Source organism: Sphingomonas sp. AC435 (assembly GCF_979253005.1).
On sequence record NZ_CEEDCJ010000002.1, the window covers coordinates 341,930 to 398,029 of the forward strand.

Annotated in this window: 57 protein-coding genes and 1 pseudogene (2 of these 58 only partly in view); 32 read left to right on the plus strand and 26 right to left on the minus strand. The window is 67.3% G+C overall.

Annotated elements, in window-relative coordinates:
• The 3 genes from groL to AC0CH8_RS05260 all read right to left on the minus strand — a co-directional run.
• Positions 1–624, minus strand: the 5' end (the start) of a protein-coding gene (gene groL, locus AC0CH8_RS05250) for a chaperonin GroEL (RefSeq protein WP_465238992.1). The gene continues 1,020 nt to the left of window position 1, outside the view; the window shows 624 of its 1,644 coding nt (coding positions 1–624); the start codon lies at positions 622–624; its stop codon lies off the left edge, out of view.
• Positions 625–678: 54 nt separating this feature from the next.
• The gene (groES, locus tag AC0CH8_RS05255; protein ID WP_055842436.1) at positions 679–966 is read right to left on the minus strand and encodes a co-chaperone GroES; all 288 of its coding nucleotides are present in this window, start codon (positions 964–966) and stop codon (positions 679–681) included.
• A gap of 112 nt (positions 967–1,078) precedes the next feature.
• Positions 1,079–2,491, minus strand: coding sequence for an MATE family efflux transporter (locus AC0CH8_RS05260; protein WP_465238993.1), 1,413 nt, complete (start codon positions 2,489–2,491; stop codon positions 1,079–1,081).
• 284 nt (positions 2,492–2,775) lie between these two features.
• Between AC0CH8_RS05260 and sppA the strand changes: the two genes are divergently transcribed.
• Both sppA and AC0CH8_RS05270 read left to right on the plus strand, forming a co-directional pair.
• Entirely contained in the window at positions 2,776–4,740 is a 1,965-nt protein-coding gene (gene sppA / locus AC0CH8_RS05265) for a signal peptide peptidase SppA (protein ID WP_465238994.1), read from the plus strand.
• Entirely contained in the window at positions 4,737–5,297 is a 561-nt protein-coding gene (locus tag AC0CH8_RS05270) for an N-acetyltransferase family protein (RefSeq protein WP_465238995.1), read from the plus strand. The genes sppA and AC0CH8_RS05270 overlap by 4 nt, the downstream gene beginning before the upstream one ends.
• Before the next feature lie 108 nt (positions 5,298–5,405).
• Here AC0CH8_RS05270 and AC0CH8_RS05275 read toward each other — a convergent pair whose 3' ends face one another.
• The 7 genes from AC0CH8_RS05275 to AC0CH8_RS05305 form a co-directional block, all read right to left on the minus strand.
• On the minus strand, positions 5,406–6,428 hold the full coding sequence (locus AC0CH8_RS05275) for an NADPH:quinone oxidoreductase family protein (protein WP_465238996.1): 1,023 nt from the start codon (positions 6,426–6,428) through the stop codon (positions 5,406–5,408).
• Positions 6,391–7,020, minus strand: coding sequence for a 3-isopropylmalate dehydratase small subunit (gene leuD / locus AC0CH8_RS05280; RefSeq protein WP_465238997.1), 630 nt, complete (start codon positions 7,018–7,020; stop codon positions 6,391–6,393). The genes AC0CH8_RS05275 and leuD overlap by 38 nt, the downstream gene beginning before the upstream one ends.
• 100 nt (positions 7,021–7,120) lie before the next feature.
• Entirely contained in the window at positions 7,121–8,584 is a 1,464-nt protein-coding gene (leuC, locus tag AC0CH8_RS05285; RefSeq protein WP_465238998.1) for a 3-isopropylmalate dehydratase large subunit, read from the minus strand.
• Between the two features lie 102 nt (positions 8,585–8,686).
• Positions 8,687–9,373, minus strand: a complete 687-nt coding sequence (locus AC0CH8_RS05290) for a glutathione S-transferase (RefSeq protein WP_465238999.1) — start codon at positions 9,371–9,373, stop codon at positions 8,687–8,689.
• Positions 9,370–10,020: a CoA transferase subunit B gene (locus AC0CH8_RS05295; RefSeq protein ID WP_465239000.1), complete on the minus strand. Its 651-nt coding sequence runs from the start codon at positions 10,018–10,020 to the stop codon at positions 9,370–9,372. The genes AC0CH8_RS05290 and AC0CH8_RS05295 overlap by 4 nt, the downstream gene beginning before the upstream one ends.
• Entirely contained in the window at positions 10,020–10,337 is a 318-nt protein-coding gene (locus tag AC0CH8_RS05300; RefSeq protein ID WP_204195038.1) for a DUF5076 domain-containing protein, read from the minus strand. The genes AC0CH8_RS05295 and AC0CH8_RS05300 overlap by 1 nt, the downstream gene beginning before the upstream one ends.
• Positions 10,334–11,041 carry a CoA transferase subunit A gene (locus AC0CH8_RS05305; RefSeq protein ID WP_465239001.1) on the minus strand — a complete coding sequence of 236 codons (708 nt, stop codon included), beginning with the start codon at positions 11,039–11,041 and terminating at the stop codon, positions 10,334–10,336. Before AC0CH8_RS05305 ends, AC0CH8_RS05300 begins: the two co-directional genes overlap by 4 nt.
• A gap of 324 nt (positions 11,042–11,365) precedes the next feature.
• On the opposite strand from AC0CH8_RS05305, the gene rplJ reads away from it, so the two are divergent.
• The 3 genes from rplJ (at position 11,366) to acnA (ending at position 15,449) form a co-directional block, all read left to right on the plus strand.
• A complete protein-coding gene (rplJ, locus tag AC0CH8_RS05310; RefSeq protein WP_204195040.1) occupies positions 11,366–11,881 on the plus strand; it encodes a 50S ribosomal protein L10 in 516 nt (171 codons plus the stop codon).
• A 66-nt stretch (positions 11,882–11,947) separates the two neighbouring features.
• Positions 11,948–12,322: a 50S ribosomal protein L7/L12 gene (gene rplL, locus AC0CH8_RS05315; protein ID WP_204195041.1), complete on the plus strand. Its 375-nt coding sequence runs from the start codon at positions 11,948–11,950 to the stop codon at positions 12,320–12,322.
• Between the two features lie 439 nt (positions 12,323–12,761).
• Positions 12,762–15,449: an aconitate hydratase AcnA gene (gene acnA, locus AC0CH8_RS05320; protein WP_465239002.1), complete on the plus strand. Its 2,688-nt coding sequence runs from the start codon at positions 12,762–12,764 to the stop codon at positions 15,447–15,449.
• A 210-nt stretch (positions 15,450–15,659) separates the two neighbouring features.
• On the opposite strand, the gene mtnP is transcribed toward acnA, so the two are convergent.
• From mtnP to AC0CH8_RS05365, 9 genes are all read right to left on the minus strand, one after another.
• Complete coding sequence (gene mtnP, locus AC0CH8_RS05325; protein ID WP_465239003.1) at positions 15,660–16,544, minus strand: S-methyl-5'-thioadenosine phosphorylase; 885 nt, start codon at positions 16,542–16,544, stop codon at positions 15,660–15,662.
• Positions 16,544–16,897 carry a HesB/IscA family protein gene (locus tag AC0CH8_RS05330; protein ID WP_465239004.1) on the minus strand — a complete coding sequence of 118 codons (354 nt, stop codon included), beginning with the start codon at positions 16,895–16,897 and terminating at the stop codon, positions 16,544–16,546. Before AC0CH8_RS05330 ends, mtnP begins: the two co-directional genes overlap by 1 nt.
• On the minus strand, positions 16,897–17,364 hold the full coding sequence (locus tag AC0CH8_RS05335) for an SUF system Fe-S cluster assembly protein (RefSeq protein WP_465239005.1): 468 nt from the start codon (positions 17,362–17,364) through the stop codon (positions 16,897–16,899). Before AC0CH8_RS05335 ends, AC0CH8_RS05330 begins: the two co-directional genes overlap by 1 nt.
• Positions 17,361–18,566: an aminotransferase class V-fold PLP-dependent enzyme gene (locus AC0CH8_RS05340; protein ID WP_465239006.1), complete on the minus strand. Its 1,206-nt coding sequence runs from the start codon at positions 18,564–18,566 to the stop codon at positions 17,361–17,363. Before AC0CH8_RS05340 ends, AC0CH8_RS05335 begins: the two co-directional genes overlap by 4 nt.
• Before the next feature lie 226 nt (positions 18,567–18,792).
• Complete coding sequence (locus tag AC0CH8_RS05345; protein WP_465239007.1) at positions 18,793–19,866, minus strand: SufD family Fe-S cluster assembly protein; 1,074 nt, start codon at positions 19,864–19,866, stop codon at positions 18,793–18,795.
• Between the two features lie 31 nt (positions 19,867–19,897).
• Positions 19,898–20,737 (minus strand): Fe-S cluster assembly ATPase SufC, encoded by an 840-nt coding sequence (gene sufC, locus AC0CH8_RS05350; protein ID WP_465239008.1) that lies wholly within the window; start codon positions 20,735–20,737, stop codon positions 19,898–19,900.
• A 7-nt stretch (positions 20,738–20,744) separates the two neighbouring features.
• A complete protein-coding gene (locus tag AC0CH8_RS05355) occupies positions 20,745–21,077 on the minus strand; it encodes a hypothetical protein (RefSeq protein ID WP_465239009.1) in 333 nt (110 codons plus the stop codon).
• Positions 21,074–22,540 carry a Fe-S cluster assembly protein SufB gene (gene sufB, locus AC0CH8_RS05360; protein ID WP_204195050.1) on the minus strand — a complete coding sequence of 489 codons (1,467 nt, stop codon included), beginning with the start codon at positions 22,538–22,540 and terminating at the stop codon, positions 21,074–21,076. Before sufB ends, AC0CH8_RS05355 begins: the two co-directional genes overlap by 4 nt.
• Complete coding sequence (locus AC0CH8_RS05365) at positions 22,540–22,956, minus strand: SUF system Fe-S cluster assembly regulator (RefSeq protein WP_204195051.1); 417 nt, start codon at positions 22,954–22,956, stop codon at positions 22,540–22,542. The genes sufB and AC0CH8_RS05365 overlap by 1 nt, the downstream gene beginning before the upstream one ends.
• Positions 22,957–23,060: 104 nt before the next feature.
• On the opposite strand from AC0CH8_RS05365, the gene AC0CH8_RS05370 reads away from it, so the two are divergent.
• On the plus strand, positions 23,061–24,089 hold the full coding sequence (locus AC0CH8_RS05370) for a quinone-dependent dihydroorotate dehydrogenase (protein WP_465239010.1): 1,029 nt from the start codon (positions 23,061–23,063) through the stop codon (positions 24,087–24,089).
• 145 nt (positions 24,090–24,234) lie between these two features.
• On the opposite strand, the gene AC0CH8_RS05375 is transcribed toward AC0CH8_RS05370, so the two are convergent.
• The gene (locus tag AC0CH8_RS05375) at positions 24,235–25,974 is read right to left on the minus strand and encodes a gamma-glutamyltransferase family protein (protein ID WP_465239011.1); all 1,740 of its coding nucleotides are present in this window, start codon (positions 25,972–25,974) and stop codon (positions 24,235–24,237) included.
• 127 nt (positions 25,975–26,101) lie between these two features.
• Here AC0CH8_RS05375 and AC0CH8_RS05380 point away from each other — a divergent pair, with 127 nt between their 5' ends.
• Entirely contained in the window at positions 26,102–27,889 is a 1,788-nt protein-coding gene (locus AC0CH8_RS05380; RefSeq protein WP_465239012.1) for an AMP-dependent synthetase/ligase, read from the plus strand.
• Between the two features lie 15 nt (positions 27,890–27,904).
• On the opposite strand, the gene AC0CH8_RS05385 is transcribed toward AC0CH8_RS05380, so the two are convergent.
• Positions 27,905–28,426, minus strand: a complete 522-nt coding sequence (locus AC0CH8_RS05385) for a hypothetical protein (RefSeq protein ID WP_465239013.1) — start codon at positions 28,424–28,426, stop codon at positions 27,905–27,907.
• Between the two features lie 102 nt (positions 28,427–28,528).
• Positions 28,529–31,480 (minus strand): M16 family metallopeptidase, encoded by a 2,952-nt coding sequence (locus AC0CH8_RS05390; RefSeq protein ID WP_465239014.1) that lies wholly within the window; start codon positions 31,478–31,480, stop codon positions 28,529–28,531.
• Between the two features lie 126 nt (positions 31,481–31,606).
• Here AC0CH8_RS05390 and AC0CH8_RS05395 point away from each other — a divergent pair, with 126 nt between their 5' ends.
• The 16 genes and pseudogenes from AC0CH8_RS05395 to AC0CH8_RS05470 all read left to right on the plus strand — a co-directional run bounded on the left by AC0CH8_RS05395 (position 31,607) and on the right by AC0CH8_RS05470 (position 43,730).
• Positions 31,607–32,179: a NifU family protein gene (locus tag AC0CH8_RS05395; RefSeq protein ID WP_465239015.1), complete on the plus strand. Its 573-nt coding sequence runs from the start codon at positions 31,607–31,609 to the stop codon at positions 32,177–32,179.
• Positions 32,179–32,769 carry a malonic semialdehyde reductase gene (locus AC0CH8_RS05400; RefSeq protein WP_465239016.1) on the plus strand — a complete coding sequence of 197 codons (591 nt, stop codon included), beginning with the start codon at positions 32,179–32,181 and terminating at the stop codon, positions 32,767–32,769. Before AC0CH8_RS05395 ends, AC0CH8_RS05400 begins: the two co-directional genes overlap by 1 nt.
• The gene (gene tsaB, locus AC0CH8_RS05405; RefSeq protein WP_204195058.1) at positions 32,766–33,404 is read left to right on the plus strand and encodes a tRNA (adenosine(37)-N6)-threonylcarbamoyltransferase complex dimerization subunit type 1 TsaB; all 639 of its coding nucleotides are present in this window, start codon (positions 32,766–32,768) and stop codon (positions 33,402–33,404) included. Before AC0CH8_RS05400 ends, tsaB begins: the two co-directional genes overlap by 4 nt.
• Positions 33,404–33,871: a GNAT family N-acetyltransferase gene (locus tag AC0CH8_RS05410; RefSeq protein WP_204195059.1), complete on the plus strand. Its 468-nt coding sequence runs from the start codon at positions 33,404–33,406 to the stop codon at positions 33,869–33,871. The genes tsaB and AC0CH8_RS05410 overlap by 1 nt, the downstream gene beginning before the upstream one ends.
• A 79-nt stretch (positions 33,872–33,950) precedes the next feature.
• Entirely contained in the window at positions 33,951–34,373 is a 423-nt protein-coding gene (locus tag AC0CH8_RS05415) for a Fur family transcriptional regulator (protein ID WP_204195060.1), read from the plus strand.
• A gap of 54 nt (positions 34,374–34,427) precedes the next feature.
• Positions 34,428–35,132: a lysophospholipid acyltransferase family protein gene (locus AC0CH8_RS05420; protein WP_465239017.1), complete on the plus strand. Its 705-nt coding sequence runs from the start codon at positions 34,428–34,430 to the stop codon at positions 35,130–35,132.
• 125 nt (positions 35,133–35,257) lie between these two features.
• Positions 35,258–36,592, plus strand: a complete 1,335-nt coding sequence (gene miaB / locus AC0CH8_RS05425; RefSeq protein WP_465239018.1) for a tRNA (N6-isopentenyl adenosine(37)-C2)-methylthiotransferase MiaB — start codon at positions 35,258–35,260, stop codon at positions 36,590–36,592.
• A gap of 84 nt (positions 36,593–36,676) precedes the next feature.
• Entirely contained in the window at positions 36,677–37,336 is a 660-nt protein-coding gene (locus AC0CH8_RS05430) for a PEPxxWA-CTERM sorting domain-containing protein (RefSeq protein WP_465239019.1), read from the plus strand.
• A 32-nt stretch (positions 37,337–37,368) separates the two neighbouring features.
• Positions 37,369–38,175, plus strand: a complete 807-nt coding sequence (locus tag AC0CH8_RS05435; protein WP_465239020.1) for a PEPxxWA-CTERM sorting domain-containing protein — start codon at positions 37,369–37,371, stop codon at positions 38,173–38,175.
• Positions 38,176–38,427: 252 nt separating this feature from the next.
• Positions 38,428–39,423, plus strand: coding sequence for a PhoH family protein (locus AC0CH8_RS05440; RefSeq protein WP_204195065.1), 996 nt, complete (start codon positions 38,428–38,430; stop codon positions 39,421–39,423).
• Positions 39,424–39,469: 46 nt separating this feature from the next.
• Positions 39,470–39,718 (plus strand): type II toxin-antitoxin system VapB family antitoxin, encoded by a 249-nt coding sequence (locus AC0CH8_RS05445; protein WP_204195066.1) that lies wholly within the window; start codon positions 39,470–39,472, stop codon positions 39,716–39,718.
• Positions 39,715–40,110, plus strand: a complete 396-nt coding sequence (locus tag AC0CH8_RS05450; protein ID WP_465239021.1) for a type II toxin-antitoxin system VapC family toxin — start codon at positions 39,715–39,717, stop codon at positions 40,108–40,110. Before AC0CH8_RS05445 ends, AC0CH8_RS05450 begins: the two co-directional genes overlap by 4 nt.
• Complete coding sequence (gene ybeY, locus AC0CH8_RS05455; RefSeq protein WP_465239022.1) at positions 40,107–40,616, plus strand: rRNA maturation RNase YbeY; 510 nt, start codon at positions 40,107–40,109, stop codon at positions 40,614–40,616. Before AC0CH8_RS05450 ends, ybeY begins: the two co-directional genes overlap by 4 nt.
• A 1-nt stretch (position 40,617) precedes the next feature.
• A complete protein-coding gene (locus tag AC0CH8_RS05460) occupies positions 40,618–41,517 on the plus strand; it encodes a hemolysin family protein (protein WP_055843814.1) in 900 nt (299 codons plus the stop codon).
• Between the two features lie 47 nt (positions 41,518–41,564).
• Positions 41,565–42,215 (plus strand): annotated as a pseudogene (locus AC0CH8_RS05465) (peroxidase family protein); the annotation flags it as partial.
• A gap of 174 nt (positions 42,216–42,389) precedes the next feature.
• Positions 42,390–43,730: a PQQ-dependent sugar dehydrogenase gene (locus AC0CH8_RS05470; protein ID WP_465239023.1), complete on the plus strand. Its 1,341-nt coding sequence runs from the start codon at positions 42,390–42,392 to the stop codon at positions 43,728–43,730.
• Between the two features lie 42 nt (positions 43,731–43,772).
• On the opposite strand, the gene AC0CH8_RS05475 is transcribed toward AC0CH8_RS05470, so the two are convergent.
• Both AC0CH8_RS05475 and AC0CH8_RS05480 read right to left on the minus strand, forming a co-directional pair.
• Positions 43,773–44,075 carry a polyhydroxyalkanoic acid system family protein gene (locus AC0CH8_RS05475; protein ID WP_204195072.1) on the minus strand — a complete coding sequence of 101 codons (303 nt, stop codon included), beginning with the start codon at positions 44,073–44,075 and terminating at the stop codon, positions 43,773–43,775.
• A gap of 3 nt (positions 44,076–44,078) precedes the next feature.
• On the minus strand, positions 44,079–44,501 hold the full coding sequence (locus AC0CH8_RS05480; protein ID WP_465239024.1) for a VOC family protein: 423 nt from the start codon (positions 44,499–44,501) through the stop codon (positions 44,079–44,081).
• Positions 44,502–44,578: 77 nt separating this feature from the next.
• Here AC0CH8_RS05480 and lnt point away from each other — a divergent pair, with 77 nt between their 5' ends.
• Both lnt and metK read left to right on the plus strand, forming a co-directional pair.
• Positions 44,579–46,120 carry an apolipoprotein N-acyltransferase gene (lnt, locus tag AC0CH8_RS05485; RefSeq protein ID WP_465239025.1) on the plus strand — a complete coding sequence of 514 codons (1,542 nt, stop codon included), beginning with the start codon at positions 44,579–44,581 and terminating at the stop codon, positions 46,118–46,120.
• 44 nt (positions 46,121–46,164) lie between these two features.
• On the plus strand, positions 46,165–47,370 hold the full coding sequence (metK, locus tag AC0CH8_RS05490) for a methionine adenosyltransferase (RefSeq protein WP_465239026.1): 1,206 nt from the start codon (positions 46,165–46,167) through the stop codon (positions 47,368–47,370).
• A 323-nt stretch (positions 47,371–47,693) separates the two neighbouring features.
• On the opposite strand, the gene AC0CH8_RS05495 is transcribed toward metK, so the two are convergent.
• The gene (locus AC0CH8_RS05495) at positions 47,694–48,590 is read right to left on the minus strand and encodes a metal-dependent hydrolase (protein WP_465239027.1); all 897 of its coding nucleotides are present in this window, start codon (positions 48,588–48,590) and stop codon (positions 47,694–47,696) included.
• Between the two features lie 53 nt (positions 48,591–48,643).
• Between AC0CH8_RS05495 and AC0CH8_RS05500 the strand changes: the two genes are divergently transcribed.
• On the plus strand, positions 48,644–49,258 hold the full coding sequence (locus AC0CH8_RS05500) for a TetR/AcrR family transcriptional regulator (RefSeq protein WP_465239028.1): 615 nt from the start codon (positions 48,644–48,646) through the stop codon (positions 49,256–49,258).
• Positions 49,259–49,267: 9 nt separating this feature from the next.
• Positions 49,268–50,314, plus strand: a complete 1,047-nt coding sequence (gene obgE / locus AC0CH8_RS05505) for a GTPase ObgE (RefSeq protein WP_465239029.1) — start codon at positions 49,268–49,270, stop codon at positions 50,312–50,314.
• 4 nt (positions 50,315–50,318) lie between these two features.
• Here obgE and AC0CH8_RS05510 read toward each other — a convergent pair whose 3' ends face one another.
• The gene (locus tag AC0CH8_RS05510; protein WP_465239030.1) at positions 50,319–50,603 is read right to left on the minus strand and encodes a PspC domain-containing protein; all 285 of its coding nucleotides are present in this window, start codon (positions 50,601–50,603) and stop codon (positions 50,319–50,321) included.
• A 212-nt stretch (positions 50,604–50,815) separates the two neighbouring features.
• Between AC0CH8_RS05510 and proB the strand changes: the two genes are divergently transcribed.
• The 5 genes from proB to AC0CH8_RS05535 form a co-directional block, all read left to right on the plus strand.
• Positions 50,816–51,919 carry a glutamate 5-kinase gene (gene proB, locus AC0CH8_RS05515; protein WP_465239031.1) on the plus strand — a complete coding sequence of 368 codons (1,104 nt, stop codon included), beginning with the start codon at positions 50,816–50,818 and terminating at the stop codon, positions 51,917–51,919.
• Between the two features lie 169 nt (positions 51,920–52,088).
• Complete coding sequence (locus AC0CH8_RS05520) at positions 52,089–52,973, plus strand: NAD(P)H-binding protein (RefSeq protein WP_204195081.1); 885 nt, start codon at positions 52,089–52,091, stop codon at positions 52,971–52,973.
• Between the two features lie 37 nt (positions 52,974–53,010).
• Complete coding sequence (locus AC0CH8_RS05525) at positions 53,011–53,253, plus strand: acyl carrier protein (protein WP_055842064.1); 243 nt, start codon at positions 53,011–53,013, stop codon at positions 53,251–53,253.
• Entirely contained in the window at positions 53,250–54,506 is a 1,257-nt protein-coding gene (gene spt, locus AC0CH8_RS05530; RefSeq protein WP_465239032.1) for a serine palmitoyltransferase, read from the plus strand. Before AC0CH8_RS05525 ends, spt begins: the two co-directional genes overlap by 4 nt.
• A gap of 34 nt (positions 54,507–54,540) precedes the next feature.
• Positions 54,541–56,100, plus strand: partial view of an ATP-binding protein gene (locus AC0CH8_RS05535; protein ID WP_465239033.1) — the 5' portion only. It continues 396 nt past the right edge of the window; the window shows 1,560 of its 1,956 coding nt (coding positions 1–1,560); the start codon lies at positions 54,541–54,543; its stop codon lies beyond the right edge, outside the window.

Sequence of the window (56,100 nt, forward strand, 5' to 3'; positions counted from 1 at the left end):
CGGGTTGGTGATGAAGTACGGCGACAGATAGCCGCGGTCGAACTGCATGCCCTCGACGACGTCGAGCTCGAAATCGAGACCCTTCGCTTCCTCGACGGTGATCACGCCTTCCTTGCCGACCTTCTCCATCGCTTCCGCGATCTTCTCGCCGACTTCACGGTCGCCGTTGGCCGAGATGATGCCGACCTGGGCGATCTCGCTGGTGCCGGCGACGGGCTTGGAGCGCGCCTTGATGTCCTCGACGACCTTCAGGACGGCGATGTCGATGCCGCGCTTCAGATCCATCGGGTTCATGCCGGCCGCGACCGACTTCATGCCCTCGCGGACGATCGCCTGGGCAAGGACGGTCGCGGTGGTCGTGCCGTCACCGGCGATGTCGTTGGTCTTCGAAGCCACTTCGCGCACCATCTGCGCGCCCATGTTCTCGAACTTGTCCTTCAGCTCGATCTCCTTGGCGACGGTGACGCCGTCCTTGGTGATGCGGGGAGCGCCGAAGCTCTTGTCGATCACGACGTTGCGGCCCTTCGGACCCAACGTCACCTTCACCGCGTCGGCGAGGATATCGACGCCGCGAAGAATGCGCTCACGCGCGTCGCGGCCGAATTTTACGTCTTTGGCTGCCATGGTGGCTACCCTTTCAAACTATCGAAGTGGAGGAAGTGGAGGCGACCGGACGGATCAGGCGACGATGCCCAGAATGTCCGATTCCTTCATGATGAGCAGGTCTTCGCCGTTCACCTTGACCTCGGTGCCCGACCACTTGCCGAACAAAATGCGGTCGCCCGCCTTCACGTCGAGCGGAGTGATCGTGCCATTGTCGGCGCGCGTGCCGGTGCCGGCGGCGACGACCTCGCCCTCCTGCGGCTTTTCCTTGGCGGTGTCGGGAATGATGATCCCGCCGGCCGTCTTCTCTTCAGCCTCGACGCGGCGGACGAGAACGCGGTCGTGCAACGGACGAAAGTTCATCGCTGAGCCCTCTTTTCAGTGTGTGTGACAAATTTCTGGCACTCACCGGGGGCGAGTGCCAACGCCGGGGATATGTGCTCGACATGATGAGTCGTCAACGGGGCAGTTGGAACTATTTCCGGTAGGCCGGTGCCGGAGTCAGACCGAACCCGTCGCGCGCCGCCCACCGCCACAGCAGCAGCCCGGCGACCGCCGCCAGCCCGCTCGCCAGCCCGATCCAGATGCCGACGCCGCGCAGGTCCGTGTAGAAGCCGAGCAGGATCGCGACGCCGAACCCGACGATCCAATACCCGCCCGCCGCCACCAGCATCGGTACGCGCGTATCCTGAAGCCCGCGCAACGCGCCCGCCGCGACGACCTGCGCCCCGTCGAACAGCTGGAACAGCGCCGCGATCGCGAGGAAGCGGATCGCCAGCGGCACCACCGCCGCGTTCTCCGGTGCATTCAGGTCGAGATAGGCGGACACCACCAGCCGTGGCGCGATCCACAATCCGACCGTGGTCAGCGCCATGAAGCCGATGCCCAGCACCAGCGCCGCCGCCCCCGCCCGTCCGATCCAGACCCGGTCGAGCGCGCCATAGGCCATGCCGACGCGGATCGTCGCGGCCTGCGCGATCCCCAGTGGCACCTGAAACGACACCGCCGCGATCTGGAGCGCGACCGCATGCGCGGCAACGTCGACGACGCCGATCAGCCCCATCAGGAATGCCGCGCCGCCGAACAGAGCGCCCTCGAACGTCATCGTCAGTGCGACCGGTACGCCGATCCGCACGATCTCCGCCATCCGCGACCATTCCGTCCGCCACCAGCGGCCGAACAGCCGATAGCGACGCAGCTTCGGATCGAACGTCAGGATGGCCGCGTAAGCACCGGCCATCGCGCATGTCGTGACGACGCTGGCGATCGCCGATCCTTCCAGCCCCAGCGCGGGAAAGCCGGCATGACCGAACACCAGCAACCAGTTGCCGAGGATACCCAGCCCCAGCGCCATCGCCGTGACCGCCATCGCCCAGCCCGGCCGCCCCAATGCGGAGGCGGCGTTGCGCATCACCACGGACACGGTGAACGGGACCATCGCGAACAGCAGGATGTCGAGGAACGCGCCTGCACGAACCGCGACCGCAGGGTCCTGATGCGCCAGCCGGAACAGCGTCTCCCCGTTCGCCAGCAACAGCATGAACGGCACGCTCGCCGCGACCGCCAGCCATATCGCCATCCGGAACGTCCGCCGTACCTCCCGCACCGCATGGCGGCGGCGACCGAGTTCCGCCGCCATGACCGGGGCCGCCGCTCCGACCAGACCCAAAAGCGCGAACGAGATGATGCTGTAGAGGTAAACGCCCAGCGTCGCCGCCGCGAACTCCACCGTGCCGAGCCGCGCGACGAAGATCACGTCGACAGCATAGACGCCCATCTGCAACAGGTTGGCCGCGACCAGCGGCGCGGCGAGCCCCAGCGTCGCGCGCATCTCCCGCGCCCACGTCGCGGGGGCGGCAGTCGTGGGACGGGTGACGGGCGCGTGCATGATGGCGGCTGTAGGGCGATGGGCCGTCCAACGCCATGCCGCCTAGTGCCGCGGTGTCCAAGGAGCCGTCCCGCGAAGGTCGGCCCGCTGCTATGCTTGTCGTCATGCCGAGCGTGTCCCGCCATTTACCGTGGCGATGAACCCTCCGATGTCTCGTCGTGCGGAGACGTGAATGCCGGAACGAGCCGGCCCAATGACGTGAGGTTCAGCCGGCTTCGAGCTCGCTTGCCGCGTTATCCCGAATCCGTTGCCAGCCTCTTGCGCATCCTCTAGCCGTATTAGTCATGACAGACACCACCGCGCCGCAGCCGTCCTTTTCCGATGGCCGCCCTTCGTTCACCGACGGTCAGCCACGCCGGCGGCGCGGCGGCTGGCGGCTGGTGCGCGGCGCGTGGAAGCTGCTGGTGGCGGTCAAGGACCTGCTGGTCCTGATCCTGTTGCTGTTGTTCTTCGCGGTCCTGTTCGCGGCGCTGACCGCCCGGCCGGGTACGAAGGCGATCGGCAGCGGTGCGTTGCTGCTGGACCTCGACGGATCGGTCGTGGAGCAGCCAGAGGAGCCGGCGGCGTTCGCGGCCCTGTCCGGTCAGGCGACCACCCGCCAGTTCCGCCTGCGCGACGTGCTGCGCGCGATCGACACAGCCCGTACCGACACGCGGGTGAAGGCCATCGTGCTCGACCTCGACCAGTTTTCAGGTGCCTATCCTGCCGCGCTCGGCGAGATGGCGGATGCGCTCGTGCGCGTGCGCCAGTCGGGCAAGCCGGTGCTGGCTTATGCGACCGCCTATACCGACGGCAGCTACCGTCTGGCGGCGGCCGCGAGCGAAGTGTGGGTCGATCCGATGGGCGGCGCGCTGTTCCAGGGCGCAGGCGGAACCCAGCTCTATTACAAGGGCCTGATCGACAAACTCGGCGTCAACACGCATGTCTACCGGGTTGGGCGCTACAAGTCGTTCGTCGAGCCCTATACCCGCGCCGACCAGAGCCCCGACGCTCGCGCCGCTTCGCAGGCGCTGTACGGATCGCTGATGGAGCAGTGGGTGCAGGGCGTGACGCGTGTCCGGCCCAAGGCGCAGGTTGCGCGCTTCCTTGCGGACCCGCAGGCGGCGGTCCTCGCGACCGGTGGCGATGTCGCGAAGGCGAACGCGGCAATGGGCCTTGTCGACCGGCTCGGCGACCGGATCGCGTTCAACAAGCGCGTCGCGGCGCTGGTCGGCGGTGACAGCACCAAACCCGCGATCGGCTTCGCCAATATTGGGTACGACGCGTGGGTTGCGGCCAACCCGATGTCGACGACGGGTGATGCGATCGGCATCCTGACCGTCGCGGGCAACATCGTCGACGGCGAGGCCGGCCCCGGTACGGCGGCGGGCGACACGATCGCCAAGGCGATGCTCGACGGGCTCGCCACGAACAAACTGAAGGCGGTCGTGCTGCGCGTCGACTCGCCCGGCGGGTCGGCGCTGGCGTCGGAGCGTATCCGGCTGGCGGTGCTGGAGGCGAAGAAGCGCGGCTTGCCGATCGTGGTATCGATGGGTGGTCTGGCGGCATCCGGCGGCTACTGGGTCTCGACCGCCGGCGACACGATTTTCGCAGAGCCGAACACGATCACGGGGTCGATCGGCATCTTCGGCATCATCCCGACCTTCGAGGCGACGCTGGCGAAGATCGGCGTCACCACCGACGGCGTCCGCACCACACCGCTGTCCGGTCAGCCGGACGTGTTTGCCGGCACGACGCCGATGCTCGACACGATCCTTCAGGCCGGCATCGAGCATGGCTATCGCGAGTTCATCGGCCGCGTCGCGAGCGCGCGTCGCATGACTCCGGCTCGCGTCGACGAGATCGGTCAGGGTCGCGTCTGGGACGGCGGCACCGCCCGCCAGCTTGGGCTGGTCGACCGCTTCGGCGGTCTGGGCGACGCCGTGGCCGAAGCCGCCCGCCGTGCGAAGCTCGACCCCGCGAAGGTCCACACCGTGTATCTGGAGAAGCAGCCGAGCTGGGCGGCGCAGCTGGCGCAGGCGTGGAACGACAGCGAGCGGGACGACGAGGCCGGCGGCGGCGACGCCTTCGCGCGTCTCGCCCTGCAACAGCGGGCGATCGTCGGGCAGGCGCTCGGCGACATGAAGCGGCTGGCGAGCGGCGGGTCGATCCAGGCCCGCTGCCTTGAGTGCGGCGGCTTAGGCCCGAGCACCGGCGCGGTGAGCGATGCCAAGCTGCTCGATCTGGTGCTGGCGCGGTTCGGCCTGTGATCGCGATTCGCGCGGCGACGGCGGCGGACGCGGGCGCGATCGCCGCGATCTATGCGCCGCACGTGCTGGTCGGCACCGCCTCGTTCGAGGAGGAGGCGCCAGACAGCCGGACGATGGCGCGGCGGATCGCGGCCAGTGACGGCTTGTATCCTTGGCTCGTCGCGACGCAGGGGCCGGAACGGACCGGCATTCTCGCCTATGCTTATGCCACCGCGTTCCATCCGCGGGCGGCATATCGCTGGGCGGTGGAGACGACGATCTACGTCGCCGACGCGGCGCAGCGGCAGGGCGCGGGAAGGCTGCTGTACGAAGCCTTGGTCGATACGCTCGCGGCGCAGGGCTTCACGCAGGCGATCGCCCGCATTGCCCTCCCCAACACAGCCTCGATCGGCCTGCACGAGGCGACGGGCTTTCGCCGCGCGGGCGTGCAGCGCGAGGTCGGGTACAAACACGGGCAGTGGATGGACGTGGGCCTCTGGCAGCGCGAACTCGCCCAGCCCGCCACGCCTCCAGCCGAGCCGCGGCCGTTCGCGGATGTCGGCGTGGTGCGGGTCTAACCGCCGCCGTGCGCCCGCGAAGGCGGGAGCCCAGTATTTCTTCGGCCAGCCGCAATCCGCTGGTCTACTGAGTTCTCGCCTGCGGGAAAACACGAGAAGGTAACGGCGCTAAATCAGTAGATCCGTCGTGTCCGCTCCCACCTCGACCACCAGCTTTCCGATCGCACCCCGCGCGGCCATCTTGGCGATCGCATCTCCGCCACGCGCCAAGGGAAACGTCTCGGTCACGCGGGGCGAGATGCGGCCCTCTTCCCACAGCTGGAACAGCGTCGCGACATGCGCCGCGTTGGCGGCCGGATCGCGCGCGGCGAACGCGCCCCAGAACACGCCGCACACGTCGCAGCTCTTCAGCAGCGTCAGGTTCAGCGGCAACTTAGAGATGCCGGCGGGGAAGCCGACGACCAGATACCGCCCCTCCCACGCGATCGACCGCAACGCCGGTTCGGCATAGTCACCGCCGACCGGATCGTAGATCACGTCCGCGCCGTCCTTGCCCACTGCCGCCTTGAACTGCTCCGCCAATGCCTTCGACTGATCCCTGTCGAACGGTGCACGGGGATAGATCAGAACCTCGTCGGCACCGGCCGTGCGTGCTGCCTGCGCCTTCTCATCCGACGAGACCGCCGCGACGACACGCGCTCCGAAAGCCTTGCCGAGTTCGATGGCCGCCAGCCCGACGCCGCCCGCGGCCCCCAGCACCAGCAGGGTCTGACCCGCTTGCAACCGGCCCCGGTCGAGCAAGGCATGGATCGTCGTTGCATAGGTGAGCAGCAGCGCCGACCCCTCCGCGAAGCTCCGTCCCTCGGGCAAGCGATACAGGCGCGCGACATCGACGACCGCCTTCTCCGCCAGCCCGCCATTGCCGATCATCGCCAGCGCGCGGTCGCCGACCTGCCAGTCGCCAGCGGCATCGCCCACCGCTGAGATCGTACCGGCGATTTCGCCGCCGGGTGCGAAGGGACGCGAAGGTTTGAACTGGTACTTGTCCTCGATCACGAGAACGTCGGGATAGTTGATCGCGCAGGCGCGGATATCGATCACGACCTGCCCCGGACCCGCCACCGGATCGGGCGCCTCGGCCAGTTCCAGAGTTTCAGGTCCGCCCGGCGTCCGCGACAGCAATGCCTTCATAACCGCGTTTTCCCTCTACCCAGGGGCGCGTGCTGGCCGCAGCGCCTTCGAAATTTGAAATCTGGGTATCTCTTGCCAGTGTCAGGCCGATCTCGTCCAGCCCCTCCATCAGGCAGCGGCGACGGAACGGGTCGAGGTCGAAGGAAAAGCGATCCTGATACGGTGTGGTGACGGTCATCGTCTCCAGATCGACGGTCACGTCATGATCGACGGCGGTTTCCAGCAGGCGATCGATCGCCTCTTGCGGCAGCACCACCGGCACGATGCCGTTCTTGACCGCGTTGCCCGAAAAGATGTCCGAGAAACTGGGCGCGATCACGGCCGTCACGCCCATGTCGGCCAAGGCCCATGCCGCATGCTCGCGGCTGGACCCGCAGCCGAAATTGTCGCCGGCGATCAGGATCGGCGCGCCGGCATAACGCGGATCATCGAACAGATTGCCCGGCTGCGCGCGCACCGTCTCGAACGCGCCACGGCCGAGCCCGACGCGCGAGATGGTCTTCAACCAGTGCGCCGGGATGATGACGTCGGTGTCGACGTTCTTCGCACCCCAAGGATAGGCGCGCCCCGAAACGCTGGTGACCGCCTGCATCAGCGGTCGCGCTGCGCCGCTGCGGGGCGAGCGATGCTGGCACCATAGGCGGCGAAGCCGCTGACGAGCGTGCCGACGACCAACAATGCGAGAACCTTCTTCATGACATCACTCCCCCGAAATCATTGTTATCCCGCGACATCAGGTCGCGCACGTCCGCCAATCGCCCCGTGACCGCCGCCGCCGCCGCCATCGCCGGCGACAACAGATGGGTGCGCGCACCCGGCCCCTGCCGCCCGACGAAATTGCGGTTGGAGGTCGAGGCGCAGCGTTCGCCCGGCGGCACCTTGTCCGGGTTCATCGCCAGGCACATCGAACAGCCCGGCTCCCGCCACTCGAACCCCGCACCGACGAAGATCCGGTCCAGCCCCTCGGCCTCCGCCTGACGCTTGACCAGACCGGACCCCGGCACGACCATCGCCCGCACGCCGTCCGCGACGCGGCGCCCCTGCGCGACGGCGGCGGCGGCGCGCAGATCCTCGATCCGGCTGTTGGTGCAGCTGCCGATGAAGACGTGCTGGACGCCGACGTCCTGCATCGCCGTACCGGGTGCGAGACCCATATAATCGAGCGACTTGCGCGCCGCATCGCGCTTGGCCGGGTCGGCGAAGCTGTCCGGATCGGGGACGATCCCGGTGATCGCGACGACATCCTCGGGACTGGTGCCCCAGGTCAGCGACGGTGCGATATTGGTCGCGTCCAGTGTCACGGTTCGGTCATACGCCGCGCCCGGATCGGACGGCAGCGTCCGCCACCACGCGACCGCCTTGTCCCAATCCGCACCCTCGGGCGCCATCGGCCGCCCCTTCAGATAGGCGAAGGTCGTCTCGTCCGGCGCGACGAGGCCGGCGCGCGCGCCACCCTCGATCGACATATTGGCCATCGTCAGCCTGCCCTCGATCGACATCGCACGCACGACCTCGCCGGTATATTCGACGACATAGCCGGTGCCGCCCGCCGCGCCGATGCGGCCGATGATGGCGAGGATCACGTCCTTGGGACTGACGCCGAAGCCGAGCGAGCCATCGACGCGGATTTCCATCGTCTTCGATTGTTGCAGCAGCAGCGTCTGCGTGGCGAGCACATGCTCCACCTCCGACGTGCCGATTCCGAATGCCAGCGCACCGAGCGCCCCGTGCGCGGAGGTGTGGCTGTCGCCGCACACCAGCGTCGTACCGGGCAGCGTAAAGCCCATTTCCGGCCCCACGACGTGGACGATCCCCTGCTCCGCCGCGGTCGCGTCGATATAGTCGATGCCGAATTCCGCGGTGTTGCGGCGCAAGGCGTCCAGTTGCTGCGCGCTTTCGGGATCGGCGATCGGCAACAGACGCCCATCCGGCCCGATGCGCGGCGTCGTCGGCAGATTATGGTCTGGCACCGCCAGCGTCAGTTCGGGCCGGCGCACGCGGCGACCAGCGACGCGAAGCCCCTCGAACGCCTGCGGGCTGGTGACCTCGTGAACGAGGTGACGGTCGATATAGATCAGACACGTGCCGTCGTCGCGCCGCTCGACGACATGCGCGGCCCAGATCTTCTCGTACAAAGTGAGCGGACGACTGGCCATGATCGCGCGGCGTTAACCCAAACCGGCCGGGTCGCCAAGGCCGATGCAGTTTAGTTGTCCCTCGCTCCACGCAATGACAGCGACGCCCGTTGCGTCTGATCCTCAGCCGGTGCGGTGATCCTGGGTCACCGTACCGCACGCATGCAGCTCCGCCTCGTGCCCGGCTTCTCGCCAGCTTTCGGCCAGGGCCGCGGCCTCCCATTCGCGCGCAGCGGGGTGATCGAGCAGGCGCTCCACCCACCCCTGCCCCGCAGCACCGACATCGATGCCATAGGTGCGGACGCGGTAGGCAACCGGCGCGTAGAACGCGTCCGCGGCGGCGAACGCCGGCCCTGCCAGCCACGGCCCGCCGAACCGCGACAGCCCCTCGGCCCAGAGCTCGGCAATGCGTGCCACATCCCGCGTCAGCGCCGCCGATCCCGGCATCGCCGCGACGCGGACGCCGACGTTCATCGTCCGCTCGTTGCGCAACGCCGAGAACCCGCCGTGCATCTCCGCCACCGCGCTCATCGCCCACGCGCGGGCAGCTTCGTCACGCGGCCAGACGCCCTCGTGCCGCTCCGCCAGATACAGTACGATACCAAGCGAGTCCCATACCGTCCGCTCGCCGTCGATCAGCACCGGCACCTGACCGGTCGGCGAAAAGGCGCGGAACGCCGCGTAGTTCTCCGGTGCCGCGAACGGCTCGATCCGATCCGCGAACGGAATGTCGAGCGCACGCATCAGCAGCCACGGGCGCAGCGACCAGCTCGAATAATTCCGGTTCGCGGTAACGAGCGTGTAGCTCACGCCGTGTACGCCGCCGTGGTCTTCGTCCGCACCTCGTCAGCGGTGACGCCCGGCGCACACTCGATCAAGCGGAACGGACTGTCGTGATCCGAACGCTGGAACACCGCGAGATCGGTGACGATCATGTCGACGACGTTCTTCCCCGTCAGCGGCAGCGTGCAGGCCGGGATGAATTTCGGATCGCCGTTCTTCGACGTATGCTCCATCACGACGATGATCTTCTTCACGCCCGCGACGAGGTCCATCGCGCCGCCCATGCCCTTGATCATCTTGCCGGGGATCATCCAGTTGGCGATGTCGCCGTCCTGGCTGACCTCCATCGCGCCCAGCACGGTCAGGTCGATATGCCCGCCGCGGATCATCGCGAAGCTGTCCGCGCTGCTGAAATAGACCGACGAGGGCAGTTCGCTGATCGTCTGCTTGCCGGCGTTGATGAGGTCCGGGTCCTCCTCGCCCTCGTACGGAAACGGACCGATGCCGAGCATCCCGTTCTCCGACTGGAGCGTCACCGTCATGCCCGCTGGGATGTTGTTCGCGACCAGCGTGGGAATGCCGATCCCGAGATTGACGTAGAACCCGTCCTCCAACTCCTGCGCAGCGCGGGCAGCCATCTGGTCGCGGGTCCAGCCCTTCACGTCCTCGGACATCAGTTCAGCTTCCCTTCCTGGATGGTTTCGATCTCGCCGAACTGCTCGCGCAACTGCCGCCCCAGCCCGTCGACGATTGCCTGTAGCGCGGCATCCTCGCCGATCGCCCACGTGCCGGCATAGGCACGCGCGGCGTGGCGGATCGTGTCCGCCATCAGATATCCGAACACGGTCGGGTCCTCCAGCAGATGCGCGGCGATCCACACGCTCGCGCCGCCATTGTTCGTGATCCAGATGCGCGCCACCTCCGCGGCGTCGGCGGTCAGCACATCGCCCTCGTCCAGCGAGATTTCGCCGGCATGCGCGGGCGTACTCACGCTGCCTCGCGCGGGCGGGTCAGGCGGAACTCGATCTTCTTGTCGTACGGTGCGCCGACGATCATCCGCTTCACGTAGATGCTCGGCAGGTGGATCGCATCGGGATCGAGCGAGCCGACCGGCACCACCTCCTCGACCTCCGCGACGCAGATGCGGCCGGCGGTGGCCATCGGATGGTTGAAGTTGCGCGCGGTCTTGCGGAAGATGAGGTTGCCCGTCTCGTCCGCCTTCCACCCCTTGATGATCGACAGGTCGGCGCGGATGCCGCGTTCCAGGATGTAATCCTGACCGTCGAACGTCTTGACCTCCTTGCCCTCGGCGACCTGCGTGCCGACGCCGGTCTTGGTGTAGAAGCCCGGGATACCCGCGCCGCCGGCTCTGCAACGCTCTGCCAACGTACCCTGCGGACAGAACTCCACCTCCAGCTCGCCGCTCAGATACTGGCGCTCGAACTCCTTGTTCTCGCCGACATAACTGGAGATCATCTTCTTCACCTGCCGCGAGCGCAGCAGCTTGCCGAGACCCTCATTGTCGATGCCGGCATTGTTGCTGGCGATCGTCAGGTCCCTCACGCCCGACGCCTGGATCGCGTCGATCAGCCGTTCCGGAATGCCGCACAGGCCGAACCCGCCGGCGCAGATCGTCATGCCGTCGTGGAGCAATCCCTCCAGCGCCGCGCCCGCATCCGGATAAAGCTTCCGCATCCCGCAATCCTCCTGATCCTGCGCGGGAGCGATAGGCGGCACCCCCGCCGCTGGTCAACGCGGGATGGCGCATTGACTTTGGCCCGGAAACCGTTAGTGGCACCCCCGCATCCGGTAGGTTCGCCCGCCGGATTCCGTCCTAGACAGCAGGTGCCGGGGATTTGCCCGGCTTAATGCCCTGCCGAGACGGGGATAGGTTTTTTCCTGCCGCTTTTCCATGCGGCCGGTCCCCCATTCCCTCGTCGACTGGACAAGCCGGTGCGCGTCGCGTGCCGGTGGTAACCGGACATGGCTTTCGGGGCATGTCCAAACGTGGAGAATGGCATGGATCGGACTGAAAAGGCCGCGGCCGTCGCCGAGTTGAACCGTAACTTTGCCGAAGTCGGCGTGGTCGTCGTGACCCGCAACCTCGGCATGACCGTCGCACAGTCCACTGTGCTGCGGAACAAGATGCGAGACGCCGGCGCGACCTACAAGGTCTCGAAGAACAAGCTTGCCAGGATCGCGCTCGACGGGACCGACTACGGATCGATCGGCGATATGCTGACCGGCCCCGTCGCTCTCGCTTCCTCGATCGACCCGGTCGCCGCAGCCAAGGTTGCGGTCGACTTCGCGAAGACGAACGACAAGTTCGAAATCGTGGGCGGTGCGATGGGCTCGACGCCCCTCGACCTCGCGGGCGTTCAGGCACTCGCCACGCTGCCATCGCTGGACGAACTGCGTGCCAAGATCGTCGGCCTCATCGTGGCACCCGCCACGAAGCTGGCAACGATCACGCAGGCTCCCGCGGCACAGATCGCACGCGTGCTGTCCGCCTATGCGGAGAAGGAGGCGGCGTAAGCCGTCGACGCATTTCCTGGTTTCAATCGTACTTTGGGGGCCGATGCCCCCGCATGGAGAATACACATGGCAGACCTGAACGCGCTCGTTGAGAGCCTGAGCGAACTGACCGTCCTGGAAGCAGCCGAGCTGTCGAAGCTGCTCGAAGAGAAGTGGGGCGTTTCGGCCGCAGCAGCGGTCGCAGCACCGGCAGCAGCCGGCGGCGCCGCCGCACCGGCCGCTGAAGAGCAGACCGAGTTCGACGTGATCCTGACCGGCGACGGTGGCAAGAAGATCAACGTCATCAAGGAAGTCCGCGCGATCACCGGCCTGGGCCTGACCGAAGCGAAGGCTCTCGTCGAGGGCGCGCCGAAGGCCGTCAAGGAAGGCGTGAACAAGGACGAGGCCGCGAAGCTGAAGGCTCAGCTCGAGGCCGCCGGCGCGACCGTCGACGTCAAGTAAGCCGCAGAACGGGGTGGCGTACCGCCGCCCCGTTCGAGGCCGGCCGGCCGGCGGCGCGCAGCGCCTTCCGACGACATGGGCTTCGCCCATGTCGGCCACCGGCCCAGCGACTGACAAAAGGGGCGGCTCCGCAAGGGGCCGCCCCTTTTCGTTTTAGCGATCGAACGTTTTGGCCCCCACTGCGCAAACCAAATCGTCCGCTGGGCTGTCGTGCAGCCGGACTACCCCATCACGCCGAAACGCCACCTTCCGTCGAGATGACGGTGGATCATCACCCCCTTCATCCGCGAAACTGCCTAACGTACGCAGCAATGGTCCGGACAAGCCCTTCCTTCCTACCGGCACCGCTGCTATCGCCGCCCCAAACCCACCGTACAGTCCCCGCGCCCGCGGCTTCGCCGCCTTCGCTCCGCGCCGGGACGACAGGCAAAGGACGCTTATGACCGCCATCGGCCAGGACACGCTGAACACCCGCTCCACGCTCACCGCCGGCGGCAAGTCCTATGATTATTACAGCCTGTCCAAGGCCGCGGAGCAGCTCGGCGACATCAGCCGCCTGCCCTTTTCGATGCGCGTGCTGCTGGAGAACCTGCTGCGTTTCGAAGACGGTGTGACCGTCACCCGCGACGACATCCAGGCGATCGTGGACTGGCAGCAGGAGCGTCGCAGCGACCGCGAGATCCAGTATCGCCCGGCGCGCGTGCTGATGCAGGATTTCACGGGCGTGCCCTGCGTCGTCGATCTCGCCGCCATGCGCGATGCGATGACCGCGCTCGGCGGCAATCCGGAAAAGATCAATCCGCTGGTCCCCGTCCACCTCGTCATCGACCACTCGGTGATGGTCGACGAGTTCGGCACGCCGCAGGCATTCGGCGAGAACGTCGATCTCGAATATCAGCGCAACGGCGAGCGCTACGAGTTCCTGAAATGGGGATCGAAGGCGCTCGACAATTTCAAGGTCGTGCCGCCGGGCACCGGCATCTGCCATCAGGTGAACCTGGAATATATCGGTCAGGCGATCTGGTCCTCGCAGGAGGTCGGCGAACACGCGAAGGACAGCGCGATGATCGCCTATCCCGACACGCTGGTCGGCACCGACAGCCACACCACGATGATCAACGGTCTGGGCGTCCTCGGCTGGGGCGTCGGCGGGATCGAAGCGGAGGCGGCAATGCTCGGCCAGCCCGTGTCGATGCTGATCCCCGAGGTCGTCGGCTTTAAGCTGACCGGCGAACTCGGCGAAGGCATCACCGCCACCGACCTCGTCCTGACCGTCACGCAATTGCTGCGCGCCAAGGGCGTGGTCGGCCGCTTCGTGGAGTTCTACGGTCCCGGCCTGTCGACGATGACGCTGGCGGACCGCGCAACGATCGCCAACATGGCCCCCGAATATGGCGCGACCTGCGGCTTCTTCCCGATCGACGAGAAGACCATGGAGTATATGCGCCTGACCGCACGCTCCGAGGATAACATCGCGCTGGTGGAGGCCTATGCGAAGGCGAACGGCTTCTGGCGCGACGCGGATGCGCCGGACCCCGTCTTCACCGACACGCTGGAGTTGGACATGGGCACGGTGGTGCCGTCGCTCGCCGGCCCCAAGCGCCCGCAGGACAAGGTCGCGCTGACCAAGGTCGACGAAGTGTTCAACGGCGACCTGTTCAAGATCTACCACAAGGAACAGCCGCAGCGCGTCGCGGTGGCGGATCGCGACCATGACATCGGCGACGGCGACGTCGTGATCGCCGCGATCACGTCGTGCACCAACACCTCCAATCCCTCCGTGCTCGTCGCCGCCGGCCTCGTCGCGCGCAAGGCGCGCGCGCTGGGGCTGAAGCCTAAGCCATGGGTGAAGACCTCGCTCGCCCCCGGATCGCAGGTCGTCACCGATTACCTGAACAAGGCCGGCCTGACCGAGGACCTCGACGCGATGGGGTTCAACCTCGTCGGCTATGGCTGCACGACCTGCATCGGTAATTCCGGCCCGCTGGCGGCGCCGATCTCCGCCGCCATCAACGAGAACGATCTCGTCGCCGCGTCGGTGCTGTCCGGCAACCGCAACTTTGAGGGCCGCGTGTCGCCGGACGTCCGCGCCAACTTCCTCGCCTCGCCGCCGCTGGTCGTCGCCTATGCGCTGAAGGGCACCGTCACGCAGGATATGCGCGAGACGCCGATCGGTCAGGGCACGGACGGCAACGACGTGTATCTGAAGGATATCTGGCCGACGAACGCCGAAGTCTCGTCGCTGATGACCGCCAATATCGACGACGAGATGTTCCGCTCCCGCTACGGCAACGTCTATGCCGGCGACGAGAAATGGTCGTCGATCGACGTCACCGGGTCGGACACCTATCAGTGGCGCGCCGGCTCCACCTATGTCGCCAACCCGCCCTATTTCGAGGGCATGTCGATGACGCCTGCTCCCACGGCGGACATCATCGAGGCGAAGCCGCTGGCGATCCTGGGCGACTCGATCACCACCGACCACATCAGCCCGGCCGGCAGCATCAAGGCGGACAGCCCGGCGGGCAAGTACCTTCAGGAGCATCAGGTCAGCCGCGCCGACTTCAACAGCTACGGCGCGCGCCGCGGCAACCACGAAGTTATGATGCGCGGCACGTTCGCCAACATCCGCATCCGCAACGAGATGGTGCCGGGCGTCGAGGGCGGCATGTCGAAGTATAACGGTGAGATCATGCCGATCTACGACGCGGCCATGCGCTACAAGGCGGACGGCACGCCGCTCGTCGTCGTGGCGGGCAAGGAATACGGCACCGGCTCGTCGCGCGACTGGGCAGCGAAGGGCACCAACCTGCTCGGCGTGCGCGCGGTGATCGCCGAGAGCTTCGAGCGTATCCACCGCTCCAACCTCGTCGGCATGGGCGTGCTGCCGCTCCAGTTCGGCGAAGGGCTGGATCGTCAGACGCTGAAGCTGGACGGAACGGAGACGTTCACGATCCACAACGTCGCCGGCCTGCGCCCGCGTCAGGACGTGGAGGTCACGCTGACCCGAGCGGACGGCAGCAGCGAGACGTTCATGACCCGCTGCCGGATCGATACGGTCAACGAGCTGGAGTATTTCCTGAACGGCGGCATCCTGCAGTACGTGCTGAGGAAGCTGGCGGCCTAAAGGGTGTGAGGTCGAAGGCTTGGGCCTTCGACCTCGTTCCGGCCGAACGGGCGAGGTGACTGGCCCTTGCCCTCTACTCGTCGTCACCCGCCACTGCCCATCCGTCACCCTAGCGAAAGCTGGGGTCTTTCCCAGGCAAGCGGTCCAGCGCCATCGCTCAAGATCCCAGCGTTCGCGAGGTGACGGACGGGGGTGATGACGCACAGTTGATCAGGCCTGAGCGCCACCCTCACCCAAAACCCGCCCCGCCACCGCATCCAGCTTGGCCGCAAGTCCAGCATCCCGCGCGCCCGGCGCGGTGATGATCGCGGCATCCAGCACCGTGTCGATCGGGGACGCGGGCCGCTCCTCCGGCAGCCCCTGCAGCATGCGACGCACCGTCTCTCGCGCCAGGACTCCGTTCGCACCGACCTGCGCCAGCACGGCAGCGACATCGACCGCGGCCTCCCCCTCGCGCCACGCGTCGTAATCCGTCACCATCGCAACCAGCGCGTACGGCAGCTCCGCCTCGCGCGCGAGCTTCGCCTCCGGCATCGCGGTCATGCCGATCACGTCCGCGCCCCAGCTTCGGTACAAACGGCTCTCCGCGCGCGTCGAGAAGGCGGGACCTTCCATCGCCAAATAGGTGCCGCCCGCGTCCACGTTCGCACCGGCTCCGCGCGCGGCTTCGAGCACCAACGCAGACAGACGCGGGCAGACCGGCTCCGCCATCGGCACGTGCGCCACCAGCCCCGTTCCGAAGAAGCTATTCGCGCGCGACGTGGTGCGGTCGATGAACTGGTCGACGATCGTGAAGCTGCCCGGCGGCCGATCCTCACGCAGCGACCCGACGGAGGAGATCGCGAGCAGGTCGGTGACGCCCAAGCGCTTCAACGCATCGATGTTGGCGCGGGCATCGATCTCGCCCGGCGCGATGCGGTGACCGCGTCCGTGGCGGGGCAGGAACGCGACACGGGCATGGTCGATCCGCCCCGTCAGGATCGCGTCGGACGGTTCACCCCAGGGGCTGTCGACCCGCTGCCACTGCGCGTCCTGCAAGCCGTCGATCGCGTAGAGCCCCGATCCACCGAGGATACCGATCGTCCAGCCGCTCATCAGACGGTGAAGCTCTCACCGCAGCCGCACGCGCCCTTGGCGTTCGGGTTCTGGAACACGAAGCCGGCGGTGAAGTCGTCTTCCACCCAGTCCATCGTCGATCCGATCAGGTACAGGATCGATCCGCCGTCGACGAACAGCGTCCCACCGGGCGTATCGATCCGCTCATCGAACGGCTTGGCGTCCGTTACGTAATCGACGGAATAGGCGAGGCCGGAGCAGCCGCGCTTGGGGGTCGACAGCTTGACGCCGATTGCATCCGCCGGTGCGCGGCCCATCAGGTCGGCGATCCGCGCCTCGGCGGACGGCGTCAGGTTCAACGCGGCGGGCCGCGCGCGCAGCGTGGTGGCCATTACAGCATCCCCAGTTCGAGCTTGGCGTCGTCGGACATCTTCTGCGGGTCCCAGGGCGGGTCCCAGACGAGGTTGACGTCGGCGATCGAGATGCCCGGCACGGCTGCAACACGCATCTCCACTTCGGCCGGCATCGACTCGGCGACCGGACAATGCGGCGTCGTCAGCGTCATCGTCACCGTCGCCTCGCCATTCTCGGTCACGTCGACGCCGTAGATCAGGCCCAGGTCATAGATGTTCACGGGAATTTCGGGGTCGAAGATGTCCTTCAACGCGTCGATCACGGCTTCGTACAGCGCACCGCCCGGCTCGCCAGCCGCATCACCCTGCGGCTTTTGCGCGAGGAACCCGGACAAATAGTCGCGCTCGCGCGGCGCTGACACGGGAGACGCGAGTGCGGCGTCATCGACCCGCGCCTTGGGCGGCGGTGCGACGCCCTCAACCTGTTCGACCTGATAGTCGCTCATCCGAAAATCCTCGTCACTCGCTCGACGCCCTTCACCAGCGCATCCACGTCGGCAGGGCCATTATAGACGCCGAAGCTGGCCCGCGCCGTCGCCTCCACGCCCAGCGCCTCCATCAGCGGTTGCGCGCAATGGTGACCGGCGCGGATCGCCACCCGGCTCTCGTCCAAGATGGTGCCGATGTCGTGCGGATGCACCCCCTCGACCGTGAAACTGACGATGCCGGCGGAGTCCACCGGCCCGAGCAGCCGCACGCTGTTGAGGCTGCCCAGCCCATCGCGCGCCCGCGCGACCAGCGCGGTTTCGTGAGCGTGGATCGCCGGCAGGCCGATAGCGTCGACATAGCCGATCGCCGCGTGCAGCCCGAGTGCGCCGACGATATGCGGCGTCCCCGCCTCGAACCGGCCCGGGGGCGCGGCATAGGTCGTCTTGGCGAACGTCACGCGGTCGATCATCGATCCGCCGCCCTGCCACGGCGGCATCGCCTCGAGCAGTTCCGGCCGCCCCCACAGCACGCCGATGCCGGTCGGGCCGTAAAGCTTGTGCGCGGAAAACACGTAGAAATCGCAGCCGAGCGCGGTCACGTCGACCGGCATCCGCGGCACCGACTGGCATCCGTCGATCAGGATCTTCGCCCCGACGCCGTGCGCGAGCGACACCGCACGCTCCACGTCCAGCACGGAGCCGAGGACGTTGGAGACATGCGCCAGCGCGACGAGCTTGTGTCGCTCGGTCAGCATCGCCGCCATCGCGTCGAGATCGATACGACCGTCGCTGGTCAGCGGCGTGACGTCGATCGCCGCGCCCACGCGCTCCGCCGCCATCTGCCACGGCACGATGTTGCTGTGATGCTCCAGCATCGACAGCATGATGCGATCGCCGGCCTTGAGCTGCTGCGCGGCCCAGCATTGCGCGACAAGGTTGATCCCCTCCGTCGCGCCGCGGACGAACACACACTCGTCCGGGGAGCCGGCACCGATGAACGTAGCGACGCGGCGGCGTGCGGCCTCATACGCAACGGTCATGTCCGCCGACCGCTGGTACACGCCGCGATGCACGGTCGCGTAGGTCTCGCCATAGGCACGCGTGATCGCTTCGACCACGACCTGCGGCTTCTGGGCCGTGGCCGCGGTGTCGAGATAGACCCAACCTGCCGGGATGGCGGGGAAATCGGCGAGCGTGTCGAGCGGGGCCGCACTGCTCATGCCGCAGTCTCCAACGCGAAGTGGAGGAAGTGGAGGCGCTGGGCGCTTCTTCTCCCCTCCCTTTGAGGGAGGAGCCGGGGGTGGGTGGAGCCTTGGCGACATACGGCAGTCGCGCGCTGACGGAGCCGTATCGCGAGCACGCTACCCACCCCCGACCCCTCCCTGATAGGGAGGGGAGAAGCAGGGGCACTCTCCCCAAGAGGGAGAGGCGTAACAGCAGTCCCGCTCACAACGCACGCTCCAGCCAGGCATCGGCATCCGCGACGAATGCATCCCGCACCACCGCGTCACCGATCCGGTCCAGCGCATCAACCACGAAAGCATGCGTCAGCAACGCCTGCGCCCTGGCCGGAGAGATGCCGCGGCTCTGCATGTAGAACAGCGCCCGCGCGTCCAGTTCGCCGACCGTCGCACCGTGCGCGCACTTCACGTCGTCGGCGAAGATCTCCAGCTCCGGCTTCAGGTTCACCGTCGCGGTGCGTTGCAGCAGCAGACCACGCAGCGACTGCTCGCCGTCGGTCTTCTGCGCATGCCGTGCGACCTCGACGGCGGCAGCCAGACTGGCGGCGGAGCGATCCGCCGCAACCGCACGCCAGACCTGCTTACTCTGCCCATTGGGTTCGGCGTGATGGATGCGGACGGCGCATTCCTGCCGCTGCTCGCCGGCGGTCAGCAGCGCGCCGCCGTAATCGGCATAGGCCCCCTCACCAGCGACGATCCGCGCGTCGATCCGCGTGCCCGCCACACCCGCGCCGAGAAATACCGTAATCAGGCTGGCCCCCGTGCCGAGCGTGGCTTCCTCCCTCAACGAGGTGAAGCCTGCCTCCTGCACAAGCCGCACCGACCGCATCAGCCGTGCGGCGCTACCCAGCGTCGTGCGCGTGAACCGGTTGGCCCAGCCGCTGCCGATATAGGTTTCGACGACCTGTGCGACGGCGTTGTCGCCCAGCACGATCTCGGCCGGCAGATGGTTGGCCGCGCCGGTCGCGACATGGACGATCTGCACCGGATCGGCGGCGGCATCGGCGTCCAGATGCAGCGCCCAGCCGGGGCCGGACGTGCGCGCGGCGAGAGCATGATCGTCAGCATCAATCTGCCGAAGCACGACGCGGCCAAGGTCGCTGAGCGCCTGATCCACGACACCGTCGACCACGACGATCCGCGCGCCGGGAAGGTCGAGGAACCAGCCATCCGCTTCGACCCCCGCAATCTGCGGCAGCGCCGCGGCGGCGGCGATTCCGGCGGTATCGGCCCAGCGCCACGCTTCCTCGCGGGTGGAGGGGAGTTCCATGACGCTCATACCCGCAACCTCGATGCTCGTGGCGACCGGATCACGCGGTCACCTGCGAATAGCCCGCCCGCTCCAGCTCATGCGCCAGTTCCGGCCCACCCGTGCGGGTGATCACGCCGCCATCGAGCACGTGGACGAAGTCAGGCTTCACGTAATCGAGCAGCCGCTGATAGTGCGTGATCAGCAACACCGCCTTGTCGGGCGCGCGCATGATACGGTTGATACCGTCGCCGACGATCCGCAGCGCATCGATGTCGAGGCCGGAATCCGTCTCGTCGAGGATCGCGAACTTCGGATCGACGATGCCCATCTGCACCATCTCGTTGCGCTTCTTCTCGCCACCCGAGAAACCGACATTGACCGGGCGCTTGAGCATCTCCGCATCCATGTCGAGCTTGCGCGCTTCCTCGCGCGCCAGCTTCAGGAATTCCGCGCCCGACAGCGGCTTCTCGTCGCGCTGCCCACGCTGCGCATTCAGCGCCTCGCGCAGGAACTGCACGTTCGACACGCCGGGGATCTCGACCGGATACTGGAAGCCGAGGAACAGGCCGGCCGCGGCGCGCTCGTGCGGTGCGAGTTCGAGCAGGTCGATCCATTCGCCCTCCCCCGCTCGTCCTGAGCTTGTCGAAGGACCGGCCGAGAGCACGCCCTCCGCGGCGTGTGCTTCGACAGGCTCGGCACGAACGGAGGAGAGGAAACGCACAGAGCCCGCCGTCACCTCGTAACCCGGACGACCGCCGAGCACGTAGCCGAGCGTCGACTTGCCCGCGCCGTTCGGCCCCATGATCGCGTGGACCTCGCCCGCGTTCACGGTCAGCGACAGGCCCTTGAGGATTTCCTTGCCGTCGATCTCGGCGTGGAGGTTTTCGATGTTCAGCATGCCGTCTTCAACCTTCAGAATTCTGTTCAGCGTCGTGCCGTGCGACGGCCTCGACAATTCGACCATTGATGCAGTTCAGCAGCCGCCGGCTTTCGGCCACGCCGCTCATCACACACGCATAAGCGGCCTTGCAGGCCTGCGCGTCGACGAACCGGTCAGTACTCGATACCGCCACGGCGCACCCGGTCAGTCGGCGATCATTCATCGAAAGGTTCAGCCTCAGCAGCCGAAGCTTCCGGCCGATCACTTCGATATCCTGCTCCGCCGCCTCCGCAGCAGACGGCGGCGGCACGCCAGCCCCCGGCGCAACCTGCAACAGCATCAGCAGCGCTAGGATCACCCCACCGACCCCTCGAGAGAAATCCCCAGCAACTTCTGCGCCTCGACCGCGAACTCCATCGGCAGTTGCTGCAGCACCTCGCGTGCGAAGCCGTTGACGATCAGCGCGACCGCCGCTTCCTGATCCAGACCGCGCGACATGGCGTAGAACAACTGGTCCTCGCTGATCTTCGACGTCGTCGCCTCATGCTCGATCTGCGCGGAGGGGTTGCGCACCTCGATATACGGGATCGTGTGCGCGCCGCACTGGTCACCCAGCAACAGGCTGTCGCACTGGGTAAAGTTGCGGACGTTCTCGGCGGTCGGGCCGACGCGGACGAGGCCGCGATAGGTGTTGTCCGAACGCCCCGCCGAAATCCCCTTCGACACGATGGTCGAGCGGGTATTCTTGCCCAAATGGATCATCTTGGTGCCGGTATCCGCCTGCTGGCGATTGTTGGTCACGGCGACCGAGTAGAACTCGCCGACCGAGCCATCGCCCGACAGTACGCAAGACGGGTATTTCCACGTCACTGCGCTGCCGGTTTCGACCTGCGTCCACGACACCTTGCTGTTCTTGCCCTGACACAAAGCACGCTTGGTGACGAAGTTGTAGATGCCGCCAAGGCCATTCTCGTCGCCCGGATACCAGTTCTGGACGGTCGAATATTTGATCTCGGCATCGTCCAGCGCGACCAGCTCGACCACCGCGGCGTGCAACTGGTTCTCGTCGCGCATCGGCGCGGTGCAGCCCTCCAGGTAGCTGACATAGCTGCCCTTGTCGGCGACGATCAGCGTGCGTTCGAACTGCCCCGTATTCTCCGCATTGATGCGGAAATAGGTCGACAGCTCCATCGGGCAACGGACGCCCTCCGGAATATAGACGAAGGTGCCGTCGCTGAAGACCGCGCTGTTGAGCGTCGCGAAGAAGTTGTCGCGCTGCGGCACGACCTTGCCCAGCCATTTGCGGACGAGATCGGGATATTCGCGGATCGCCTCGCTGATCGACCGAAAGATGACGCCGGCCGCCTCCAGCTCCTTGCGGAACGTCGTCGCCACCGACACGCTGTCGAACACCGCGTCGACCGCCACGCGCCGCGGCGGCTCTGCGCCTTCGACGTTCGCGAGCAGCTTCTGCTCTTCGATCGGAATGCCGAGCTTTTCATAGGTGCGGCGGATTTCGGGATCGAGTTCGTCCAGCGATGCGATCGTCGCCTTCGCCTTCGGCTCCGCGTAATAGAACGCGTCCTGATAATCGATCGGCGGGACGTTCAGCTTCGCCCAGTCCGGCGCCTCCATCGTCAGCCATAGGCGGAACGCCTTCAGCCGCCAATCGAGCATCCATTCGGGCTCGTTCTTTTTGGCGCTAATGTAGCGAACCGTATCCTCCGACAGCCCCTTGGGCGCGAAGTCCTGTTCGATGTCGGTGGCGAAACCCCACTCGTACTTCTTCGATACGGCCGCATAGGCCTCGGCGTTCTTCATCACGCTTGCTCCAACACCGACAGGCTGGCGAGCGAAACACCCGCCAGCGCGCCGCGCACCGCGCCGTTGACGACGCTCCAGTGCGGCTTGACCCGACAACTTCCGTCGATCGCGCAATCGTCCCGCGTCCCGGAGACGCAGGACGTCAGCGCGATCGGCCCTTCGACCGCCTCGATCACATCCGCCAGGCTGATCGCCGAGGGCGGGCGCGACAGGCGGAACCCGCCACCCGTACCGCGCGCACTTTCCAGCAGACCCGCCGCGGCAAGGCGGCTGACCAGCTTCTGCGCGGTCGGCAGCGGTACGCCCGTCTCCTCCGCGAGCAGGGTCGCGTTCAGCCGACCCACGCCGCCGCAGTGGCGCGCGGCGGCGGCCATCAGGACGACCGCATAATCGGCTAGAGAAGAGAGGCGCATCGTTCCAATCGGATCGTTTCCGTCCGATTGCAGATGGTGCAGCGCAACGCCGCGATCAACCGCTATCTTTGCAAACGACTCGCAGGGGTGCGATGAGCGCGGCCATGTCCTGGTACCACCCTGCCCTGTTCGCGCTCGATGCGGAACGCGCCCACGCCCTGACGCTCAGGATGCTGTCGCTTTGGGGCAGCGCGGGGACGCCGCTGGCACGGGACGGAGCACGCTATCCGCGGCTGGCGACGAGCGTCGCGGGCGTGACCTTCGCCAACCCGGTCGGGCTGGCCGCGGGCGTCGACAAGAACGGGGAAGCGATCTCTGGCTTCTTCGGGCTGGGCTTCGGATCGGTGGAGATCGGTACGCTGACGCCGCGCCCGCAGGCCGGCAATGCCAAGCCGCGCCTGTTCCGCCTGCCGGAGGATCGCGCGGTGGTGAACCGCTACGGCTTCAACAATCACGGTCTCAGCGCCGGCCTCGCCAATGCGCGCTCGGCGAAGCGGCGCGGTACGCTCGGCATCAACGTCGGCGCGAACAAGGATTCGGAGGACCGGATCGCCGATTATGCGAAGGGTGTAGCCGCCGCCGCGCCGCTGGCCGATTACGTGACGATCAACATCAGCTCGCCCAACACGCCCGGCCTGCGCGACCTGCAATCCGGACAGGCGCTGCGCGACCTGCTGGCGGCATCCGTCGCGGCGAAGGGCACGACGCCGCTGTTCCTGAAGGTCGCCCCCGACCTCGACCCCGCCGGCGTCGACGACATCGCCCGCGCGGTGATCGAGGCGAAGGTCGATGCCCTGATCGTCGGCAATACCACCATAACGCGACCGGGCCTGCGCTCCTCTAACGGCGCGGAGACGGGCGGCCTGTCGGGTGCGCCGCTCGCACCGCTGGCACGTGCACGGCTGGCGGATTTCCGCACGGCGACAGGCGGCGCGGTGCCGCTGGTCGCGGTCGGCGGCATCGGTTCGGCAGAGGAGGCCTATGCCCGTATCCGCGCCGGGGCGAGCCTTGTGCAAGTCTACACCGCGCTGGTCTACGAGGGGCCGGGGTTAGCGGCACGGATGCTCGGCGGGCTGGACGCGCTGCTGGCGCGCGACGGGTTCGCGAACGTGGCGGATGCCGTGGGGGCCTAGCGCGGGATCAACGCGCACGCATCTGCCCCCCTTCAGCCCTCCCTGAAGGGGAGGGAGCAGAAGAATAGACCTGACACCTTCAGGCTCGGGCATCTGCGACCCGTGCTTCCGCGGATTCGCCTGCGCGGGGGCATCACACAGCCCCTCACCGCGCCGGCGCGTCCTCGATCGTCACCCTGCCTTCGCGCCGCGGATCGTAACCGCCGTCGAGCACCCCGTTGCGCACGATCACGCCGTGCACGCCAGAATCCTCCCCCTGCCCCGCCCGCACGTCGACGCCGCGCGCCACCAACCCGGCGCGCACCGCAGGGGAGAATCGGTCCGCTTCCCCTTGGAAACTGCCGCCGCGCGCGATCAGGTTGGGCAGCGCGATGGCCTGCTGCATCGGCAGTTTCCAGTCGATCGCCGCGACCAGCGACTTGCCGACATAGGCGAGGATCGCATTGCCCCCCGCCGACCCGATCGCCCCCGCGAACCGCCGGTCGGCGTCGAGCAGGATCAGTGGCGTCATCGACGATCGCGGTCGCTTCCCCGCCGCCACCGCATTCGCGGCCGGACGCCCGGCGGCATCGCGCGGCGAAAACGCGAAGTCGGTCATCTGGTTGTTGAGGAAGAACCCGTCGACCATCCGCCCCGACCCGAAGATCGATTCGACCGTCGTCGTCATCGACACGACATTGCCCTGCGCATCGCCGACGATGAAGTGCGACGTACCGACCGGCTCCACCTGCCGGTCGTTCGCCGCGACCGGCGCTCCCGGGGGCGTGCCGGCTTCGGGCGGCGGCCCGGCAGTCGCGCCGATCAGGCGCGCACGGCTGACGACATAGGCGGGATCGACCAGCCCCGTGACGGGTACCCGCACGAAAGCAGGATCGCCGAAATACCGGTCGCGATCGGCGTACATCAGCCGGCTGGCGGCGGCGAACAGGTACCACGCCTGCGCATCGTCGGGACCGCGTTCGGCGATGTCGGTCCGCTCCAGCAGCATCAGCAATTGCAGCATGCCGACCCCGCTGGCGGGCGGCGGCGGCACGCACACGGCGTAGACGCGGTACCGCCCGCACACCGCCTCGCGTTCGATCGGCGTATACCGGGCGAGGTCGGCCAGCGTCATCGCCCCCGCGAGCGGCCCGGACTGGACGCGCGCCACGATCCGCCGCGCCGTCTCCCCAGCATAGAGCGCGTCGGTCCCCTGTGCCGCCAGCCGCCCGAGGAACGCCGCATAGGCGGGGTTGCGCAACCGGTCGCCCGGTCCGACCAGCCCGCCGCCGGGCTTGGCGAAATAGGCCAGCACGTCGGGCGCGTTCGACTCCGGAAACGCGCCGCTCGCCAGGAACTTGCCCAGTCGCGGCGACACCACGAAGCCGTCGCGCGCCGTCCGCTCCGCATCCGTGAACAGCGTCCTCCACGGCAGCGCGCCATGCCGCTGCTGGACGAGCGCGAGCATCTTCACCGCGCCAGGTACCCCCGTCGCACGCCCGCTCAGCACCGCATCGCGGAACGGCAGCGGCTTGCCGTTATCATCGAGGAACATGTCCGGTGTCGCGCCGGCGGGCGCCGTCTCGCGCCCGTCATAGACGACGACCTTGCGCGAGGCGGCGTCGTAATAGCTCATGAAGCCGCCGCCGCCGACGCCGGAGCTTTGTGGCTCCACCAGCGACAGCATCGCCTGCACCGCCACCGCCGCGTCCGCCGCGCTGCCACCGCGCCGCAGGACGGCCATGCCGGCCTCCGTCGCCAGCGGGTTGGCGGCGATCACGAAGATCTTCGCCTTCGCGATCGGAGCGGCAGGCTGTGCGGCGGTGGCCGCCATTTGACGGTCGGCCGCGCAACCGGACAGGACCAGCGCGGCAGCGACCGCGATCGAACGCAATATCGATGTCATCGGACTGTCCTTAGGTGATCCGATCGCCGATGCGAATGCCCCTGTTAGCGCGGCGAGCGCCGGGATAGATGACGTCCCAAAGCCCCTCCCCTGACGAGGAGCGGATACCGCGCAGGAAAGGATGGCGATGAGCCGCACGCTGGAACACTTCCCCAACCTCGTGACGATGTTCTTCACGCGGGCGCGGGAGAAGGGCGATGCGCCGTTCCTGTGGGCCAAGAAAGGCGGCAAGTGGACCTCGACCAGCTGGGCGGAAGCGGCGCGTCAGGTCGCGAGCCTCGCCGCCGGCCTGAACGCGATCGGGCTGAACCGCGGCGACCGCGTGATGCTGGTCAGCGAAAACCGACCCGAATGGTGCATCGCCGATCTCGCGATCATGGCCGCCGGCTGCATCACCGTGCCGACCTACACCACCAACACCGAACGCGATCACCTCCACATCCTCGAAAACAGCGGCGCGTGCGGCATCATCGTGTCGACCGCAAAGCTGGCCAAGGTGCTGCTCCCCGCCGTGCTCCGCTCCAATCAGGGGCAGACCGTGATCGGGATGGAGGAGATGCGCGCACCGGCCGGCTCGATCGACTTCCACCTCTGGCACGACCTGATCGCGAAGCATCCCGCCGATGTTGCGAAGGCGGAGGCGGCGGCGGACTTCCAGCGCGGCGACCTGGCCTGCATCATCTACACCAGCGGCACCGGCGGCGCGCCGCGCGGGGTAATGCAGCATCACGGCGCCATCCTGCACAACGCGAAGGGCTGCGCGACCGTGATTTCGGAGGACTTCGGCTGGGGGGACGAGGTGTTCCTGTCCTTCCTGCCGCTGTCGCACGCCTATGAACACACCGGCGGGCAGCATTTCCCGATCGGGTTGGGTGGGCAGATCTATTACGCCGAAAGCCTCGACAAGCTCGCCGCCAATATCGAGGAGGTGCGCCCGACGATCATGTTCGTCGTGCCCCGCCTGTTCGAGGTGCTGCGGACGCGGATCGGCAAGGCGATTGAGAAACAGGGCGGCATGTCGTCCTATCTGCTCAGCAAAGCGCTCGACATCGGTGCGAAGGAGAGCGAGGGGCGCGTGCGGCTGCTCGATCGGCCCGCGCAGTTGCTGGTCCGCACGCTGTTCAAACCGAAGATCGCGAAGAAGTTCGGCGGGCGGATGAAGGCGATGGTGTCCGGCGGTGCGCCTTTGACGCCGGAGGTCGGACTGTTCTTCCAGTCGCTCGGCGTCACGTTTCTACAAGGATACGGCCAGACCGAAGCCGCACCCGTCATCTCCTGCAACCGCCCCTCGGCCGGCATCCGCATGGACTCGGTCGGCCCCGCGTTGATCGACACCGAGGTGCGGATCGCGGAGGACGCCGAAATTCTGGTGCGCGGCGAACTGGTGATGCACGGTTACTGGCGAAACGAGGCGGAAACGGCCCGCGTCCTGAAGGACGGGTGGCTCCACACCGGCGATATCGGCGAGATCGACGATCGCGGCCGGATCAGGATCACCGATCGCAAGAAAGACCTCATCATCAACGACAAGGGCGACAATATCGCCCCGCAGAAGGTGGAGGGCATGCTGACCCTCCAGCCCGAGATCGGTCAGGCGATGATCGCCGGCGACCGGCGGCCCTACATGGTCGCGCTGATCGTCCCCGACCCCGACTGGACGCAGGAATGGTGCGCCAAGGGCGGCGGCACCTGCGACTTCCAGCGGCTGGCGGAAAACCCGGAATACCGCGCCGCGCTGATGGCGGCGGTGGAGCGGGTCAACAAGGACCTATCGGTCACCGAACGCGTCCGCCGCTTCATCCTGGCGGACGGTCCGTTCACCATCGAGAACGAACAACTGACGCCCAGCATGAAGACGCGCCGGCATGTGCTGAAGCAGGTGTACGGCGAGCGGCTGGACGCGTTGTACAAATGATCAACCCGACTTACGTCAACTTACCGGCCATTCTGGCCGCTTAAGCTCCTCGCCTGCCAACATGGCACGAACGAACTCCAACCTTTCCCGAAGGAATTCAACAAGCATATCCTGCTCTTCGACGGTCGCTTCGCGACCGTCTATCTCTGCTGCCATGTTGTCGATCATTAACCGAGTTGCAGCAAGATTGCCGCTTACCACGATTAGATAACGGGCCAGCGACCGACTGCCCTGATCATCGAGTTCATAGATGGGAAAGCGGCTTATTTCATCGCTGATTAGCTGGATAGATAGTGACGCACCGCGCAAGGTCAGCGCAACAGGCAAAAACTTGGGCGTTGTACGATGATAGCTCTCTAGGACTTCGTACCCGTTCGCGAGAAGTCGTTTTGCCGCCGTACGTAACTGACGCTTCCTCCGCCACATTGGAGCGAACGCAGTAAAATAGGTAAGTACGAGTGCGACCATGGCACCGCCGAACTGAGCCCACCCCGCAAGCTTGTCGTGCGCTTCGAGCCACAGCAGGGCAGTTGCCATCAACGCCATTTCCACCAGAGTTTGGGCCGTCTATCTAACAGCATCTTCATTTCGACTGGACATGTGCCGTTATGCATTTGCCTTTCGGCCTGAGGCTAGTTGTCAGCGGGTTGTCGGCGCCGCATAAACTGCGGGCATCGCGCTGCTTGGAGTGGGAGCAGCAACCACCCCGCCCCCCTTCGGCACGACAGCCAAGGTCCAATCGCGGTCCGGCCGCAGGTACCGCGCCGCGACCGATTGCAGGTCGGCCGGCGTCGCCTGCACCAGATCGGCCAGCACCGTCCGCACCGCCGATATCCGCCGCGGATCATACGCGCCGCCGCCCATCTGCGAGAGCCAGAACTGGCTGGAGGTCGATGCGCGCATCAGCTGCTGCTTCATCGGACCGACGATCCGCTCCAGCTCGTCCGCGGCGATCGGCGTCTTCACCAGATCGGCCGCGATCTCGCGCGACAGGCGGAAGAACAGGTCGACCTTGTCCGGCTCCACCTGCCCGATCGCCATGATCCGGCCGCCGGTCAGCGTGCCGACCGGCCATTGGCTCTGCACCGACGGGCTGTAGCTCGCGCCCGCCGTCTGCCGCAGCCGTTCGAACAACCGGTCGCCGAACACCTGCGCCAGGATATCGAGTTGCCGGCTGGTGCGGACCTCGGCGATACCTCCCCCCGTCGGCCACGCGATCACCGCCGCCGCCTGCGTCGCCGGGCCGTCATGCGTCAGCGTCACGGGCGTCGCGACATGCGCGGGGAAGCGTACCGGCGGTTTCTCCAGCGGCACCGGCTGGCGCGGCTTCATCGCGCCGAAACTCGCCTGCGCCGCGGCGATCACCTCGTCGACCTTCACGTCGCCGAACACCGACAGCTCGATCGACCCCGACTTCATCAACGGCTTCCACAGCTTGCGGAACTTGCGCCGCGTCAGGGCATCGATCTGCTCCGGCGTCGGCGTCGCCCAGCGCGGATCGCCGTCGCGCAACAACCCCTCCAGATCGCGCTGAAGCACCCCCGTGGGCGACGAACTCGCGGTCGCCTGCGCCGCCAGCGCCCCGGCCTTGGCACGCAGGATCGGCGCGCGGTCCCAGCGCGGAAATTCCAGCTTCGCCGCCATCAGCCGCAATTCGTCCTTGTAGTCGGCGGGCGAGGTCATCGCCGCCAGCAGGAACGCATCCTCATCGATCCCGAAGTCGAGGCCGATCCGCCGGCCCGCCGACAATTGCTCGAGATCGCCCTGATCCAGCTTGCCGACGCCCATCGCAACCAGCGCAAGGTCGGCCGCCCAGGCGTTGCTCGGCCGGTCGGTCGGCAGCGCAGCATAGCCGCTGCCGAACCGCGTGCGGACATAGACGCGGCCCGTCTCGCCAGTGTTGGCGAAGATCAGCAGCCGCACGCCGTTGGCGAAATCGACCTGCTCCAGCCCCAGCTTCTCGATCGTCCGGCGCGACACGATGGCGGACGGCGCACCCAGCTTGGGCAGATCGTCGAAGGTCACCGCCGCCTGCACGCGCCGCTTGCCAATCAGGCCCGACACGTCCGCCTTCAACGCCGCGTCCAGTCGCGCGGTCGATCCGCCATCGGCGGTCGGCGTCGTCACGATCGCACGCGTGGCGTCGCCCTGAAAGATGCGGCGGGTCGACGCCAGCACGGTTTCGGGCGTGAACATCGTCTTGGCACGCGCATCCTTGAAGATCGCGTAGCTCGTCTCCGGCGAGGTCGTCGTCTCGCGGATGTCGAGCGCGGACGCCATGTCGTCCGCCTGCTTCGCCCCCGCCTCGACCCGCGACGTCTCGACGATCGTCCGCATGACGGTATCGTAGTCGGCGAGTTCGCGGTCGATCTCGACCTGCGTCGGCGCGGTCGCCATCGCGTCGGCGATCACCGCGCGCACGTCCTTCAGCGCCGCTTCCCATTGTCCGGTGACGGGTACGATCTGGGTCGAGGTGACGTTGGCGGAGCGTGACTCGTCGTCGACCGACACCTGCGCCTGAAGAAAGCTGCCGCCGAAGCGCGCGCGCTGCTCCAGCCGCCGGCTGACGAGCCGCGCGGCAACGGTGTCGACCATCCGCTTCTGGTTGAACAGAATCGTGTCGTCCTGATATTTCCACGGCCGCAGCACTGCCGTCGCGACGATCGCGGGCATCCCCGGCTCGACCAGCGACGAGGTCGCCGGCTTCGTCGGATCGGGCTTGCCGAAATCGGGCGCCGGCACATCCGGGCCGATCGGCTGCCAGCCCGCGAAGTTCTTGACGATCAGGCGCGCGAACAGCGCCGGGTCCATGTCGCCCGAGACGATGACGACGGCGCGGCTCGGCCGGTACCAGCGGTCGTGGAACGCCTTCACCGTCGCGCCGGTCGCCGCGCCCAGCGTCTTCTCGGTGCCGATCGGGGAGCGTTCCGCCAGCGGTTGGCCCGCATAGAAGGTTTCGCGCAGCGCGTCGGCGAACTTCACCTGCGGCCCCGGCTGCTCGCGCCGCTCCGCCAGCACCACCGGCCGCTCGGCGGCGACGGAGGCGTCGCTCAGCACCGGCGCGGCCATCATGCCCGACAGGATGTGAAGCGACTCGTCCAGCCCCTGCTCGGTCGCGGCGGGCAGATCGAGCTTGTACAGCGTCTGCGTCGGCGTCGTCGTCGCGTTCGAGTCCGATCCGAACGTCGCGCCCAGCCGCTGCCACACCCGCTTCGCTTCGCCGTCCGGCACATAGGCCGAACTGCGGAACGACAGATGCTCGATGAAATGCGCGAAGCCGCGCTCGCTGTCGGTTTCGTAGAGCGAGCCGACATCCATCGCCACGCGCACCGCGACCTGCCCCGGCGGCACCCCGTTCTTGCGAACTGCGTAGCGCAAGCCGTTGGGCAAGGTGCCGAACGACCAGGCCGGGTCCGGCGCGATGTCGCTGCCCTTGTAGAGCCACGCCGCGGTATCGACGGGCACTGCGGGGGTCGAAGGGTTGACCGCTGCGGGCGCCGCGGTGGGTGCCTTCTGCTGAGCCGAAAGGGGAGCCGTCAGGAATGCGACGGCCAGAGCGGAGACGCGGAACACGCGCGTGGGGAACGCCATGCCGGGTCCTTTAGCGATCGACGGTCCGCCCGCCAAACAACTAATCCTTCATTGCTCCCCACGAGCGGGGAGGATTTAAGACGCGCGCCGCTTGATCCCCCGCCCCGCGCGCGCCACATGCCGCGCATGTTGATCGAGACCGAAGCCACGCCCAACCCGGCGACGCTCAAGTTCCTGCCCGGCCGCATCGTCATGGATGCCGGCACGCGCGATTTCGCCACCCCCGAGGAAGCGGAGGCGAGCCCGCTGGCCGACGCCCTGTTCGGCCTCGGCGACGTGACGGGCGTGTTCTTCGGTCGCGACTTCGTGTCGGTGACGATTGCACCCGGCGCCGACTGGCGCGACGCGAAGCCCGACGTGCTCGGCCTGCTGCTCGATCATTTCTCGGCCGCGATGCCGCTGTTCCGTCAGGGCAGTGCCGGCTTCGCCGTACCCCCCGCCGACGCCGACTTCGCCGAGGACCCCGCCGATGCGGAGATCGTCGCGCAGATCCGCGAACTGATCGAAACGCGCGTGCGCCCGGCGGTGGCGAACGACGGCGGCGACATCGTCTATCGCGGCTTCGACAAAGGAAAGGTCTTCCTGCAATTGCAGGGTGCCTGTTCCGGCTGCCCATCGTCCAGCGCCACGCTGAAGCAGGGTATCGAGCAGCTGCTGCGCCATTATGTTCCCGAAGTCACCGAAGTGAGGGCGATCTGATGCCGGCGATCGACGACACGGCGCTCGACCAGCTCTTCCGCGAGGCGCGGACATTCAACCACTATACCGACGAACCCGTGCCGGAATCCGATCTTCACGCGATCTGGGACCTGATGAAGATGGGCCCGACCTCGGCCAACCAGCTTCCCGCGCGCCTCGTCTGGTGCGTCAGCGCGGAGGCGAAGGAGAAGCTCGCCGCCGCCGCCAGCGACACCAATGCCGACAAGATCCGCAAGGCACCGGTCAGCGTCATCGTCGGCATGGACAGCGAATTCCACGAGCATCTGCCCGAGCTGTTCCCGCACGCCGACGCGAAAAGCTGGTTCGATGGCAATGCCGAACTGCGTCAGGCCTCGGCGTTTCGCAACTCGTCGCTGCAGGGCGGGTATCTGATCCTCGCCGCCCGCGCGCTCGGGCTCGATGTCGGACCGATGTCGGGCTTCGACGGCGGTGCCGTCGACAAGGCGTTCTTCCACGATACGCCGGCGGTGAAGACCAACTTCATCGCCACGCTCGGCCACGGCGACCGTTCCACGCTGCACGACCGCTCGCCACGCCCGGCGTTCGAGCGCTTCAACCGGATCGCGTGAGCGGCGAATCCGCGGCGCGCACGCTCGTCATCGAGACCGCCACCGCCGCCTGCTCCGTCGCGCTGATCGAGGATGGCCGCGTCGTCGCCGCGCGCCATGAAGTGGTCGGACGTGGCCATGCCGAACGGCTGGTGCCGATGATCGCCGAATTGCCCGACGGTGGCCGCGCGGCGCGCATCCTCGTCGATGTCGGCCCGGGCAGCTTTACCGGCGTCCGCGTCGGCATCGCCGCGGCACGTGGCCTTGGACTTGGCTGGGATGCGACGGTGCGCGGCTTCTCCTCGCTCGCGATCGTCGCTGCCGCCGCATTGAAAGCCCAGCCGCGTCAACGGATTGCGGCGGTGCTGGAGGCGGGGCATGGTGAGGTCTTCATGCAGAGCTTCGCCGCCGACCTGACCCCGCTCGACGCGCCCGTGTCGCTGCCCCCGCTGGATGCGGCGGCGGTGCTCGGCGAAACATTCGCGATCGGCAGCGGCACGTATCGCCTGCCCGATCACGTCACCGCCCGTGCCGATGCGCTGCCCGATGCGTCGGACCTGCTCCTGCTGCCGCCCGCGCTGGCCGACCTCGATCCCCGCCCGCTCTACGGCCGCGCCCCCGACGCCAAGCTGCCGACGAAGAAGGTGGTCGGGTGATGGCAACGCGCATCCTCTCGCTTCGTCACGGCGACGCGCGCGATGTCGCGACCGTCGATGCGCTGATGACCGCCGCCTTCGACCCCCGCTACGGCGAGGCATGGACGCGCAGCCAGTGCCTCGGCGTGCTGGCGATGCCCGGCGTGGTACTGACCCTCGCCAGCTATGACGACGAACCCGCGGGCTTCGCGATGGTGCGTGCAGTCGCCGACGAGGCCGAATTGCTGCTGCTCGCGGTCGCGCCGAACCACCGGCATCGCGGCGTCGGCGGCACATTGCTGCGGTCGGTCGTCGCGGAAGCGCAGGGCCGCGGCGTCGTGACGATGCATCTGGAGGTGCGCGCGAACAACGACGCCGTCCGCCTCTACACCGCCAACGGCTTCGCGAAAGTAGGCGAGCGGCGCGGCTATTACCGGGGCGCGGACGGGCGACACCACGACGCCCATACCTATTCGCGACCGCTTTAGCTTATTGCGAGTCGCTATCCCTTTTCGCAACAAGCGATAGGGTCTACATGACGGCCTCGTCCGAGAGGTTCTAAAAGTCATGGCGCGCAAGATCGATCTGGAAGCTCTCTGCAACGAGAAGGGCCTGCGCATCACCGAACAGCGGCGCATCATCGCGCGCGTCCTGTCGGAGGCGGAGGACCATCCGGACGTCGAAAAGGTGTACGAGCGCGCATCCGCGATCGACAAGGGCATCTCGATCGCGACCGTCTATCGCACAGTGCGCCTGTTCGAGGAGGCCGGCATCCTCGACCGCCACGATTTCGGCGACGGCCGCGCCCGCTACGAACCCTCGCCCGAAGCGCATCACGATCACCTGATCGACGTGGAAACCGGCCGCGTGCTGGAGTTTGTCGATCCCGAACTGGAACTGCTGCAAAAGGCGATCGCCGAGCGCATGGGCTTCCGGTTGGTCGACCACCGCATGGAATTGTACGGCGTCAGCCTCGATCGGAAGGTCTGACCCGGCCCCTGAACGAGCGAGGGAAGCGGGCGAGCGAATGAGCGGCGAGAACACATGAACACTCTCCGCCTCGCGCTCCGCCTCATTGCCCTCATCGCCGCGCTGCTCGTCGCGCTCCCGCTGCACGGTATGTGGCGACTGTTCCGCGCCCGCTCGCCGTGGCCGCGCCGCTTTCTCGGCTGGTGCGCCCGTATCGTTGGCGCGCGAGCGCATGTCGTCGGCACCCCACTCGAACGCGACGCGGTAATCCTCGCCAACCACCTGAGCTGGATTGATATCCTCCTGCTCGCCGGCGCCACCGGCACAGCATTTGTGGCCAAGGGCGAGCTGGAAACCGTGCCGCTGATCGGCTGGCTCTCCTCGCTCAACCACACCGTCTTCGTGGCACGCGGCCAGCGAATGGCCGTCGCGGAACAGGTCGAGCAACTCCGCCGAGCGCTCGCCGCGCCGTGGCCGGTGACGATCTTTCCGGAGGGGACGACGGGCGACGGCACCACGCTGCTGCCGTTCAAGCCCGCGCTGCTGGCTGCGCTCGATCCCCCACCGCCGGGTCTGCGCATCCAGCCGGTGCGGATCGATTACGGCGACGCCACGTCCGACTGCGTGTGGGGCGACGAGTCCGGACAGGTCCACGCGCTCCGCGTCCTGCGCCGCCGCGGCTCCTTCGTCGCGACGCTGAACTTCGCCGAACCCTTCGCCCCGGACGGCGGCCGCAAAATCGTCGCCGCCGAAGCGAGACGCCGGATCGAAGCCCTCTAGATCCTCCCCGGCACGGGGAGGTGGCGCGCCGCAGGCGTGACGGAGGGGCAGCCACGAGCCATCCCGCCCGCGGCCGCCCCTCCACCGCTTTGCGGTCCCCCTCCCCGTTTCGGGGAGGACCTGTTATGGGGCGCCGCATGAAGACCCCGCCCAAGACCTTCCACGTCAAGTCGTTCGGCTGCCAGATGAACGTCTATGACGGCGAGCGCATGGCCGAGTTGATGACCGCGCAGGGCATGACCGCCGCCGCCGATGCGAACGATGCCGACCTCGTCGTGCTCAACACCTGCCACATCCGCGAAAAGGCGACCGAGAAGGTCTATTCCGACATCGGCCGCATCCGCAAAACCGCCGGCAAGAGCGGCGGCGATCCGATGATCGCCATCGCCGGCTGCGTCGCGCAGGCGGAGGGCGAGGAGATCGTCCGCCGCGCCAAGGTCGATGTCGTGGTCGGTCCGCAGGCGTATCACAATTTGCCCGCCCTCGTGGCGCAGGCGGCGGCCGGCACCGCCGCGCTCGACACCGATATGCCGCTGGCATCCAAGTTCGGCCACCTGCCCGCGCGCCGCCGCGTCGGCCCGTCCGCCTTCCTCACCGTGCAGGAGGGTTGCGACAAGTTCTGCACCTATTGCGTCGTTCCCTATACGCGCGGGGCGGAGGTCAGCCGGCCGTTCGCGGCGATCGTCGACGAGGCGAAGGCGCTGGTCGATGCCGGCGCGCGGGAGATCACGCTGCTCGGGCAGAACGTCAACGCCTGGGTCGATGCGGACGGCCGCGGCCTGCACGACCTGATACGCACGATCGACCGCATCCCCGGCCTCGCGCGTATCCGCTACACGACCAGCCATCCCAACGACATGGCGCAGGGTCTGATCGATGCGCACGGCGATGTCGAAAGCCTCATGCCCTTCCTGCATCTGCCGGTGCAGTCGGGATCGACCCGCATCCTCAAGGCGATGAACCGCAGCCACGGCCGAGACGATTATCTGCGCCTGCTCGACCGCGTCCGCGCGGTGCGCCCCGACATCGCGCTGTCGGGCGACTTCATCGTCGGCTTTCCGGGAGAGACGGAGGCGGACTTCGCCGACACGCTCAGCCTCGTCGATGCGGTCGGCTATGCGCAGGCGTTCAGCTTCAAATACAGCCCGCGTCCCGGCACCCCCGCCGCGACGATGACCGACGAGATCGCGGCGGACGTGATGGACGAACGCCTCCAGCGGCTTCAGGCGTCGCTCGGCCGCGACCAGCGCGCGTTCAACGAGGCGAGCGTCGGCCGCACCTGCGACGTGCTGGTCGAACGCGTCGGCAAGCTGCCCGGCCAGTGGCTCGGCAAGTCGCCCTGGCTGCAATCGGTCCACCTGATCGGCGATCACGCGATCGGCGACATGGTCACGGTCGAGCTTACCGGCGCGACCCAATCGTCGCTATCCGGCTGCGTCCCGCACGCGCAAGCCGCGTGAAATGTTAAACTTTCTTCATAATGTATTAACCGTGTAACAGACCGCGCCCACAGGCTTCCCGGACGATAAAACGGGGAGAAATCAATGCGATCCTTCATCTCCGCGGCTCTGTTCGCGGTCGCCGCCCTGTCTAGTGGCGCGGCGTCGGCCGACACGATCGAGGTCGTGTCCGGCCAGCAGCGTTCGTTCCAGCTTGCCGCGTTCGGGCCGACCGGCCAGAGCTTCGTCGCGATCGACAGCAACCTGACCTCGTTCGGGTTCCAGTTCAACGCGCTCAACCCCGGCTCCGCCAACCTGCCCTTCACCTTCACCCTGCGGGAGGGAGCCGGCTTCGGCGGCGCGGTCGTGTCCACGGTCGACTTCACGCTGCCGACGTCGATCGACAGCCGCACGCCCACCTGGTTCGACTTCGACGTGACCGGCACCGATGTCACGATCGGCAACACCTACACCGCCATCCTGTCGAGCAGCTCGGCGCGCAACGGCGTCGTGATGGGACCCGACATCAACATCTTCACCGGCCAGGAACTGTCGGGCGACGCCTATCTGCCCGGCCGCGCCTTCTTCACCACGCCGGTCTATCCGAACTGCGCAATCACCGGGCATTGCGACCTCAACTTCCGCGTCACCGGCGTCACCCCCGCCGGGGCGGTGCCGGAACCCGCAAGCTGGGCGCTGATGATCGCCGGCTTTGGCCTCGCCGGCGGCGCGCTGCGCCGTCGCCGCGCCCCCGCATTCGCCTGAACCCCACCACCACCGACCGTAAAGGAACTCTCATGCGCTACACGATCGCTCTCGTCCTCGCCGCCCTGCCGTCCGTCGGTGGCGCGCAGGTGTTTCCGGTGCCCAACACGACCTTCGCGCTGAACAGCACGACCTACACGCAGGATTTCAATACGCTCGCCGCCACCGGCGCGACGGGCACCGCCCTGCCGACCGGCTTCCAGGTCGCCGAAACCGGCAGCAACGCCAACACCAGCTACGGCGTCGGCACCGGCAGCAGCAACACCGGCAACAGCTACAGCTTCGGCAGCACGGGTAGCAGCGACCGCGCGCTGGGCAGCCTCGGCAGCGGCAGCATCACGCAGGTGCTGTTCGGCGGCGTCTTCACAAACGCGCTGGGTGCGACGATCACCGACCTCGCCTTCGCCTACACCGGTGAGCAGTGGCGCCTGTCCAACTCGCGCGACGACGGCCTGACGTTCCAGTATCTGATCGGCGCGACTGGCATCACCGGCAATGGCTGGACGACCATCACCGGCCTGAACTTCGCACCGCTGTTCGACAACGGCACGGCGACCGGCTCGGCGCTCAACGGCAACCTCGCCGTGAACCAGCGCGATCTGGCGGCGACGCTCAGCGGCCTGACGCTGCTCGACGGCCAGACGTTCGGGTTCCGCTGGGTAGACGTCAATTCGACCAGCAGCGATCAGGGCCTCGCCGTCGACGACCTGTCGATCACCGCGACGACGCTGGCGGGCGCGGTGCCGGAGCCGGCGACGTGGGCGATGATGATCGGCGGCGTCGCGATGGCCGGTGGCGCGCTGCGCCGCCGTCGCCGCGCCGCGGTCTCCTTCGCCTGATCGTTTTCGGGCTTTCGCCCAGCAGGGGACCCGTCCGGCGATGCCGGGCGGGTCCTTTGCGTTAACCCCGATCAGGACGGGCGATCTTGCCGCTGTCCTAACCGCTCCCCATCTGCCAGTCTTGCCCAGCATGCCGAATCTCTCCTGCCCCGCCAGTCCGTTGCGCGTTCTGCGCCCGGCCGGTCCGCGGCGGAGTGCAGGCAGCCTCTCCATCGCCTCCACTTCCTCCACTTCGCGTCTCGAAAGGACCGCATGAGCCGTAAGCCAGTCCCCGCCCAATCGGGTGAGCGTGCCCGTGTCGAGGTGATGTTCGATCGCCCCCAGGCGCTGGCGCAACTGTTCGGACAATATGACCAGAACCTCGTCGCGCTGGAGAATCGGCTCGGCGTCTACATCACCGCGCGCGGCAACCGCGTCGGGCTGGAGGGGACCGCCGAACAGGTCGCCATCGCCCGCGACGTGTTGCAGGACCTGTATCAGCGGATCGCCCGCGGCGAGCAGATCGACACCGGCCTCGTCGACGCGTCGATCGCGATGGTCGCCGAACCGACGCTGGCCGGCATCGTGTCGGCCGAGCGCACCGGTGGGCCCGGCATCATGATCCGCACGCGCAAGAAGACGATCGTGCCGCGCACCCCGGCACAGGCGCATTACATGCGCGATCTCGTCGGCAACGACATGATCTTCGCGCTTGGGCCGGCGGGCACCGGCAAGACCTATCTGGCGGTCGCGCAGGCGGTGGCGCAGCTCATCACCGGCTCCGTGCAACGGCTGATCCTGTCGCGCCCGGCGGTGGAGGCAGGCGAGCGGCTCGGCTTCCTGCCCGGCGACATGAAGGAAAAGGTCGATCCCTATCTGCGTCCCCTCTACGACGCGCTCTACGACTGCCTGCCCGCCGAACAGGTCGAACGGCGCATCGCATCGGGGGAGATCGAGATCGCACCGATCGCCTTCATGCGCGGACGTACGCTCGGCGACGCGTTCGTGATCCTCGACGAGGCGCAGAACACCACCCCCGCACAGATGAAGATGTTCCTGACCCGCTTCGGCCAGAACAGCCGGATGGTGATCTGCGGCGATCCCAATCAGGTCGATATCCCCGGCGGGCCTGCCGCCAGCGGCCTCGGCGATGCCGTCCGCCGCCTCGAAGGCCTCGAAGGGATCGCCATGAGCCGCTTCACCGCCGCCGACGTCGTCCGCCACCCCATCGTCGGCCGCATCGTCGAGGCGTATGAGGGGGCCGGTTGACGGTCGGGATATCCCGTCTTAACTTGAGGATATCCAAGGAGGACGCATGGGCGCGCTGTACGTGAAGGATGACGATGCGCGGGTTATGGCCGAGAAGCTCGCCGATCGCCGCGGTCTGACCAAGGTGGCTGCGGTCAAGCTCGCGTTGGCGAACGAACTGGCGCGGGACGAGCCGAAGCAATCCTTGCACGATATCGTCGCGGAACTGCGCCGCACGTCGAAGTTGCGAATCGACCCAGACGTTGTGATCGACAAGGCGTTTTACGACTCGCTGAACGATGAGGACGACGATTGACCATCTTCGTCGATGCTTCGGCGATCGTCGCCATCGTTCGGGGCGAGCCCGGATCGCATGACATCGAGTCGACGCTCGGCCAGCATGTGGACCGGCGCACCAGCGGCTTGGCGATGTGGGAAGCGGCACGCGCCCTTGGTCGGGAGAGCGATGAGGGTACGGAAGGCGGCTTGTTCGAAGTTACACGCTTCTGCACAGCTCTGGGTATCACGACCGTGCCGATCGGTTCTGCGGAAACGGCAGAAGCCGTGATTGCGCATCGGCGTTACGGCAAGGGCCATCATCCCGCCCGCCTGAACATGGGCGATTGCTTCGCCTACGCCTGCGCCCGGACGAACAACGCGCGCCTGCTCTACAAGGGCGATGATTTCTCCCATACGGACGTCGCATGATCCAGATCGAACTCTCCCGCGAAGATCCCTGGCCCGAGGGCGAGTGGGAGGCGATCGCGCGGCGCGCGGCGGAGGCGGCGATCGGGCGGACGCCGCAGGGGCCGCTGCTGACGACGGAGGCGCTGGTGGAGATCAGCGTCCGGCTGACCACCGACGACGAGGTCCACGCGCTGAACAAGCAGTATCGCGGCAAGGACAAGCCGACCAACGTCCTGTCCTTCCCGATGGTGCAGTCCGATTTGCTCGATACCGTCAGCCAGAACTCCGACGATGGCGAGCTGCTGCTCGGCGATATCGTGCTCGCCTACGGCGTTTGCGCGGCGGAGGCGGCGGAGCGCGGCATATCGACCGCGGATCACGCGACGCATTTGCTGGTTCATGGCACGCTGCACCTGCTAGGCTATGACCACATGACCGACGACGAGGCGGAATCGATGGAGGAGATCGAGCGACAGGCGCTCGCCTCCCTCGGCATCGCCGACCCCTATCTGATACGCGAGGACTGACTTGGCCGACGATCGAAGTAGCACCGCCGATAGCGACAGTATCTGGCGGGGTTTGAAATCGTTCATCTTCGGACAGGACACCGAGGAGCGGCTGCGCGATCAGCTCGAAGAGGCGATCGATCGTCACGAGGACGATCCCGCCCCCGACGCCAAGGGCGACCTGTCGCCGCTGGAACGGCAGATGGTCCGCAACCTGCTGCATTTCGGAGAGCGTGACGCCGGCGATGTCGGCGTTCCCCGCGCCGACATCGTCGCGGTCGAGGAGAAGACCAGCTTCGACCACCTCGTCCAGATCTTCGCGGAGGCCGGGCACAGCCGCCTGCCCGTCTATCGCGAGAAGCTCGATACGATCGTCGGCATGATCCACGTCAAGGACGTGTTTCGCATTCTCGCGACCGGCGCGCCGCACCCCGCGGACCTGTCGGGCCTGATCCGCGAGCCGTTGTATGTACCGATGTCGCGCGGAACGCTCGACGTGCTGGCCGACATGCGTCAGCGCCGCGTGCATCTGGCGATCGTGCTCGACGAATATTCGGGCACCGAGGGCCTCATCACGATCGAGGATCTGATCGAGGAGATCGTCGGCGAGATCGAGGACGAGCATGACGAGGCGCCAGAAGCGCTGCTGATCCCGCTCGACGGAGGCGCATGGGATGCCGACGCGCGGGTCGAGCTGGAGGATGTCGGCACCGCCGTCGATCCGCGGCTGGCGGATACCGAGGACGATGTCGACACGCTCGGCGGCCTCGCCGCGGTGCTCGCCGGGCGCGTGCCGCAGGTCGGCGAATGCGTCGATCACCCCTCGGGCTGGAAGCTGGAGGTGACCGATTCCGACGAGCGCCGCGTCAACCGCCTGCGCCTGCACCCGCCCGTCGAGCCCGAGCCAGCCGAGGCTGACTGATCGCTTTTCCCACTATAGATCGCCGGACCATTGTGTTCTGCAAACGCGACTCCGACGCACAGGGTGCGAAGAAGGTGTCGATCGCCGGCATGATCGTGCTCGGCGGTTCCGTCGGGATCGAGGCGGCGGCGAAGGCGGCGGGTCATGCGGTCGAGGTGCCGTTCAAACCCGGTCGCACCGACGCCAGCGAGGAGCAGACCGATGCCGAGGGCTTCGACGTGCTCGAACCCAAGGCAGACGGTTTCCGCAACTATCTCTCGGTCAAGTTCAACGTCCCGACCGAGGAACTGCCGGTCGACCCTGCGCAATTGCTCGGGCTCAGCGCACCGGAGATGACGGTGCTGGTCGGCGGGCTGCGCGTGCTGGGTGCGAACCACAGCAAGGCCAAGCAGCACGGCGTGTTCACCGATCGGCCCGGTCAGCTGACCAACGACTTCTTCGTCAACCTGCTCGACATGGGCACGGCATGGAAGCAGATCAGCGACGAGAGCGACGAGGAGTTCCTCGGTACCGATCGCCACACGCACGAGCAGCGCTGGACCGCGTCACGCACCGATCTGGTGTTCGGCTCCAACTCCCAGCTGCGCGCGCTGTCGGAAGTCTATGCGGCGTCCGATGCGGGCGAGATGTTCGTGTCGCACTTCGTCAAGGCGTGGACGAAGGTGATGAACGCCGACCGGTACGACCTGACGGTGTAATCATCCCAAATCCTCCCCGCTCGCCGGGAGGTGGCGCGCGGAAGGCGTGACGGAGGGGCAGCCACGGGCGACATCGCTCGTGGCTGCCCCTTCCGCATATTTGGTACCGTTCCACGAAGACGAGGATCGAGTCCGGCCGTTGCGGCAAACGACCACACCTCCTAGGTTCACACCATGCTCAAACACGTCCTGCGCGTCCTCGCGATCGTCGTCGTCATCGTCATCGGCGTGGTGGTGTATCTCGCCTGGCCCGATACCGCGAAGCTGTCGGTCGCGCAGGTCGCCGGCGCGCGGCCCGACATCACCGCCCCGCGCGTCCAGACGCTGCCGACCGTCGGGGTCGCCGACGTCGTCGGCTGGCAGGGCAACCGCAAGCCGGTCGCGGCGCAGGGCCTCCAGGTCGCCGCCTTCGCCAGCGGCCTCGACCACCCCCGCTGGCTCTATCGCCTGCCCAATGGCGACGTGCTGGTCGCCGAGACCAATTCGCCCAAGCGCGAGGGTGGTGGCATCCAGGGCTGGGTGATGGGGCTGCTGATGAGCAAGGCCGGCGCCGGTGTGCCCTCGGCGAACCGCATCACCCTGCTGCGCGATGCCGATGGCGACGGCGTGGCAGAGGTGAAGACCGCTTTCATGACGGGGTTGAACTCGCCGTTCGGCATGGCGCTGATGGATGGCCAACTCTACATCGGCAATACTGACGCGCTGGTCCGCGTGCCATACAAGGACGGCCAGACCACGATCACTGCCACGCCGGAGACGATCGTCAAGCTCAATCCCGGCGGCAATCACTGGGCGCGCAACGTCATCGCGGCGGCGGACGGCAAGACGCTCTACGTCTCGGTCGGCTCCGCCAGCAACATCGCCGAAGGCGGCATGGCTGCGGAAAAATACCGCGCCAACATCCTTCAGGTCTGGCCGGACAAGCAGTGGCGCGTGTTCGGCGCGGGCATCCGCAACGCCAACGGCATGGCGATCAACCCCGTCACCAAGCAGCTCTGGACCGTCGTCAACGAGCGCGACATGCTCGGCTCCGACCTCGCGCCCGACTATCTGACGCAGGTGGAATTCGGCGACCATTTCGGCTGGCCCTGGTATTATTGGGGCGGCTATCCGGATACCCGCGTCGAACCGAAGAACCCCTCGCTTCAGGAATATAGCAAGCGCCCGGACTATGCGCTGGGGCCGCACGTCGCTGCGCTCGGATTGACCTTCTCCACCGACACCAAGCTGGGCGATCGCTGGGCCTCTGGGGCGTTCGTCGGCGAGCATGGCTCGTGGAACCGCAAGCCGGTGTCGGGGTACAAGGTCGTGTACGTCCCGTTCGCCGCCAACGGCTACCCCGCGCCGGGCGCGAAGCCGGTCGACGTGCTGACCGGCTTCCTCGACAAGGACGGCAAGGCGCAGGGCCGCCCGGTCGGCGTCATCACCGACAAGGCGGGCGCGCTGCTGGTGGCGGACGATGTCGGCAACCGCATCTGGCGGGTCAGCGCACCGACTGCGACCGCGGCGCGCTGACGGGGCTGGCGTGCGTGGCGATCGATCGCCACGCCGCCTCCGCTACTTCAACAGCTTGGGTGCTTCCTTCTCGATCGCCGCCTTCACCTGACTGGCGAACAGCCCTAGGAACGCGGGCAGGTCGACCACCGCGTGAACCTTGTCGGCGAACACCGTCGCCGTGGAGGCGATCGTCTGGCCCATCGCGGATACGGTGAAATGCATCGTGTCGCCCTCCCAACGGTGCTGGACCAGCCCGCCGCCTGGGATTTTCTCGGTAATCCGCTGGATGCCGCCGTCGAGCCGCTGGCGCACCGCCTCCTTGCCGAGCGAGTGGGGAATATCGAGTGCGATCGGGGTGCCCATCACTTAATCCTTGGCAAACAGCATGGCGTCGTCCGCGAACGCCTTGAACTCCAGTGCGTTGCCGCTGGGGTCGCGAAAGAACATCGTCGATTGCTCGCCCGCCTGCCCCGCGAACCGTGTGTAGGGCGCGATCCCGAAGCGCACGCCCGCCGCCTTCACCCGGTCGGCCAGCGCGCGCCAGTCGGCGGGGGTCAGCACGACGCCGAAATGCGGAACCGGCACCGCGTGCCCGTCGACCGCATTCTCGACCGCGACAGGCTGTGCGGCGGGATCGAGATGCGCGACAATCTGGTTACCGAACAGGTCGAAGTCGATCCAGTGATCGCTCGACCGCCCTTCGGTACAGCCGAGGACACCGGCATAGAAGGCGCGCGCGGCGGCGAGATCGTGGACCGGAAAGGCGAGGTGGAACGGGCGTAGTGTCATGGCCGCGTGATACACCAGCGGATCGCGCGCGTCAGCCCCGCACGACGCGCACCCCGCAACCCCTTGTTAGGCAGGCGATGCCGGGCCAAGTGGCGCGCGTGACGTTCCTCCGATCCCCTGTCGTCCTGTCGCTGCTGCTCGGCGCTGCCGCCGCCTGCGGGTTCGCGCCGCTCGAACTATGGCCACTCGCGCTCGCCTGCTTCGCGGCATGGCTGGTGCTGGTGCACGGGGCACCGACATTCCGGGCGGCGCTGTGGCGTGGCTGGCTGTTCGGGCTCGGGCATTTCACCGTCAACAACAACTGGTTCCAGCACGCGTTCGACTTTCAGGACGCGATGCCGCCGGTGCTGGGCTATTTCGCCGCGGTCGGACTGGCCTTGTATCTGGCCGTCTATCCGATGGTGGCCGCGGGCATCGCATGGCGATTCCGGCGCGAACGACCGGACGCTGCGTTCGTCCTGATCTTCGCGGCGGCGTGGATCGCGACGGAATATCTGCGGGCGGTTCTGTTCACTGGCTATGCGTGGGACCCGCTTGCGGTGATGTGGGTGCCGGTGCAGGCGGTCGCGAGCGTGTCGGCGCGGGTCGGCACCTATGCACTGTCGGGCCTGACGATCGCCTTCGCGGGCGCGTTGGCGCTGCTGGTGCGACGCCGCTGGTGGTGGGGCGCGGTCGCGCTGGCGGTGCCGCTCGCGCTGCAACCCCTTTCCTATCGCGCCGCCCCGATGGCCACCGGCCCGCGCATCCGCGTCGTTCAGCCGAACATCGGCCAGCAGGATCGCAACGAGAATGATGGCGAGCGCGTGTTCCGCGCCCTCGCCGCCCTGTCGGGAGAGCCCGGCGCTGCCCCGCGCCTGATCGTCTGGCCCGAAGGCGTGCTGCGCGACCTGATCGAGGACGATTACCCCTCGTGGATCTACACCAAGGATCCGGCGCAGCTTCGGCGACGGATCGCGGCGTTGCTGGGGCCGCGCGACGTGCTGATGACCGGCGGCATCGCGCTATCGTTCGACGATCGGGACCGCATCGCCACCGCGGCGAATTCGGTGTTCGCGATCGACAGCGATGCGCGCCTGATCGGCCGCTACGACAAGGCGCATCTGGTGCCGTATGGCGAGTATCTGCCGCTGCCGTGGCTGCTCCGGCCACTGGGGCTGGCGCGCCTGGTGCCGGGCGACATCGACTTCACGCCCGGCCCCGGGCCGCGCGCGATGGACTGGCCCGGCTTCGGCCCGGTCGGCGTGCAGGTCTGTTACGAGATCATCTTTTCCGGCGAAGTCGTCGACGAGTCGAAGCGGCCGAAACTGCTGTTCAACCCGTCGACCGACGCGTGGTTCGGGAAATGGGGCCCGCCGCAGCATCTGGCGCAGGCGCGGATGCGCGCGATCGAGGAGGGTTTGCCGATCGTCCGCTCGACCCCGACCGGTATCTCCGCCGTCATCGCGGCGGATGGCGCGCTGCTGGCGACGGTTCCGCATGAACGGGCGGGCGCGATCGAGGTGGCGGTCCCTGCCGCCCTGCCGCCGACGCTGTTTTCCCGGATCGGGAACGTCATGGCCGCGATCGTTGCCGTGATGATGGGCGTGGCCGCGATTGCCATCCGTCGCAGGGAGCGGTAGGGACCGTCATATAAAGCTATCTTTATATCGTTATGAGGCATTCGATGCGCAGCTCGTTCATCTTCACGTCCGAATCGGTTTCCGAGGGTCACCCCGACAAGGTTGCAGACCAGATCAGCGACTCGATCGTCGACCTGTTCCTGTCGAAGGACCCCGAGGCGCGCGTCGCGTGCGAAACGCTGACCACCACGCAGCTCGTCGTGCTGGCGGGTGAAATCCGCGGCAAGGGCATCATGGACGCCGATGGAAACTGGGCCGAGGGCGTAAAGGACGAGATCGAGAAGACCGTTCGCGATACCGTCAAGCGGATCGGCTACGAGCAGTCGGGTTTCCATTGGCAGACCTTCCGCTTCGAGAACAACCTCCACCCGCAGTCGGCGCACATCGCGATGGGCGTGGATGAAAGCGGCAACAAGGACGAGGGTGCCGGTGATCAGGGCATCATGTTCGGCTACGCAACCGACGAGACTCCGGGCCTGATGCCCGCGACGCTCTATTACAGCCACAAGATCCTCGAGAAGATGGCCGCCGACCGCCACTCGGGTGCCGCGCCCTTCCTGGAGCCGGACGCCAAGAGCCAGGTGACGCTGCAGTACGAGAACGAGCTGCCCGTCCGTGCCACCGCGCTGGTCGTGTCGACCCAGCATAGCGCCGACCTGTCGAACGACGCCGGTCAGGCGAAGCTGCGCGACTACGTCAAGGGCGTGTTCGCCGAGATCCTGCCCGAGGGCTGGCTGCCGGCCGAGGACAAGATCTACGTCAACCCGACCGGCCTGTTCGAGATCGGCGGCCCGGACGGCGACGCCGGCGTCACCGGTCGCAAGATCATCGTCGACACGTACGGCGGCGCGGCTCCGCACGGCGGCGGCGCGTTCAGCGGCAAGGACCCCACGAAGGTCGATCGTTCGGCCGCCTATGTCGCGCGCTATCTCGCGAAGAACGTCGTTGCCGCCGGGCTCGCGCGCCGCTGCACGATCCAGCTCAGCTACGCGATCGGCATCGCCGAGCCGCTGTCGGTCTATGTCGACCTGCACGGCACCGGCACCGTCGAGGAAGCCGCGCTGGAAACCGCGCTGCCCAAGCTCGTTCGCCTGACGCCGAAGGGCATCCGCGAGCATCTGAAGCTGAACGCCCCGATCTATTCGAAAACGGCCGCCTATGGTCACTTCGGTCGCGATCCCGAGGGCGACCTGTTCACCTGGGAAAAGACCGACCTCGTCGACGCGCTCAAGGCAGCAGTCGCCGCCTAAGTCATCGGACGCCGCATCGACTCCAGACACGATCAAGGGCCTTCCCGGCAGCGGGGAGGCCCTTTTCCTTGCCTGTCGGACCGCCTGCGGGGCTGTTGTCCGGCTGATCGAACGCCTGTCGACAACGACACAGCCACCGGTCTTCCGACCGGTGGCTGTGTCGTTGGTTCGCCCGCTTCACGAAACGGCTGTCCTACACGGTCCGACCGCTATATTTCGGACGATCGATACCGCTCCTTGAACCGCCCGCCATGACTCGCACGTGCCGATTCGAGCGGCGCAGAAAAGCCGCATTGGACTAACCTTAGCCTAACCTTCCGACCTCAGGCCGCCACCGCCAGCTTGCGGGCACCCGGCAACAGCGCGTCCTCATACTCGCTTTCCGCCAGCGCGATGAGGGCGCGGTCGTCGTGGGTCCAGGGGTGGAAGCCAGGTAGGAAGTAACTGAACCAGACGCCGGCGACCTTGCGAGCCATGCCGGGGCGGCCGAACGCGTACCAGAACAGTTGCCACCAGACCTTTGGACCGGTCAGGCCATCCTGCCGCAGCAGTTCCAGCATGCCCTTGCGACGACCCTGAAAGAAACGCTGCGTGGTCAGCAGCATGACGATCGACTTGACCTTCCAGCGCTTGAACCGGGTCCAGTCCTTCGTCGCGTGCATCCAGGTGTCGTAGGCGACGCCCTTGTGCTCGATCTCCTCCGCCGCGTGCCAGCGCCACAGCCCGGCCGCCTGCGCATCGCCGCCCTTCAGATGCGCCGGGTTGGCGATCAACTCATGCGCCAGCATTGCGGTGAAGTGCTCCAGCGCCATCGTCGCCGCCAGATTGGCGATCAGCGGCCGCCCCTTGGTCAGCGCCAGTGCCTCGTCGACATGCCGCTCCAGCAGCGATACGTCATATCCCTGATCGACCACGTGCCGGTTGAACGCGACATGCTCGCGGCTGTGGATCACCTCCTGCTTGACGAAGGACTGGATCTCGCCCGCCAGCTTCGGCGACGCGCCCTCGCGAAACGCCCGCACGCTCTCGACGAAGAACGCCTCACCCTTGGGGAAGGTCACCGACAGCGCGTTGTAGAACGCGGTCGCGATCGGATCGTCGTTCAACCAATAACGCTTCATCACATGGCCGCGCCCGAACCGCACGTCGCGCGGCGTGATCGTCAGGTCCGCGGGCGTGATCGCCGCGCGCAAGTTTGCCTTTGCCACGAAACTCTCCAAAGATGGGGTTCGACCTCTACTTACACGAATGTAAATAAAGCACCCTCACGATCATGTCAATCGCCCCCTCCCCGCGCCGGCGGTTGAGTCCCGACGAATCGCGCAGCGTCGCGCTGGATGCCGCACGTGCGCTGCTGATCGAAACCGGCCCGCAGTCGGTGACGCTGAAGGCGGTTGCGGGGCGGGTGGGGCGGACGCACGCCAATCTGCTCCACCATTTCGGGTCGGCCGCAGGACTTCAGAAGGCGCTGGCGGAGCGCATGGCGGCGGACATTACCGCAACGATCGGCGAGGCGGTGCTTGCCGCCCGTGCCCGCCAGCGCGACCCGCGCGCGATCGTCGACCTGACCTTCGATGCGTTCGACAAGGAAGGGGCCGGCGCACTGGCAAGCTGGATGATCCTGTCGGGGAACCGGGACGCGCTCGATCCCATCCTGATCGCAATCCACCGGCTCGTCGACCAGCTGGGGCAGGCGACCGGCATCGGCACCCGCCCGATCGCGGAGGAGACGCTGCAACTGGTGCTGCTCGCGCTCGGCGATGCGCTGCTCGGCCAGCCGATGGCGGACGCGCTGGGCCTGCCGCGTACCCGTGCTCGGGAATTGGCGCTGGCGGCCTTGCTCGGCTCCGAAGCCGCACGGGATGACGAAAGCGTGCAACCCGCGTAAGGGCGGCGGATGCATTTTCTCGATCAGGCCAAGATCTTCGTCCGTTCCGGCGCGGGTGGCCCCGGCGCCGTCAGCTTTCGGCGCGAAAAGTTCATCGAATATGGTGGTCCCGACGGCGGCAACGGCGGCAAGGGCGGCGACATCGTATTCGAGGCGGTCGCTGGGCTGAACACGCTGATCGATTTCCGTTACACCCAGCATTTCCGGGCTCCGCGCGGCAGCGGCGGCAGCGGTAGCAATCGCACCGGTGGCGGTGGGGACGATCTCGTCATCAAGGTCCCGGTCGGTACGCAGGTGCTGTCCGAGGACCGCGAGGAGGTGCTGCTCGACTTCACGAAGGTCGGTCAGCGCGAGGTGTTCTTCCGCGGTGGCGACGGCGGTCGCGGCAACGCCAGCTACAAAACATCGACCAATCGCACCCCGCGCCAGCACGGCACCGGCTGGCCCTCGCAGGAAGCGTACGTCTGGCTGCGGCTGAAGCTGCTGGCCGATGTCGGTCTCGTCGGGCTGCCCAATGCCGGCAAGTCGACCTTCATCAACGCGGTGACCAACGCGCAGGCCAAGGTCGCGGAATACGCCTTCACCACGACGCGTCCGCAGCTGGGCGTGGTCCGCCACAAGCAGCGCGAGTTCGTCGTCGCGGACATTCCCGGCCTGATCGAAGGCGCGGCGGACGGGGCGGGCATCGGCGACCGTTTCCTGGGGCATATCGAGCGGTGCCGCGTGCTGCTGCACCTCGTCGACGCCAACGACACCGATGTCGCCGAAAGCTACCGCATCGTCCGCGAGGAGCTGGAGGCTTACGGGGCCGGGCTGGCCGAGAAGCCGGTGGTCATCGGCCTGAACAAGATCGACATGCTCGACGACGAACTGATCGAGGTGATGTCGAAGGAACTGGCGGACGCCAGCGGCGCGGACGTCATCCCGCTGTCGGGCGCCAGCGGCGTCGGGGTCGACTGGGTCCTCGATCAATTGCTCGAAGCCGTCGGCCCCGCCGCCGACTCGCCGGTGTCGGACGACGGCGAGGAAGACGCCGTGGAGTGGTCGCCGATCTGATCGATCAGGCGGCCAGCCGGAACTCCTGTTCCGGCTGCGCCACGATCACTGGAACCGAGGCGGCGACCTTGCCGCGCTTCCGGGTCGGGAACATCAGGCGCGAGGCGAGGACGATCACGCCGAGCGCCGCGTAGGTCGAGAGCACCGCCAGCGGCGCCCAGATCAGCGGCGCCGCGAAGGCGAGGCGCAACCACAGCGGGTTGAAGCCGAAGTCCTCGGCGATGCAGCCGCACACGCCGAAAAGGTTCTTCCACTCGGTGTCGGGCTGGGCGGCGGGGAGATCGGTCATCGGTCTGGCTCCTGTCGGTGTGTTACCGGACGCTTCGCAGGAGCCGTGCCAATTTGCAGGACTGGCGGAAAAGCGCGCCCTTGCTTCTCGCGCCCCTCTATCTCGCCCCATCTGGGCGCCAAGTGTCCGCAACTTGCGCCGCGCGGTTGGCGCATTTCGCCAAGGCGTTTCGGACGATTGGCGGAACGTTGGGCGGACGATAAGACGGGTACATGCCGCTTTTCCCGCCCACCACGTGCCAGCGCCTGATCGTCAAGGTCGGCTCGGCGCTGCTCGTTGATCCAGACGGCTCGGTGCGGCGCGACTGGCTGGCTACGTTGGTCGCCGATGTCGCCGAGCGTAAAGCTGCCGGGCAGCAGGTCGCAATCGTCTCGTCCGGCGCGATCGCGCTCGGGGCACGGCGGCTGGGGTTAAGCAAGGGTGGTCGCGCCAGCCTGGAGGATGCGCAGGCCGCCGCCGCGACCGGCCAGATTGCGCTGGCGCAGGTGTGGGCGGACCTGCTCGGCAATCACGGGCTGACCGCCGCGCAGATGCTGGTGACGCTCGGCGATCTGGAGGACCGTCGCCGTTACCTGAATGCTGCGGCGACGCTGGGACGGCTGCTCGGGCTGAACGTGGTGCCCGTCGTCAACGAGAATGACAGCGTCGCCACCGAAGAAATTCGCTTCGGCGATAATGACCGCCTCGCCGCCCGCGTCGCGCAGGCCGCGGCGGCGCAGGGCGTCGTGCTGCTGTCGGATGTCGACGGGCTCTACGACGCCAACCCTCAGACAAAACCGGCCGCCCGTCACGTGCCCCGCGTCGAACGGATCGAGGATGTCGCGGGCATGGCCGATGCCGGTTCCGGCTCCGGCATGGGATCGGGCGGCATGATATCGAAGATCGCCGCGGCCCGCATCGCCACCGCTGCCGGTATTCCGCTCGCGATCGCGTCGGGCCGGGTCGATCGCCCGTTGTCGGGCGAACGCCGGCACACGCTGTTCGCTGCCGAGCGTAGCGCGTCCGCGCGCAAGGCCTGGCTGGCGGGTGGCCTGACCGCGGCCGGCACGATCCGCATCGACGCCGGGGCCGGCACGGCACTGGCGGGCGGCAGCAGCCTGCTGGCGGCGGGCGCGGTCGCGGTGGAGGGTGCGTTCGCGCGCGGTGACCTCGTCACGATCGCCGGGCCAGAGGGGCCTCTGGCGCGCGGCCTGTCGGAATACGATGCCGCCGATGCGCGCCGGCTGCTCGGCCGCCGCAGTGAGGATCATGCGGCGATCCTGGGCTATGCACCGCGGGCGGCGCTGGTGCATCGCAGCCATCTGGCGATGTTGTGAAACGAGTGCCGGCCTTGAGGCAGTCTGCCGGGTGGTGGCCGGAGATCAGTGCGCCCTTAACGTTTCGTCCGAAGCGAGTTAGGATCGCGGCATCGGACGGGGGTGAGCTGGGATGGCGGCTGAACGCCGCGTCAGGAGTCGGCCAGGTCCAGCATCGGGGCCGCACCCTGTGATCCTCGCCATCACCGGCGGTACGGGGTTCGTGGGCGGCACCCTGATCCGCCACGCGCTGGAGGCCGGTCATCACGTCCGCGCGCTCACCCGGCGGCCACAGCCTGACCGAGCCGGCGTGACGTGGGTCGACGGCACGCTGTCCGATCCTGTCGACCTGACCGCCGGAGCCGATGCGGTCGTGCACGTCGCCGGTGTGGTCAACGTGCCGACCCGCGAAGCGTTCGCCGCCGGCAACATTGACGGTACGCGCGCCATACTCGCCGCCAGCACGCATGTCGGACGCTTCGTCCACGTCTCCTCGTTGGCCGCACGCGAGCCACAGCTATCCAACTACGGATGGTCCAAAGCCGAGGCGGAGAAGCTGGTCGAAGGGAGCCCCCTGCCCTGGACGATCGTCCGCCCGCCCGGCATCTATGGCCCGGGCGACCTCGACCAGCTCGACCTGTATAAACTCGCCCGCCACCGGCTCGCGCTGCTGCCGCCGCGCGGGCGTGTGTCGTTGATCGCGGTCGACGACCTCGCGCGGCTGTTGCTGACGCTTGCCACCCACGAGGCTCCAAGAGCGATCTACGAGGCGGACGACGGCACCGCCGGCTGGACGCATGCCGATTATGCGCGCGCGATCGGCGATGCGGTCGGCCGGCGCGTGCTGCCGATCCACCTTCCCCGCGCCGCGCTCGCACTGGCCGCACGCGCCGACCGGCTGCTGCGCGGCCATGAAGCGCGGCTGACCGCGGATCGTGTCGGTTATCTCTGCCACCCCGACTGGACGATCGATCCGGCGAAGCGGCCGCCCGCCGCGCTGTGGACACCGTCCATCCCAACGCCGCAGGGGCTGGCCGACACCGCACGGTGGTATCGGGCGCACGCCCTGCTATAGCCGCAAGCCCGCCGTATTCTTCCGGCAAGGAACCACGATGAGCGACCGCCAGAGCATTTTCGATACCGTCACCGCGCAGATCGAACCCTTCAACAAGAAGGGCGTGGCGCTGACCGATGCCACCACGTTCCAGGGCGACCTGGAGTGGGACAGCCTGACCGTGATGGATTTCGTCGCGGCGATCGAGGACGAGTTCGACATCATCATCACGATGAACATGCAGGCCGAGATCGAGACCATCGGCCAGCTGGTCGATGCGGTCCAGAAGCTGCGCGCATGACCGAGACCGGATTTCAGTCCGAGACGCTCGATCTCGATCCGCCGGCGATCACGCCACAGCGCGACCTGATGTCGAAGTTCGATGGCCTGATCGCGGAGCGCAAGGCGCTGATCGACACCGGCGTCACCGATCCGTTCGCGATCGTCATGGAACAGGTCAAGTCGCCGACCGAGGCGGTGATCGCCGGCCGCGACACGATCCTGCTCGGCACGTACAATTACATGGGCATGACGTTCGACCCCGACGTCGTGGCCGCCGGCAAGATCGCGCTGGATCGGTTCGGATCGGGCACCAACGGCAGCCGCATGCTCAACGGCACGTTCCAAGACCATGTCGATGTCGAACAGGCGCTGCGCGACTTCTACGACATGTCCGGCGCGATCGTGTTCTCGACCGGGTACATGGCCAATCTCGGCATGATCTCCACGCTCGCGACCAAGGGCGAGTATGTGATCCTCGATGCGGACAGCCACGCATCGATCTACGACGGCTGTGCGCAGGGTAATGCGGAGATCGTCCGCTTCCGCCACAACTCGGTCGAGGATTTGGACAAGCGCCTCGGCCGTCTGCCGAAGGAGCCGGCCAAGCTGGTGGTGCTGGAGGGCGTGTACTCGATGCTCGGCGATATCGCGCCGCTGCGCGAGATGGTCGCCGTCGCCCGCAAGCACGACGCGATGGTGCTGGTCGATGAGGCGCATTCGATGGGCTTTTTCGGCCCGAACGGCCGCGGCGTGTATGAGGATCAGGGGCTGGACGTCGATTTCATCGTCGGCACCTTCTCCAAATCGGTCGGCACGGTCGGCGGATTCTGCGTGTCGAACCACCCGAAGTTCGAGGCGATCCGCCTCGCCTGCCGCCCGTACATCTTCACCGCCAGCCTGCCGCCGTCGGTGGTGGCGACCGCCGCCACGTCGATCCGCAAGCTGGCGGTCGCGCACGAGAAGCGTGCACGGCTGTGGGAAAACGCCCGCGCACTTCACGGCGGGCTGAAGGCGATGGGCTTCATGCTGGGCACCGAAACACCCGAAAGCGCGATCGTCGCGGTGATCCTGGAGGACCAGCAACAGGCAGTGGGTATCTGGCAGGCGCTGCTCGACGGTGGACTGTACGTCAACGTCGCGCGTCCGCCGGCGACGCCCGCCGGTACGTTCCTGCTGCGCTGCTCGATCTGCGCGGAGCATACGGCCGAACAGATCGCAACCGTCCTGACGATGTTCCGCGCCGCGGGACGAGCCGTGGGGGTTATCGGCTGATCTACGTCGCCCGCTTTGCAGGCGGAGGCGATGGATGTATGTTGATGGCGTGGAGCGTGAACACGACGATGGCGTGAAGCGGGGCGGCGTCACGCGGTGGCAGACCGTCTCGCTCGGGGCGATGGCGCTGCTGGCCGCTGCGGTGCTGATCGCGCTCGTCCTCACGCTTCGAGGTGCGGATCGGGAGCGTGACCGGGCGCTCCAATTGCAGACGCATAGCTACGACGTCATGATCCTCGCCCGCACGCTGTCGGGGACGATCGCGCGGGCGGAGGCGTCGCTGGGGCGCTACGTGATCTCCGGCGACAAGTCCCAGGGGCAAATCTACTGGGACGAATGGTTGCTCGCCGGGTCGCAGATCGACCGGCTCGACCGGCTGACCTACGACAATCCGGGTCAAGGCCCGGCGATCGAGCAGTTGCGCAAAGCCTATGAAGCGCGCGGCAAAGAGCTTTCGGTCACCGCGCTGTCCACCAGTTACGGTCGCAACAGTCAGGCCTATGCGCGCTACTATCAGGCCAGAAAGGCACCGGCCCTCAACGAGATCAACCACGACCTGAATGCGATTATCGGGCGGGAGCGCTCGCTGCTGCAACAGCGTGTCGCCACCGCCACCGACACGGTCGAACGGTCCAGCCGCATCGCGGGCGTGCTCGCGATCTTCGGCCTGTTGATCGTTCTCGGCGCGGTCCTGCTCGGCTGGCTGTCGTTGCGCGCGGTCGGTGAGCGGGCGCTGGCTCGGGCCGATGCGGACGCCGCGCGCGAACATGCCGATGCGCTGGCGGAGGCGGTGGCGCGGACCAGTGCCGAGTTGCGCCAACAGGAAGCGAAGCTGCGCCAGGTCCAGAAGATGGAGGCGGTGGGACAGCTCACCGGGGGGATCGCGCACGATTTCAACAACATGCTGGCGGTCGTGATCGGCGGCATCGAGCTGGCGCAGCGCACGGTCCGCGCCGATCCGACCGCCGCCGCACGGCATCTGGACAGCGCAGCAGAAGGCGCCGACCGGGCCGCGGCCCTGACGCGCCGGCTGCTGGCGTTCAGCCGCGAGGAAGCGCTGAAGCCGGAACCGATAGCGGCCGCCGAACTGGTGGAGGACATGACGGACCTGCTCGATCGTACGCTGGGCGACGGCGTCACGCTGGTCACGCGCAACGATGCGGGGGATTGGCGCGTGCGGGCCGACCGGGTCCAGCTCGAGAACGTCATCGTCAACCTGGCCGTCAATGCACGCGACGCGGTCGACGGCCGCGGCACCATTGCGATCGTCACCGGCGCGACGTCGCTAGCCGCCGAGCAGGTCGGTGCTTGCGCGGCGGGCGACTACGTTACGGTCACAGTCCGCGACAACGGGTGCGGCATGACCGCAGAGGTTGCGGACCGCGTGTTCGAGCCGTTCTTCACCACCAAGGAAGCCGGCAAGGGCACCGGGCTCGGTCTGTCGCAGATCTTCGCGTTCGTGCGCAGCCAGTCGGGCGAGATCACGATCGACACCGCTCCCGGCGAGGGCACCGCCGTCACGCTGTATCTGCCGCGGGACACGACCATCGTCACCAAAGCGCCCGCCCGCGCCGCGGCGATGCCGGCCAACGTC

Bases quoted from the DNA above. Each gene is read 5' to 3' on its own strand.
- proB (WP_465239031.1), top strand. From the start codon at position 50,816: ATGCCGCTTTTCCCGCCCACCACGTGCCAGCGCCTGATCGTCAAGGTC.
- acnA (WP_465239002.1), top strand. From the start codon at position 12,762: ATGACCGCCATCGGCCAGGACACGCTGAACACCCGCTCCACGCTCACC.
- lnt (WP_465239025.1), top strand. From the start codon at position 44,579: ATGCCGGGCCAAGTGGCGCGCGTGACGTTCCTCCGATCCCCTGTCGTC.
- AC0CH8_RS05380 (WP_465239012.1), top strand. From the start codon at position 26,102: ATGAGCCGCACGCTGGAACACTTCCCCAACCTCGTGACGATGTTCTTC.
- ybeY (WP_465239022.1), top strand. From the start codon at position 40,107: ATGATCCAGATCGAACTCTCCCGCGAAGATCCCTGGCCCGAGGGCGAG.
- AC0CH8_RS05295 (WP_465239000.1), bottom strand. From the start codon at position 10,020: ATGTCCGAGGACGTGAAGGGCTGGACCCGCGACCAGATGGCTGCCCGC.
- AC0CH8_RS05435 (WP_465239020.1), top strand. From the start codon at position 37,369: ATGCGCTACACGATCGCTCTCGTCCTCGCCGCCCTGCCGTCCGTCGGT.
- obgE (WP_465239029.1), top strand. From the start codon at position 49,268: ATGCATTTTCTCGATCAGGCCAAGATCTTCGTCCGTTCCGGCGCGGGT.
- mtnP (WP_465239003.1), bottom strand. From the start codon at position 16,544: ATGAGCGGCTGGACGATCGGTATCCTCGGTGGATCGGGGCTCTACGCG.
- AC0CH8_RS05385 (WP_465239013.1), bottom strand. From the start codon at position 28,426: ATGGCAACTGCCCTGCTGTGGCTCGAAGCGCACGACAAGCTTGCGGGG.
- metK (WP_465239026.1), top strand. From the start codon at position 46,165: ATGCGCAGCTCGTTCATCTTCACGTCCGAATCGGTTTCCGAGGGTCAC.
- AC0CH8_RS05500 (WP_465239028.1), top strand. From the start codon at position 48,644: ATGTCAATCGCCCCCTCCCCGCGCCGGCGGTTGAGTCCCGACGAATCG.
- AC0CH8_RS05430 (WP_465239019.1), top strand. From the start codon at position 36,677: ATGCGATCCTTCATCTCCGCGGCTCTGTTCGCGGTCGCCGCCCTGTCT.
- AC0CH8_RS05480 (WP_465239024.1), bottom strand. From the start codon at position 44,501: ATGACACTACGCCCGTTCCACCTCGCCTTTCCGGTCCACGATCTCGCC.
- AC0CH8_RS05275 (WP_465238996.1), bottom strand. From the start codon at position 6,428: ATGAAGGCATTGCTGTCGCGGACGCCGGGCGGACCTGAAACTCTGGAA.
- leuC (WP_465238998.1), bottom strand. From the start codon at position 8,584: ATGGCCAGTCGTCCGCTCACTTTGTACGAGAAGATCTGGGCCGCGCAT.
- AC0CH8_RS05400 (WP_465239016.1), top strand. From the start codon at position 32,179: ATGCCGGCGATCGACGACACGGCGCTCGACCAGCTCTTCCGCGAGGCG.
- AC0CH8_RS05345 (WP_465239007.1), bottom strand. From the start codon at position 19,866: ATGAGCGTCATGGAACTCCCCTCCACCCGCGAGGAAGCGTGGCGCTGG.
- AC0CH8_RS05445 (WP_204195066.1), top strand. From the start codon at position 39,470: ATGGGCGCGCTGTACGTGAAGGATGACGATGCGCGGGTTATGGCCGAG.
- sufB (WP_204195050.1), bottom strand. From the start codon at position 22,540: ATGAAGAACGCCGAGGCCTATGCGGCCGTATCGAAGAAGTACGAGTGG.
- AC0CH8_RS05340 (WP_465239006.1), bottom strand. From the start codon at position 18,566: ATGAGCAGTGCGGCCCCGCTCGACACGCTCGCCGATTTCCCCGCCATC.
- AC0CH8_RS05365 (WP_204195051.1), bottom strand. From the start codon at position 22,956: ATGCGCCTCTCTTCTCTAGCCGATTATGCGGTCGTCCTGATGGCCGCC.
- AC0CH8_RS05470 (WP_465239023.1), top strand. From the start codon at position 42,390: ATGCTCAAACACGTCCTGCGCGTCCTCGCGATCGTCGTCGTCATCGTC.
- AC0CH8_RS05375 (WP_465239011.1), bottom strand. From the start codon at position 25,974: ATGACATCGATATTGCGTTCGATCGCGGTCGCTGCCGCGCTGGTCCTG.
- rplL (WP_204195041.1), top strand. From the start codon at position 11,948: ATGGCAGACCTGAACGCGCTCGTTGAGAGCCTGAGCGAACTGACCGTC.
- AC0CH8_RS05330 (WP_465239004.1), bottom strand. From the start codon at position 16,897: ATGGCCACCACGCTGCGCGCGCGGCCCGCCGCGTTGAACCTGACGCCG.
- AC0CH8_RS05395 (WP_465239015.1), top strand. From the start codon at position 31,607: ATGTTGATCGAGACCGAAGCCACGCCCAACCCGGCGACGCTCAAGTTC.
- AC0CH8_RS05440 (WP_204195065.1), top strand. From the start codon at position 38,428: ATGAGCCGTAAGCCAGTCCCCGCCCAATCGGGTGAGCGTGCCCGTGTC.
- leuD (WP_465238997.1), bottom strand. From the start codon at position 7,020: ATGCAGGCGGTCACCAGCGTTTCGGGGCGCGCCTATCCTTGGGGTGCG.
- groES (WP_055842436.1), bottom strand. From the start codon at position 966: ATGAACTTTCGTCCGTTGCACGACCGCGTTCTCGTCCGCCGCGTCGAG.
- AC0CH8_RS05335 (WP_465239005.1), bottom strand. From the start codon at position 17,364: ATGAGCGACTATCAGGTCGAACAGGTTGAGGGCGTCGCACCGCCGCCC.
- AC0CH8_RS05475 (WP_204195072.1), bottom strand. From the start codon at position 44,075: ATGGGCACCCCGATCGCACTCGATATTCCCCACTCGCTCGGCAAGGAG.
- AC0CH8_RS05525 (WP_055842064.1), top strand. From the start codon at position 53,011: ATGAGCGACCGCCAGAGCATTTTCGATACCGTCACCGCGCAGATCGAA.
- AC0CH8_RS05305 (WP_465239001.1), bottom strand. From the start codon at position 11,041: ATGCGGAAGCTTTATCCGGATGCGGGCGCGGCGCTGGAGGGATTGCTC.
- AC0CH8_RS05390 (WP_465239014.1), bottom strand. From the start codon at position 31,480: ATGGCGTTCCCCACGCGCGTGTTCCGCGTCTCCGCTCTGGCCGTCGCA.
- spt (WP_465239032.1), top strand. From the start codon at position 53,250: ATGACCGAGACCGGATTTCAGTCCGAGACGCTCGATCTCGATCCGCCG.
- AC0CH8_RS05370 (WP_465239010.1), top strand. From the start codon at position 23,061: ATGTCCTGGTACCACCCTGCCCTGTTCGCGCTCGATGCGGAACGCGCC.
- AC0CH8_RS05260 (WP_465238993.1), bottom strand. From the start codon at position 2,491: ATGCACGCGCCCGTCACCCGTCCCACGACTGCCGCCCCCGCGACGTGG.
- AC0CH8_RS05410 (WP_204195059.1), top strand. From the start codon at position 33,404: ATGGCAACGCGCATCCTCTCGCTTCGTCACGGCGACGCGCGCGATGTC.
- AC0CH8_RS05415 (WP_204195060.1), top strand. From the start codon at position 33,951: ATGGCGCGCAAGATCGATCTGGAAGCTCTCTGCAACGAGAAGGGCCTG.
- sppA (WP_465238994.1), top strand. From the start codon at position 2,776: ATGACAGACACCACCGCGCCGCAGCCGTCCTTTTCCGATGGCCGCCCT.
- rplJ (WP_204195040.1), top strand. From the start codon at position 11,366: ATGGATCGGACTGAAAAGGCCGCGGCCGTCGCCGAGTTGAACCGTAAC.
- sufC (WP_465239008.1), bottom strand. From the start codon at position 20,737: ATGCTGAACATCGAAAACCTCCACGCCGAGATCGACGGCAAGGAAATC.
- AC0CH8_RS05420 (WP_465239017.1), top strand. From the start codon at position 34,428: ATGAACACTCTCCGCCTCGCGCTCCGCCTCATTGCCCTCATCGCCGCG.
- AC0CH8_RS05510 (WP_465239030.1), bottom strand. From the start codon at position 50,603: ATGACCGATCTCCCCGCCGCCCAGCCCGACACCGAGTGGAAGAACCTT.
- miaB (WP_465239018.1), top strand. From the start codon at position 35,258: ATGGGGCGCCGCATGAAGACCCCGCCCAAGACCTTCCACGTCAAGTCG.